Origin of the sequence: Streptacidiphilus sp. MAP12-16, assembly GCF_041262165.1 — a bacterium.
Classification (GTDB): Bacteria; Actinomycetota; Actinomycetes; order Streptomycetales; family Streptomycetaceae; genus Streptacidiphilus.
This window is the reverse complement of sequence record NZ_JBGCBY010000008.1, coordinates 230,172-287,443: the sequence shown is the minus strand read 5'-3', so window position 1 is coordinate 287,443 and position 57,272 is coordinate 230,172. Positions and strand designations below refer to the sequence as shown.

Annotated in this window: 52 protein-coding genes (2 of these 52 cut by a window edge); 26 read left to right on the top strand and 26 right to left on the bottom strand. The window is 71.6% G+C overall.

The window, feature by feature from the left end:
* From cobM to ABIA33_RS13440, 9 genes are all read left to right on the top strand, one after another.
* A protein-coding gene (gene cobM, locus ABIA33_RS13480) for a precorrin-4 C(11)-methyltransferase (protein WP_370080865.1) crosses the window boundary here: on the top strand, positions 1-190 show its 3' portion. The gene continues 626 nt to the left of window position 1, outside the view; 190 of the gene's 816 nt are visible here — the last part of the coding sequence; the start codon falls outside the window, past its left edge; the stop codon is at positions 188-190.
* Positions 187-1,398, top strand: a complete 1,212-nt coding sequence (locus ABIA33_RS13475) for a cobalt-precorrin-5B (C(1))-methyltransferase (protein WP_370080863.1) — start codon at positions 187-189, stop codon at positions 1,396-1,398. Before cobM ends, ABIA33_RS13475 begins: the two co-directional genes overlap by 4 nt.
* Positions 1,395-2,660 (top strand): precorrin-6y C5,15-methyltransferase (decarboxylating) subunit CbiE, encoded by a 1,266-nt coding sequence (gene cbiE / locus ABIA33_RS13470; protein ID WP_370080861.1) that lies wholly within the window; start codon positions 1,395-1,397, stop codon positions 2,658-2,660. The genes ABIA33_RS13475 and cbiE overlap by 4 nt, the downstream gene beginning before the upstream one ends.
* Positions 2,657-4,369, top strand: coding sequence for a precorrin-3B C(17)-methyltransferase (gene cobJ / locus ABIA33_RS13465; protein ID WP_370080859.1), 1,713 nt, complete (start codon positions 2,657-2,659; stop codon positions 4,367-4,369). Before cbiE ends, cobJ begins: the two co-directional genes overlap by 4 nt.
* Complete coding sequence (locus tag ABIA33_RS13460; protein WP_370080857.1) at positions 4,366-4,641, top strand: 4Fe-4S dicluster domain-containing protein; 276 nt, start codon at positions 4,366-4,368, stop codon at positions 4,639-4,641. Before cobJ ends, ABIA33_RS13460 begins: the two co-directional genes overlap by 4 nt.
* On the top strand, positions 4,638-5,255 hold the full coding sequence (locus tag ABIA33_RS13455; RefSeq protein ID WP_370080855.1) for a precorrin-8X methylmutase: 618 nt from the start codon (positions 4,638-4,640) through the stop codon (positions 5,253-5,255). The genes ABIA33_RS13460 and ABIA33_RS13455 overlap by 4 nt, the downstream gene beginning before the upstream one ends.
* Positions 5,256-5,416: 161 nt before the next feature.
* Positions 5,417-6,307: a sirohydrochlorin chelatase gene (locus ABIA33_RS13450; protein ID WP_370080957.1), complete on the top strand. Its 891-nt coding sequence runs from the start codon at positions 5,417-5,419 to the stop codon at positions 6,305-6,307.
* Positions 6,297-7,397, top strand: a complete 1,101-nt coding sequence (gene cobC / locus ABIA33_RS13445; protein WP_370080853.1) for an Rv2231c family pyridoxal phosphate-dependent protein CobC — start codon at positions 6,297-6,299, stop codon at positions 7,395-7,397. Before ABIA33_RS13450 ends, cobC begins: the two co-directional genes overlap by 11 nt.
* Before the next feature lie 103 nt (positions 7,398-7,500).
* Positions 7,501-9,942 carry a polysaccharide lyase 8 family protein gene (locus ABIA33_RS13440; RefSeq protein ID WP_370080851.1) on the top strand — a complete coding sequence of 814 codons (2,442 nt, stop codon included), beginning with the start codon at positions 7,501-7,503 and terminating at the stop codon, positions 9,940-9,942.
* Between the two features lie 8 nt (positions 9,943-9,950).
* On the opposite strand, the gene ABIA33_RS13435 is transcribed toward ABIA33_RS13440, so the two are convergent.
* A complete protein-coding gene (locus ABIA33_RS13435) occupies positions 9,951-10,913 on the bottom strand; it encodes an SCO1860 family LAETG-anchored protein (RefSeq protein WP_370080849.1) in 963 nt (320 codons plus the stop codon).
* A gap of 198 nt (positions 10,914-11,111) precedes the next feature.
* Complete coding sequence (locus tag ABIA33_RS13430) at positions 11,112-11,789, bottom strand: uracil-DNA glycosylase (RefSeq protein ID WP_370080847.1); 678 nt, start codon at positions 11,787-11,789, stop codon at positions 11,112-11,114.
* Between the two features lie 78 nt (positions 11,790-11,867).
* Here ABIA33_RS13430 and ABIA33_RS13425 point away from each other — a divergent pair, with 78 nt between their 5' ends.
* Entirely contained in the window at positions 11,868-12,578 is a 711-nt protein-coding gene (locus ABIA33_RS13425) for a rhomboid-like protein (protein ID WP_370080845.1), read from the top strand.
* Here the strand turns inward: ABIA33_RS13425 and ABIA33_RS13420 are convergent.
* Genes ABIA33_RS13420 through ABIA33_RS13410 form a run of 3 tightly spaced genes read right to left on the bottom strand, consistent with a single transcriptional unit; the run spans position 12,564 to position 17,739 of the window.
* Complete coding sequence (locus tag ABIA33_RS13420; protein ID WP_370080843.1) at positions 12,564-13,667, bottom strand: amidohydrolase family protein; 1,104 nt, start codon at positions 13,665-13,667, stop codon at positions 12,564-12,566. The genes ABIA33_RS13425 and ABIA33_RS13420 overlap by 15 nt on opposite strands.
* Positions 13,664-16,153, bottom strand: a complete 2,490-nt coding sequence (pepN, locus tag ABIA33_RS13415; protein ID WP_370080840.1) for an aminopeptidase N — start codon at positions 16,151-16,153, stop codon at positions 13,664-13,666. The genes ABIA33_RS13420 and pepN overlap by 4 nt, the downstream gene beginning before the upstream one ends.
* 56 nt (positions 16,154-16,209) lie before the next feature.
* Entirely contained in the window at positions 16,210-17,739 is a 1,530-nt protein-coding gene (locus ABIA33_RS13410) for an aldehyde dehydrogenase (NADP(+)) (RefSeq protein WP_370080838.1), read from the bottom strand.
* Between the two features lie 129 nt (positions 17,740-17,868).
* Between ABIA33_RS13410 and ABIA33_RS13405 the strand changes: the two genes are divergently transcribed.
* Positions 17,869-18,651 carry an IclR family transcriptional regulator gene (locus tag ABIA33_RS13405; RefSeq protein WP_370080836.1) on the top strand — a complete coding sequence of 261 codons (783 nt, stop codon included), beginning with the start codon at positions 17,869-17,871 and terminating at the stop codon, positions 18,649-18,651.
* A 103-nt stretch (positions 18,652-18,754) separates the two neighbouring features.
* On the opposite strand, the gene ABIA33_RS13400 is transcribed toward ABIA33_RS13405, so the two are convergent.
* Complete coding sequence (locus tag ABIA33_RS13400; protein WP_370080834.1) at positions 18,755-19,912, bottom strand: hypothetical protein; 1,158 nt, start codon at positions 19,910-19,912, stop codon at positions 18,755-18,757.
* A 128-nt stretch (positions 19,913-20,040) separates the two neighbouring features.
* Between ABIA33_RS13400 and ABIA33_RS13395 the strand changes: the two genes are divergently transcribed.
* The 3 genes from ABIA33_RS13395 (at position 20,041) to ABIA33_RS13385 (ending at position 22,891) form a co-directional block, all read left to right on the top strand.
* Positions 20,041-20,853, top strand: coding sequence for an NAD-dependent epimerase/dehydratase family protein (locus tag ABIA33_RS13395; RefSeq protein WP_370080832.1), 813 nt, complete (start codon positions 20,041-20,043; stop codon positions 20,851-20,853).
* Positions 20,854-20,949: 96 nt separating this feature from the next.
* On the top strand, positions 20,950-22,185 hold the full coding sequence (locus ABIA33_RS13390) for a TerD family protein (protein WP_370080830.1): 1,236 nt from the start codon (positions 20,950-20,952) through the stop codon (positions 22,183-22,185).
* Positions 22,186-22,291: 106 nt separating this feature from the next.
* On the top strand, positions 22,292-22,891 hold the full coding sequence (locus ABIA33_RS13385; protein WP_370080828.1) for a DsbA family protein: 600 nt from the start codon (positions 22,292-22,294) through the stop codon (positions 22,889-22,891).
* Between the two features lie 50 nt (positions 22,892-22,941).
* Here the strand turns inward: ABIA33_RS13385 and ABIA33_RS13380 are convergent, their stop codons facing one another.
* Positions 22,942-23,871, bottom strand: coding sequence for a proline dehydrogenase family protein (locus tag ABIA33_RS13380; RefSeq protein WP_370080826.1), 930 nt, complete (start codon positions 23,869-23,871; stop codon positions 22,942-22,944).
* A 135-nt stretch (positions 23,872-24,006) separates the two neighbouring features.
* Positions 24,007-25,635, bottom strand: coding sequence for an L-glutamate gamma-semialdehyde dehydrogenase (pruA, locus tag ABIA33_RS13375; RefSeq protein ID WP_370080955.1), 1,629 nt, complete (start codon positions 25,633-25,635; stop codon positions 24,007-24,009).
* A gap of 192 nt (positions 25,636-25,827) precedes the next feature.
* On the opposite strand from pruA, the gene ABIA33_RS13370 reads away from it, so the two are divergent.
* Positions 25,828-27,654: a PucR family transcriptional regulator gene (locus ABIA33_RS13370; protein WP_370080824.1), complete on the top strand. Its 1,827-nt coding sequence runs from the start codon at positions 25,828-25,830 to the stop codon at positions 27,652-27,654.
* A 71-nt stretch (positions 27,655-27,725) separates the two neighbouring features.
* On the opposite strand, the gene ABIA33_RS13365 is transcribed toward ABIA33_RS13370, so the two are convergent.
* Both ABIA33_RS13365 and ABIA33_RS13360 read right to left on the bottom strand, forming a co-directional pair.
* Complete coding sequence (locus ABIA33_RS13365; protein ID WP_370080822.1) at positions 27,726-28,883, bottom strand: hypothetical protein; 1,158 nt, start codon at positions 28,881-28,883, stop codon at positions 27,726-27,728.
* Positions 28,884-29,036: 153 nt separating this feature from the next.
* Entirely contained in the window at positions 29,037-29,681 is a 645-nt protein-coding gene (locus ABIA33_RS13360) for a TetR/AcrR family transcriptional regulator (RefSeq protein ID WP_370080820.1), read from the bottom strand.
* Between the two features lie 151 nt (positions 29,682-29,832).
* Here ABIA33_RS13360 and ABIA33_RS13355 point away from each other — a divergent pair, with 151 nt between their 5' ends.
* Positions 29,833-31,389, top strand: a complete 1,557-nt coding sequence (locus ABIA33_RS13355) for an APC family permease (RefSeq protein WP_370080818.1) — start codon at positions 29,833-29,835, stop codon at positions 31,387-31,389.
* 75 nt (positions 31,390-31,464) lie between these two features.
* Here ABIA33_RS13355 and ABIA33_RS13350 read toward each other — a convergent pair whose 3' ends face one another.
* On the bottom strand, positions 31,465-33,147 hold the full coding sequence (locus ABIA33_RS13350) for a hypothetical protein (RefSeq protein WP_370080816.1): 1,683 nt from the start codon (positions 33,145-33,147) through the stop codon (positions 31,465-31,467).
* A 304-nt stretch (positions 33,148-33,451) separates the two neighbouring features.
* Between ABIA33_RS13350 and ABIA33_RS13345 the strand changes: the two genes are divergently transcribed.
* On the top strand, positions 33,452-34,750 hold the full coding sequence (locus ABIA33_RS13345; protein WP_370080814.1) for an MFS transporter: 1,299 nt from the start codon (positions 33,452-33,454) through the stop codon (positions 34,748-34,750).
* 3 nt (positions 34,751-34,753) lie between these two features.
* On the opposite strand, the gene ABIA33_RS13340 is transcribed toward ABIA33_RS13345, so the two are convergent.
* The 9 genes from ABIA33_RS13340 to ABIA33_RS13300 form a co-directional block, all read right to left on the bottom strand.
* Positions 34,754-35,413 carry a Uma2 family endonuclease gene (locus tag ABIA33_RS13340; RefSeq protein ID WP_370080812.1) on the bottom strand — a complete coding sequence of 220 codons (660 nt, stop codon included), beginning with the start codon at positions 35,411-35,413 and terminating at the stop codon, positions 34,754-34,756.
* A 152-nt stretch (positions 35,414-35,565) separates the two neighbouring features.
* Positions 35,566-35,853, bottom strand: coding sequence for a metal-sulfur cluster assembly factor (locus ABIA33_RS13335; RefSeq protein ID WP_042436747.1), 288 nt, complete (start codon positions 35,851-35,853; stop codon positions 35,566-35,568).
* 110 nt (positions 35,854-35,963) lie between these two features.
* Positions 35,964-36,419 (bottom strand): Fe-S cluster assembly sulfur transfer protein SufU, encoded by a 456-nt coding sequence (gene sufU / locus ABIA33_RS13330; protein ID WP_370080810.1) that lies wholly within the window; start codon positions 36,417-36,419, stop codon positions 35,964-35,966.
* Positions 36,420-36,457: 38 nt separating this feature from the next.
* Positions 36,458-37,723 (bottom strand): cysteine desulfurase, encoded by a 1,266-nt coding sequence (locus tag ABIA33_RS13325; protein WP_370080952.1) that lies wholly within the window; start codon positions 37,721-37,723, stop codon positions 36,458-36,460.
* Positions 37,723-38,487 (bottom strand): Fe-S cluster assembly ATPase SufC, encoded by a 765-nt coding sequence (gene sufC / locus ABIA33_RS13320; protein WP_370080808.1) that lies wholly within the window; start codon positions 38,485-38,487, stop codon positions 37,723-37,725. Before sufC ends, ABIA33_RS13325 begins: the two co-directional genes overlap by 1 nt.
* 5 nt (positions 38,488-38,492) lie before the next feature.
* Complete coding sequence (locus ABIA33_RS13315) at positions 38,493-38,819, bottom strand: non-heme iron oxygenase ferredoxin subunit (RefSeq protein WP_370080806.1); 327 nt, start codon at positions 38,817-38,819, stop codon at positions 38,493-38,495.
* Entirely contained in the window at positions 38,816-40,066 is a 1,251-nt protein-coding gene (sufD, locus tag ABIA33_RS13310) for a Fe-S cluster assembly protein SufD (protein ID WP_370080804.1), read from the bottom strand. Before sufD ends, ABIA33_RS13315 begins: the two co-directional genes overlap by 4 nt.
* A 59-nt stretch (positions 40,067-40,125) precedes the next feature.
* On the bottom strand, positions 40,126-41,538 hold the full coding sequence (gene sufB / locus ABIA33_RS13305) for a Fe-S cluster assembly protein SufB (protein WP_370080802.1): 1,413 nt from the start codon (positions 41,536-41,538) through the stop codon (positions 40,126-40,128).
* A complete protein-coding gene (locus ABIA33_RS13300) occupies positions 41,535-42,341 on the bottom strand; it encodes a helix-turn-helix transcriptional regulator (RefSeq protein WP_370080950.1) in 807 nt (268 codons plus the stop codon). Before ABIA33_RS13300 ends, sufB begins: the two co-directional genes overlap by 4 nt.
* A gap of 167 nt (positions 42,342-42,508) precedes the next feature.
* Here ABIA33_RS13300 and ABIA33_RS13295 point away from each other — a divergent pair, with 167 nt between their 5' ends.
* The 3 genes from ABIA33_RS13295 to ABIA33_RS13285 all read left to right on the top strand — a co-directional run bounded on the left by ABIA33_RS13295 (position 42,509) and on the right by ABIA33_RS13285 (position 45,293).
* The gene (locus ABIA33_RS13295) at positions 42,509-43,444 is read left to right on the top strand and encodes an ATP-binding cassette domain-containing protein (protein WP_370080799.1); all 936 of its coding nucleotides are present in this window, start codon (positions 42,509-42,511) and stop codon (positions 43,442-43,444) included.
* Positions 43,441-44,223 (top strand): ABC transporter permease, encoded by a 783-nt coding sequence (locus tag ABIA33_RS13290; RefSeq protein WP_370080797.1) that lies wholly within the window; start codon positions 43,441-43,443, stop codon positions 44,221-44,223. Before ABIA33_RS13295 ends, ABIA33_RS13290 begins: the two co-directional genes overlap by 4 nt.
* 98 nt (positions 44,224-44,321) lie before the next feature.
* On the top strand, positions 44,322-45,293 hold the full coding sequence (locus ABIA33_RS13285; protein WP_370080795.1) for a heme A synthase: 972 nt from the start codon (positions 44,322-44,324) through the stop codon (positions 45,291-45,293).
* Positions 45,294-45,368: 75 nt separating this feature from the next.
* Here ABIA33_RS13285 and ABIA33_RS13280 read toward each other — a convergent pair whose 3' ends face one another.
* Positions 45,369-45,737, bottom strand: a complete 369-nt coding sequence (locus tag ABIA33_RS13280; RefSeq protein ID WP_370080793.1) for a hypothetical protein — start codon at positions 45,735-45,737, stop codon at positions 45,369-45,371.
* Positions 45,738-45,842: 105 nt separating this feature from the next.
* On the bottom strand, positions 45,843-46,784 hold the full coding sequence (locus ABIA33_RS13275; RefSeq protein WP_370080791.1) for a heme o synthase: 942 nt from the start codon (positions 46,782-46,784) through the stop codon (positions 45,843-45,845).
* A 361-nt stretch (positions 46,785-47,145) separates the two neighbouring features.
* Between ABIA33_RS13275 and tkt the strand changes: the two genes are divergently transcribed.
* The 6 genes from tkt (at position 47,146) to ABIA33_RS13245 (ending at position 54,586) form a co-directional block, all read left to right on the top strand.
* Positions 47,146-49,221, top strand: a complete 2,076-nt coding sequence (tkt, locus tag ABIA33_RS13270; protein ID WP_370080789.1) for a transketolase — start codon at positions 47,146-47,148, stop codon at positions 49,219-49,221.
* 29 nt (positions 49,222-49,250) lie between these two features.
* The gene (tal, locus tag ABIA33_RS13265; protein ID WP_370080787.1) at positions 49,251-50,381 is read left to right on the top strand and encodes a transaldolase; all 1,131 of its coding nucleotides are present in this window, start codon (positions 49,251-49,253) and stop codon (positions 50,379-50,381) included.
* A gap of 71 nt (positions 50,382-50,452) precedes the next feature.
* Positions 50,453-51,979: a glucose-6-phosphate dehydrogenase gene (gene zwf / locus ABIA33_RS13260; RefSeq protein WP_370080948.1), complete on the top strand. Its 1,527-nt coding sequence runs from the start codon at positions 50,453-50,455 to the stop codon at positions 51,977-51,979.
* Complete coding sequence (gene opcA, locus ABIA33_RS13255; protein ID WP_370080785.1) at positions 51,976-53,037, top strand: glucose-6-phosphate dehydrogenase assembly protein OpcA; 1,062 nt, start codon at positions 51,976-51,978, stop codon at positions 53,035-53,037. The genes zwf and opcA overlap by 4 nt, the downstream gene beginning before the upstream one ends.
* Positions 53,034-53,816, top strand: a complete 783-nt coding sequence (gene pgl, locus ABIA33_RS13250) for a 6-phosphogluconolactonase (protein WP_370080783.1) — start codon at positions 53,034-53,036, stop codon at positions 53,814-53,816. The genes opcA and pgl overlap by 4 nt, the downstream gene beginning before the upstream one ends.
* Positions 53,817-53,947: 131 nt before the next feature.
* Positions 53,948-54,586, top strand: a complete 639-nt coding sequence (locus ABIA33_RS13245) for a GNAT family N-acetyltransferase (RefSeq protein WP_370080781.1) — start codon at positions 53,948-53,950, stop codon at positions 54,584-54,586.
* 88 nt (positions 54,587-54,674) lie between these two features.
* On the opposite strand, the gene ABIA33_RS13240 is transcribed toward ABIA33_RS13245, so the two are convergent.
* From ABIA33_RS13240 to pgk, 4 genes are all read right to left on the bottom strand, one after another.
* Positions 54,675-55,010: an RNA polymerase-binding protein RbpA gene (locus ABIA33_RS13240; protein ID WP_084714863.1), complete on the bottom strand. Its 336-nt coding sequence runs from the start codon at positions 55,008-55,010 to the stop codon at positions 54,675-54,677.
* Positions 55,011-55,263: 253 nt separating this feature from the next.
* Positions 55,264-55,503 (bottom strand): preprotein translocase subunit SecG, encoded by a 240-nt coding sequence (gene secG, locus ABIA33_RS13235; RefSeq protein WP_370080778.1) that lies wholly within the window; start codon positions 55,501-55,503, stop codon positions 55,264-55,266.
* Between the two features lie 113 nt (positions 55,504-55,616).
* On the bottom strand, positions 55,617-56,405 hold the full coding sequence (gene tpiA, locus ABIA33_RS13230) for a triose-phosphate isomerase (protein WP_370080776.1): 789 nt from the start codon (positions 56,403-56,405) through the stop codon (positions 55,617-55,619).
* A gap of 7 nt (positions 56,406-56,412) precedes the next feature.
* Positions 56,413-57,272, bottom strand: the 3' portion of a protein-coding gene (gene pgk, locus ABIA33_RS13225; protein ID WP_370080774.1) for a phosphoglycerate kinase. Its footprint extends 346 nt past the window's final position; 860 of the gene's 1,206 nt are visible here — the last part of the coding sequence; its start codon lies beyond the right edge, outside the window — the gene reads right to left on this strand; the stop codon is at positions 56,413-56,415.

Genomic DNA, 57,272 nt, shown 5'->3' with positions numbered 1-57,272 from the left:
CGAGGGGACCCTGGAGACGCTGGAGGCCACCGTCAAGGAGCACCGGCTCTGGAAGCACACGCTGTTCCTGGTCGGCCCCGCCCTCGCCGCGACCGGCACCCGCTCGCACCTCTACCACCCCGGCCACTTCCACGGCTTCCGCCGCGCCGACCCCGCCGCCCGCCGGGCGCTGCGCAGCGCCACGACGTGACCGCGGCAGGCCCCCGGCCCGAGCCCGGGCCCGATCCCCGGACCGGTCCCCAGCCGGCTCCCAGGACCGGTCCCGAGCTGCGGGAACCGGACCTCCCCCGCACAGCGAAGGTCCGCGACGGCAAGGCGCTGCGGGCCGGCTGGACCACCGGCAGTTGCGCTTCGGCGGCGGCCCGCGCGGCCGCGCTGCACCTGGTCACCGGCGAGCCGCAGTCCGTGGTCGAGGTGGCCCTGCCGTCCGGCAACCGGGTCACCTTCGCCGTCGAGCGCTGCGAGCTGCTGCGTCCCGGACGGGCGGAGGCGGTGGTCGTGAAGGATGCCGGGGACGACCCGGACGTCACCCATGGTGCGCACCTCACCGCCACGGTGGCCTGGCGCCCGGAGCCCGGGCTGATGCTGCACGGGGGTGTGGGCGTGGGTGTGGTGACCAAGCCCGGCCTCGGCCTTGAGGTCGGCGGCCCGGCGATCAACCCCGTCCCCCGCGCGATGATCACCCAGGCGGTCGGCGAGGTCGTCGACGTCGCCGTGCGCGGACTGGACGTCACCATCAGCGTCCCCGACGGCGAGCAGCGCGCCAAGAAGACCACCAACGGCAAGCTCGGCATCATCGGCGGCATCTCCATCCTGGGGACGACCGGGATCGTCCGCCCCTTCTCCACCGCCTCCTGGCGGGCCAGCGTCGAGCAGGCCGTGTCGGTGGCCGCGGCGCAGGGCGAGCGGGCGATCGTGCTGTGCACGGGCGGGCGCACCGAGAAGGGCGCGATGGAGCACATCCCCTCGCTGCCCGACGTGTGCTTCGTCGAGGTCGGCGACTTCACCGGAGCGGCGCTGCGTCGTGCGGTCCAGGGGGGCATGGAGCGGGCGGTGTTCGTAGGCATGGTCGGCAAGCTGACGAAACTCGCGGCGGGCGTGCTGATGACGCACTACACCCGCTCGAAGATCGACACCGGCGTACTGGCGTCGATCACCGCCGCTGCCGGGGCCCCGCCCGAGGTCGTCGCCGAGGTCGCCGTCGCCAACACGGCGCGGCACGCCTACGAGCTGTGGGAGGCGGCCGGGGTGCTGGTGCCCGCAGGACTGCTGCTGTGCCGCCAGGTCGCGGACGTGATGGAACAGTTCGCCGGAGGCGCGCTCACCGCCGAGGTGGCGATGGTGGACTTCACCGGCCGCCGGATCGTCGCCAGCACCGGTGGGGAGCTGCTGCCGTGACCGCACCCCCCTGGATCACCGTGCTCGGCGCCGCCCTGGCTCCCCAGCACCGCGAACTGCTCGCCCGCGCCGACCTGGTGCTGGGCGCCCGCCGCCACCTCGACGCGGCCGAGGTACCGGCCGCGAAGGCGCTCGCCCTCGGCCCGCTGGCCCCGGCGCTGGACCGGGTCGCCGAGACCGGTTCCGGAACCGTCGTGGTACTCGCCTCCGGCGACCCCGGGTTCTTCGGCATCGTCCGCGTCCTTGCCGAGCGCTTCGGCCCGGAGGCGCTGGACGTGCGGCCCGGGGTGAGCAGTGTCGCGGAGGCATTCGCACGGCTGGGACTGCCCTGGGACGACGCCGTGGTGGTCAGCGCCCACGGTCGCGATCCGCGCACGGCGTTCAACGTGTGCCGGGCGCAACGCAAGACGGCCGTGCTCACCGCGCCCGGTGCGGGTCCTGCGGAGATCGGCGCGGCGCTGCTGGCGACACCCGGCGTCGAGCGGCGGCTCGTGGTCGCCTCGGACCTGGGCAGCCCTGCGGAGCGCGTCGAGGAGGTGACGCCGCGACAGGCGGCCGGGCGGGACTGGCCGGGCGTGCATGTGGTGCTCTGCCTGGGGGCGGCCGCGGGCACTGGTGTCAGCGTCGGTGTCGGCGTCGGCGCGATGCGGTCCGTCGCGGGCGCGGCTGCGGTCGCCGAGGCCGGCTGGGGGCTGCCGGAGGACGCGTTCGCGCACCGGGACTCGCTGGTCACCAAGGCCGAGGTGCGCGCACTGGTGCTGGCTCGGCTGGGGCCGCGGCTCGGCGAACTGGTCTGGGACGTCGGCGCGGGCAGCGGCTCCGTCGCGGTCGAGTGCGCGCGGCTGGGAGCGGCCGTGGTCGCGGTGGAGCGCGCGGAGGACGGCGTGGAACGCGTGCGTGCCAACGCGGCGGCGCACGGCGTGGATGTGAGCGTCGTCCACGGCAGCGCCCCCGACGCGCTGGACGAACTGCCCGAGCCTGACGCCGTGTTCGTCGGCGGCGGCGGGGCCGACCTGCCCGCCGTCGTCGCCGCCTGCGCACGGCGTGCCCGCCGCACGGTCGTGGTCACGCTGGTCGCGCTCGACCGGGTGCCCGCCGTCCAGGCGGCACTGCTCGCGGCCGGATTCACCGCCGAGGGCGTGCAGTTGCAGGCGTCGCGCCTCGCGCCGCTGCCCGGCGGGGTCACCCGCCTCGCCGCCACCAACCCCGTTTTCGTGCTCTGGGGAACCAGGGCCGCCACTACGTCAGGAGCACCATCGTGATCGGCCTGATCGCCGCCACCGCCGCAGGCCGCCAGGCCGCCGCTCAGCTCGCCGAGGCACTGGGCGACTGCCGCCTGTACCAGGAGGGCCCGGTCGGGGCCGCCGTACGGAAGGCATGGGCCGAGTGCGAGCAGTTGGTGTGCTTCCTGGCGACGGGGGCGACGGTGCGGCTGGTCGCACCGCTGCTGGCCGACAAGCACAGCGACCCCGGGGTGGTGTGCGTCGACGAGGCGCGGCGCTTCGCGGTGGCCCTCGTCGGCGGGCACGACGGCGGGGCGAACGCGCTCGCGGACCGGGTGGCCGAGGCGCTGGAGGCGCAGCCGGTGGTGACCACGGCGACCGACGCGGTCGGCGTACCGGGCCTGGACACGCTCGGCTGGCACGTGGAGGGCGACGTCGCGGCGGTCAGCCGGGCCGTGCTCGACGGTCTGCCCGTGCGGCTGAGCGCGGACGCCGTGCACCCGCTGCCGGCACTGCCGGAGAACGTACGGACGGACGTACGGACGGACGTACCGGGGAACCCGCCGACCGTCGTCGTCAGCGACCGGCTGCGGCAGCCTGCGACTGACGCGCCGACGGTCACCCTGCGGCCGCGCAGCCTGGTCGTCGGGGTGGGGGCGAGCCGGGGCGCGTCAGCCGAGGAGATCCTCGGGCTGGTCAGGGAGACGCTGGCCGAGGCCGGCCTGAGCGAGCACTCGCTCAGCCGTCTGGCCACCGTGGACGCCAAGGCCGACGAGCCGGGGCTGCTGGAAGCCGCCCGCGTGCTGGGCGTCGCGCTGGTGACGTTCAGCGCGGAGGAGCTGGCGGCCGTCGACGTGCCCAATCCCTCGGCCGCGCCGCTGGCCGCCGTCGGCACGCCGAGCGTGGCCGAGGCGGCGGCGCTGCTGGAGGGCGGCGAACTGCTGGTCCCCAAGCGGAAGTCCGCGCCGGAGGGCCGCGCGGCGATGTGCACGGTCGCCGTCGCACGGAGCCGCCCGCGCGGACGGCTCGCTGTGGTCGGACTCGGCCCTGGCGCGCGTGACCTGCTCACCCCTCGGGCCCGCGAAGAGCTGCGCCGGGCGTCGATCATCGTCGGCCTGGACCAGTACGTCGACCAGATCCGCGACCTGCTGCGCCCCGGCACCCGGATCGAGGCCACCGGCCTCGGCGCGGAGGAGGAGCGCGCGCGCAGCGCGGTGCGCCTCGCGGAGCAGGGCCACGCGGTGGCGCTGATCGGCAGCGGGGACGCCGGCGTCTACGCGATGGCGTCCCCGGCCCTGGCCGAGGCGGGCACGGACATCGACGTCGTCGGCGTGCCCGGGGTGACGGCGGCGCTGGCGGCCGCCGCGCTGCTCGGCGCGCCGCTGGGCCACGACCATGTCTCCATCAGCCTGTCCGACCTGCACACCCCGTGGGAGGTGATCGAGCGCCGGGTGCGTGCCGTCGCCGAGTCCGACATCGTCGTCACCTTCTACAACCCGCGCAGCCGCGGCCGCGACTGGCAGCTGCCCAAGGCACTCAGCCTGCTGGCGGAGCACCGCGACCCGAACACCCCGGTCGGCGTCGCGCACTCCATCTCCCGCCCCGATGAGTGGCACACCGTCACCACGCTGGCCGAACTCGACGTCACCACGGTCGACATGACGACCGTCGTCGTGGTCGGCAACACCGCCTCGCGACAGGTGGCGGGCCGGATGGTCACCCCGCGCGGATACCGGTGGCAGGTGTGAGCCCGCTCGCGGCGGTAGCCGTGTCCACGCGCTGCCAGGGGTGCGGTGCCTGCCTGCTGACCTGCCCCACCCACGCGATCCGGCCAATCCCGCACGAGGTCGGCGGCGTGCCGCTGCTCGTCCTCGACGCCGCCTGCACCGGCTGCCTGGAGTGCGTGGATGTCTGTCCGGTGGACGCCATCGACATCATCACTCGCCTGAGCGACAGCGACGACATGAACGACAGCAACGACACCAGCGGCTTCGATCCGGCTACGGAGGAACGATCATGACCGGGCGTCAGGTCCACCCGATCGAGCAGGAGTCCTACCGCCGACTGCGCGCCCGCGCCGACACGAGCCACCTCCCGCCGCTCACCCGCGCCGTCGCCGAGCGGGTCGTCCACTCCAGCGCGGACCTGGACTACCTCGACGACCTGGTGATCGCCGACGAGGCCGTGCTGCGCGCGGCGGCCGACGCCCTGGCTGCGGGCGCACCGCTGGTCGCCGACGTGGAGATGGTCGCCGCCGGGATCACCGCCCGGCGGGCGCTGTGCAGGGTCCGGGACGCCAAGGGCGATCCGGAGACGGGCCTGACCCGCTCCGCGGCCGCGATCCGGATGGCCCTGGACGAGGTCGGCCACGGCGCGGTCTGGGTCATCGGCTGCGCCCCGACCGCGCTGGAGGAACTGCTGCTGCTGGACGCCCGCCCCGCCCTGGTCATCGGCCTGCCGGTGGGCTTCGTCGGCGCGGCCGAGTCCAAGGCCGCGCTGCGCGCCTCGGGCCTCCCGGCCGTCAGCAACATCTCCGAGAAGGGCGGTTCGGCCGTCGCCGCTGCCGCCGCCAACGCCCTGCTCTACCCCGACCTCTACTCCCACCCCGACCGCTACTCCCAGGAGTCCCTGTGAACGCCCGCCCGTCGCCCGACCACCACCCCCAAGGGAATCACTACGCTCCCACCCCTCTCCCGTCGCCCGACCACCACCCCCAAGGGAATCGCTACGCTCCCACCCCTCTCCCGTCGCCCGACCACCACCCCCAAGGGAATCGCTACGCTCTCGCCCCGGCTCTGCTCATCGTCGGCCACGGCACCCGCGACGAGGCCGGCGCCGAGGCGTTCCGCCAGTTCGTCGCCGGGCTGAGCGACCGCCTTCCCGACACGCCCGTCGGCGGCGGCTTCATCGAGCTGTCCCCGCCGCCGCTCGCCGACGCCGTCAGTGAGCTGGTCGCTGCCGGGGCGAAGCGCTTCGCGGCGGTCCCGCTGGTCCTGGTGTCGGCCGGTCACGCCAAGGGCGACATCCCGGCCGCCCTGGTCCGGGAGCGCGAACGCCACCCCGGCACCTCCTTCTCCTACGGACGTCCGCTCGGGCCGCATCCGAGCCTGCTGACCGTCCTGGAGCGGCGCCTTGACGAGGTGCTGCCGCGCGAGGAGCGCGCCGGGACCACCGTGCTGCTGGTGGGCCGGGGCTCGACCGACCCCGACGCCAATGCCGAGGTGGTCAAGGTCGCGCGGCTGCTGTGGGAGGGCCGGGGCCTGGACGGGGTCGAGACCGCGTTCGTCTCGCTCGCCGCACCTGACGTGCCGTCGGGCCTGGAGCGCTGCCGCAGGCTCGGCGCGAAGCGCGTCGTCGTGCTGCCCTACTTCCTGTTCACGGGCATCCTGCCGGACCGCGTCGAGCGGCAGACCGCCGACTGGGCCGCCGAGCACCCCGAGCTGGACGTGCGGCAGGCCGCAGTGATGGGCGCGACGGAGGAACTCGCCGAACTCGTTCTGGCCCGCTACCACGAGGCCCTGGCCGGGGACCTGCGGATGAACTGCGACACCTGCGTCTACCGCATCGCGATGCCCGGCTTCGAGGACCGGGTCGGCGCCGCGCAGCGCCCGCACCACCACCCCGACGACCCCGCGCACGGCCACGGCCACGGCCACCACCACGGCTCGCACTCCCATGTCCACTGAACCCGACTTGACCCAGCCGGACCAGTTCGCCGACCGGGACCAGTTCACCGACCGGGACCGGTCCACCGAGCCGGACCTGCGCCACCACGGCGACACCGAGGTCGGCGGCGGCCTGGTCGACCTCGCCGTGAACGTACGGGCGGGCACGCCCCCCGCCTGGCTCCGCTCGTTGCTGGCGACCACTCTCGCCGACCTGGCCGCCTACCCGGACGGCCTCGCCGCCCGCGCCACCGTCGCCCGCCGCCACGGCCGACCGGCGGCGGAGGTGCTGCTGACGTCGGGTGCGGCGGAAGCGTTCGTGCTGCTGGCCCGCACCCTGCGGCCGCGTCGCCCGCTGGTGGTGCACCCTCAGTTCACCGAGCCCGAAGCGGCGTTGCGCGACGCCGGACACCCGGTCGAGCGACTGCTGCTGCGTCCCGAGGACGGATTCAGACTCGACCCCTCGGCCGTGCCGGCCGACGCCGACCTGGTGGTGATCGGGAACCCCACCAACCCGACCTCGGTGCTGCATCCCGCCGTTGACCTCGCCGCGCTGGCCCGGCCGGGGCGGACCCTGGTCGTCGACGAGGCGTTCGCGGACACCGTCCCCGGCGAAGCGGAGAGCCTGGCCGGCCGCGGCGACCTGCCGGGCCTGGTCGTGCTGCGCAGCCTGACCAAGACCTGGGGGCTGGCCGGCCTTCGGATCGGTTACGTGCTGGCCGCCGCCGACACGGTCGCGTCGCTCGCGGCCGCGCAGCCGCTGTGGCCGGTGTCGAGTCCGGCGCTGGTCGCCGCCGAGGCCTGCAGCTCGCCCGACGCGCTGGCGGAGGCGGAGGCCGCCGCCCTCGCCACCGCCGAGGACCGCGCGTACCTGCTGTCACGGCTGGCCGGACTGCCCGGTATCCGGACCTACGGTCAGCCCGCCGCATCCTTCGTACTCGTACACGTCCCACACGCGGACGCGGTCAGGGAGCGTCTCCGCAGCCTCGGTTTCGCGGTTCGCCGCGGGGACACCTTCCCTGGTCTGGGCCCCGACTGGCTACGAATCGCGGTGCGCGACAAGGCGACGGTGGACGCCTTCTGCGAGGCGCTGGCGACAGTCCTCCAATGATCCGACGACGTTCACATCCTTGAACTTTGTCCAGCATCTTGACTAGAGTCCCGCCCTGGCCGTGTCATGTCTTCACCTGACCCCACCTCAAGCGAGGCACGCCATGGACGACAGCACGCCCCTGACCGCACCGCTGCGCCGCCGCCACTTCCTCGGTGCGGGCGCCGCCGTGACCGGCGCCGCACTGATCGGCGTAGGCGGCTCCACCGCGACCGCCCATGCCGCCGCCGCTACCGCGAGCGCTGCGCCCGACACCTTCGACCAGTTGCGCGGCGTCTGGTCCGACATCCTCACCGGCGGCAGCGCGGTCAACCCGGCCGACCCGGACTACGCGACGGCCATCGCCACCATCGACGCCATCGCCGCAGCCGCCATCGCCCGCTACGACAACTCCGCCACCCCCGCCTCCGTCTACACGGACCTGCCGTTCACCCACGTGGAGAACGGCAGCGGGACCTACTACCGGATCAGGGACACGGCCATCGCCTGGGCCACCCCGGGCTCGACGTACCATCAGGACCCGGCCGTCGCCGCGAAGCTGGTCTCCGCTCTCGCCCTGATCGGCTCCGCGTACTACAACCCGAGCTCGCCCGAGGTCGGCAACTGGTACCACTGGGAGATCGGCGCGCCGCAGGCCCTGGTCAACGCCTGCGCCGTGCTCGGCAGCCTGGTCCCCGCGGCCGACCTGGCCTCCTACCTCACCACCGTCGCCCACTTCGTGCCCGACCCCACCCACCAGCAGCAGGGCACCGTGGTCACCACCGGAGCCAACCGCTCCGACATGTGCCAGATCACCATCCTCCGGGGCATCCTCGCCAAGGACCCCACCCTGATCGCCCTCGGCCGCGACAAGCTCTCCGACATCTATCCGTATGTGACCACCTCGGACGGCTACTACCGCGACGGCGGCTACATCCAGCACGGCACCATCCCCTACAACGGCCACTACTCCTACGTCCTGCTCAACGACCTCAGTCAGCTCTCGCTGCTGCTGAACGGTTCCAGTTGGCCGATCAACGACCCGAACTTCTCGGTGATCCTGGACGCGGTCGACCTCACCTACGCGCCGTTCATGTACGACGGCCTGGTCATGGACGTGGTCAGGGGCCGCTTCCTGTCCCGGCAGGGCGAGACCGACCACGACGCCGGGCACGCCATCACGGAGGCCGTCTGCCGGCTCATCCCGGTGGGCTCCCGGACCCAGCAGAAGCGCTGGAAGGCCCTGGTCAAGGGCTGGGTGGAGCGGGAGACCTTCGCCCCCATCGCCGCCAGCGCCACACCCGCCCGGATGGCCCTGGTCAAGTCTGTCGTGGACGACCCCCTGGTCCACGCCGCCGAGCAGAGCAACGGCCACATCCAGCAGCCTTCCATAGAACGCGTGGTGCACTGCCGCGACGGCTGGGCCTGGACGGTCGGGCTGTCCAGCAGCCGCATCGCCCGGCTCGAGGCCATCAACGGCGAGAACCAGCGCGGGTGGCACACCGGCGACGGCGCGACGTACCTCTACAACCGCGACAACGGCCACTACACCGACGCCTACTGGCCCACCGTCGACTGCACCCGGCTGCCCGGCGTCACCGCCGACACCCTGCCGCTCGCCCCGAGCGCGGGCACCGGCACGCTGCCGCCGACGACCTGGTCCGGCGGCGCGGTGCTGGACGGCAGCTGGGGTGCGGTCGGGCTGGACCTCGTGCCGTTCGGGTCCCCGCTGCGGGCGAAGAAGTCCTGGTTCTGCCTCGACGACGCCGTGGTGGCGCTGGGCGCGGGCATCACCGGCAGTAGCGGCCACACCGTCGAGACCACGATCGAGAACCGCAACCTGCATTCCACCGGGACCAACCAGCTGACCGTCAACGGTCTCGCGCAGCCGTCCACCGCGGGTTGGAGTGGCAGCTTCCCGGGGTCGGGCTGGGCGCATCTGGAGGGCGTCGGCGGCTACCTGCTCCCCGCCGGCGGCGCTGCGGGCGCGGTCACACTGCGGGCCCTGCGGGAGCAGCGCACCGGCACCTGGGCCGCGATCGACAGCGGCCCAAGCACCGGCGGCACCAGCACCCCCTACACCAACACCTACGCCACGCTCTGGCTCGACCACGGCGTGGACCCCAGCGGAGGCAGCTACGTCTACCTGCTGCTGCCGGGCGCGTCGGTACGGGACACCGCCCACAGGGCGGCCCACCCCGATGTCACCGTCCTGGCCAACACCCCCTCACTGCAGGCGATCCACTCCGCCAAGGCGTCGCTCACGGCCGCCAACTTCTTCACCGGCGGCGCCCTCCCCACCGTGGGCGCGGCCGGGGTGGCCGTGAGCGGCCCGGCCTCCGTGCTGATCCACGAGGAGGCCGACCGGCTGATCCTGGCCGTCAGCGACCCGACCTGCACGCAGACCTCACTGACCGTCAACATCACCGGCTCGGTCCGCTACCGCCGGGGGTTCAGCGACGACCCGGGCGTCAGGGTCGACCTGAGCGGCCCCTCCCCGGTCGTGACCGTCGATCTCACCCAGGACCTGCCCGGTGTCTCGCGGACGGTCCGGCTCATCCGGTAGCCGGCGGCCTAGGAGCGCCGTCGCCGCGCCAGGACGAGCGCAGCCGCACCCGCTCCGAGCAGCAGCAGCGCCGCTCCGGCGATCAGCGGGGTGGCGCTGCCGCCGCCGGTCACGGCGAGATCGGTGGTGGCGGGAGCCGGTGACGGCGAGGCGGCACCCGACGTCACCGAGGCCGGGACGGCAGGCGCCGACGCGGAGGCATCGGCAGATGCGGAGGAGGAAGCCGCGCCGCCTGCGCTCGCACTCGGCGACGGCAGGGCCGAGCTGTCGTCAGCGGCCTTGCTGCAGCCGACCACCGCCAGCTCGATCGAGCCGGTGACCTTGGCGACGTTCAGGCTCAGCGGGTTGACGGTGACGCTGAGCTCCAGCGCCGTGGCCGCGGCCGTGGTGGAGGTCAGCGTCTTCTTCGACAACTCCAGGTCCACCACCCCGACGCCCGGCACCGCCACATGGGTCGGGCCGCCCGCGCTCAGGGACACCGCCACACCGAGCACCCGCAGCTGCCCCAGCACGTTGACCTCGGCGGTCGGTCGGCCGTGCGCCGGGCAGTCGGCCCTGGCGCTGACCTCCTTCAGCCCGAGCACGTCCCGCAGGAGCAGCCCCGGCACCTGGACCCGCGCGGTGACCAGGTCGACCTCGGCGTGCGAGCCGTGCGCGTCGGCGCTGGCGGAACTGTGGCCCAGGACGGCCTCGACCAGGGTCTGCGGAACGCCGCCCTGGACCCCCTGCACGCTGGTCCTCAGTACCGCGCCCTCCGCGCTGTCCGGCGCGTGGATCGCGTTGAGGCTGACGTCGACCGGGATGTCCACGGCGCCGGTCAGCAGCCGGACGTCCAGGCCCAGCCGCGCGGTGGTGGCGGAGGCCGTGCCGATCCGCTGCCCGTCGGCGTGCGCCGGAGCGGCGGCGGCAGCGAGAACGGAGACGGCGGCTAACGCACCCAGGGCGGCGGCCGGACGACGGATGGCAAGCATGAGTGAACCCCCACGAGTGGCTGTACGCACAGGTATGCGATGGAATCCGGCCGGGCGCTCACCCCCTGGTACCGGAGCGCCCGTACGTGATCTCGGATGGGACCCATCCTTGCGAACCATGCGTCACTCCGGCAGCACAGAGAGTCAGTTCACCCGAACGAGTGACGCACCCTCAGGAGACGTACCAGCCACCGCTGTTCAGGGCAGACGCCAGTCAATCGGCTGCGCGCCCTGGCGTACCAGCAGCTCATTGGCGCGGCTGAACGGCCGCGAGCCGAAGAACCCCCGGTCCGCCGACATCGGGCTGGGGTGCGCGGATTCCAGGCACGGCGCGGGGCCGAGCAGCGGGCGCAGGTTCCTGGCGTCGCGCCCCCACAGGATCGCGACCAGGGCCGGACCGCGCGCCACCAGGGCCCGGATCGCCTGCTCGGTGACCGCCTCCCAGCCCTTGCCGCGGTGCGCGGCGGGCTGACGCGGCACCGTGGTCAGCGCGCGGTTCAGCAGCAGCACGCCCTGCTCCGTCCACGGCGTCAGATCACCGCTGCCGGGCGCGGGGAGTCCCAGGTCCTGCTGGTACTCCTGGTAGATGTTGACCAGGCTCCCAGGCAGCGGCCGCACCTCCGCGCCGACCGAGAAGCTCAGCCCGACGGCGTGCCCCGGCGTCGGGTAGGGATCCTGACCCACGATCAGCACCCGCACCTCGTCGAAGGGCTGCTGGAACGCCCGCAGCACCTGCGGCCCCGGCGGCAGGTAGCTGCGCCCGGCGGCGATCTCGGCACGCAGGAAGTCACCCATCGCGGCGACCTGCCCGGCGACGGGCTCCAGGGCCTTGGCCCAGCCGGGTTCGACGATCTCGTGCAAGGGACGTGCGGCCATGGTCCGTCACTCTAACGCCACACGCGCCCCTCGCTCCACGTGAAGGACATTAGCTACCAACAGCGACAGAATCACCCCATGAACGCGCCGCCCGTCCACCCGTCCCCCCATCGGCTGCGCCGGCTGGTCACCGCCGTCTGGGACTACGTCCGCCGCGCTCCCGGCACGTTCGTCTGGCTGCTCGCGCTGCTCGCCAGCACCCTCGTGATCGACCACATCGACCCGGGAACCCGCGACGAGTTCCTGCGCCAGCGCTCCACCAACCTGCACGAACTGGCCACCAGGCCGGTGCGGGTGCTGTTCGCCAGCGCCTTCTGGCTCGACGGCGGCGGCTGGATCGGCTACGTCCTGCTGTACAACATCTTCCAGGTCCCCGCCGAGCGCTGGCTCGGCACCCTGCGCTGGCTGGGTGTCGTGGCCATCGCCCACGTCGGCGCCACCTACCTCAGCGAGGGCGTGCTCTACTGGGCGATCCGGCACGGCCGCGCGCCCGCCTCCGCTGTCAACACCCTCGACGTGGGCGTCAGTTACGCCCTCGCCGGGGTGCAGGCAGTGCTCGTCTACCGCATCGCCAAGCCCTGGTGCTACCTCTACCTGGCCGCCGTCCTGCTCTGGTACGGCTCAGCCATGGTCCACGGGCGTTCCTTCACCGACGTCGGCCACCTCTCCGCCGCCCTGCTCGGCCTCGCCTGCTACCCGCTCACCCGGGGGCGCGGCGAACCCTGGAACCCGGCCACCTGGCTCCGCTCGCTGGGCGTCCGACTACACCACCGACTACGCCACGACTGACCCGCGCATCACGATGCAGCGCGGGTCGGCGAGGACCCGCACGTCCTGGCGCGGGTCCTCGGTGTAGACGACGAGATCGGCCGACGCACCCTCGGCGAGCCCCGGGCGCCCCAGCCACTCCCGCGCCGCCCAGGTCGTCGCCGACAGCGCGGCCAGCGGCGGCAGCCCGGCCCGGACCAGCTCGGCGACCTCGGCGGCGACCAGCCCGTGCGCCAGCGAGCCGCCCGCGTCCGTGCCGACGAACACCGGGACGCCCGCCTCGGAGGCCGCCGCGACGGTGGCGTAGCGACGCTCGTGCAGCGCCCGCATGTGGGCCGCGTAGTCCGGGAAGCGGGCCTCGGCCGAGGTCGCGATACCCGGGAAGGTCGCGATGTTGACCAGCGTGGGGACGATCGCGACACCCCGCTCCGCGAACAGCGGGACGGTCTCCTCGGTCAGCCCGGTCGCGTGCTCCACACAGTCGATCCCGGCCTCCACCAGATCCGCCAGCGAGTCCTCACTGAAGCAGTGCGCGGTGACCCGCGCGCCCTCCGCGTGCGCTGCCGCCATCGCCTCGTCCAGCGCCCAGCGCGGCCAGCACGGGCCCAGATCGCCGGACTCCCGGTCGATCCAGTCGCCGACGAGCTTGACCCAGCCGTCGCCGCGCCGGGCCTCCCGGCGGACGTAGGCGGCCAGGTCGCCGGGCTCGATCTCGTGTGCGTAGTTGCGGATGTATCGGCGGGTGCGGGCGATGTGGCGGCCTGCCCGGATGATCCGGGGCAGGTCGGCCCGGTCGTCCACCCAGCGGGTGTCGGCCGCGGAGCCCGCGTCGCGCAGCAGCAGCGTCCCGGCGTCACGGTCCGTCAGCGCCTGCTTCTCGCTGGTGGCGTCGTCGACCGCGCCGTGCGCGTCCAGGCCGACGTGACAGTGCGCGTCGACCAGGCCCGGTAGCGCCCAGCCCTCCACCGTCCGGACGTCGCGCGCGCCGCTCGGCCGCTCGTAGGTCACCCGCCCGTCGAGGACCCACAGTTCGTCCCGCACGTCCTCGGGACCGACCAGGACCCGGCCCTTCACCCGCAGCACTCCCTCGGCGGCCCGGCCGCCGGTCACTTCGCCGCCTCCCGCGCCCGGACCGCCCGGCGCAGATCGTCCACCTGGTCCGCGAGGGCCCGGCGCAGGGCCGCGGTGAGGTCCGTCCGCTCCAGACACGCCTCCGCTGCCCGGATCGTCTCCGGGGTGGCGTCGAACGCCGGGAAGCCGAAGCGTCCCAGCAGCCGTCCCACCGCCGGGCCGCGCCGCTCCGCCGTCGCGACCACGGCCTCGAAGTAGGCCTGCGCGCGGTCGGCGAGCAGTTCGGCCTGCTCGGGCTGCCAGAAGCCCTGTGCAGTGGCGGCGATCAGGTAGTTGGACAGGTCGCTGTGGAACAGCGCCGCCCACGCCGAGTCCTTCGCCGCCGGGTCGGGCAGCGCGGCCCGGCACCTCGCCGCGCCCTCCTGGCCGCTGGCGCTGGTGTCGCGGGCCAGCTCGGCGGCGATATCGTCCTCGCCGGCCTCGCCGAGCACGCAGAGCCGCAGCAGCAGCTGCCAGCTCAGCTCCGGGTCGAGCACCGGACCTCCGGGAACGCCGCCCTCGTCGCGCCATGACTGCAGCTCGGCGAGCTCGGCGGGGGTGGACGAGGCGGCGATGAGGCCGCGCACGGCGAGCAGCCGCAGCCCTGACTCGTCGGGGCCGCCCTCGGTACGCCGCAGCAGATCCCGACCCACCGTGGCCAGCACCTCCAGGGCCGCCGGCCGCCGGGCCGGGGGCAGGTACTGGTCGGCGACGACGTTCCTGGCGAAGCCCAGCACCGACTGCACCAGGTGCGCCGAGGTCTCGTTCGGCAGGTGCGCCTCGACCAGTTCCAGGTACTCGCCCGCGCCCAGCTCCCCGTCCCGCACCATGTCCCGGGCGGCGTTCCAGAGCACGGCTCTGGCCAGCTCCTCGGGGACACCGCCGAGCGACTCGCTGACGGTCCGCCAGGAACGTTCGTCGAAGCGGATCTTGACGAATCCCAGGTCGGTGTCGTTGAGCAGCAGCAGGTCCGGGTCGCCGCCCGCCGACAGTTCCTCGGTCTGCTCGGGTTCGGGCGCAAGGTCGACCGGCCGCCGGCCGCGCAGCGCCAGCTGCCCGTCCGCGGTGCGCTCGTAGGCCGCGGCGGTGATCAGGTGCGGTCGGAGTTCGCCGCCGGCCGAGGTGTGCAGGATGCGGTCGCCGTCCACCCGCAGGGTGTCCACCCCAGTTGTGCGCAGCCAGCGTTCCGCCCAGCTGTGCACGTCCCGGCCGCTGCTCGCCGCCAGCGCCTCCAGCAGGTCGGCCAGCGCCGCGTTCCCGTAGGCGTGCTGCTCGAAGTAGGCGTTGACGCCCTTGAAGAAGGCCTCCTCTCCCAGCCAGGCGACGAGTTGACGCAGCGCGGAGGCGCCCTTGGAGTAGGAGATGCCGTCGAAGTTCTGCAGCGCCTCGGCCGTGTCGCCGACGGCCTCCGGCGCGACCGGATGCGTCGAGGGACGTTGGTCAGCGTCATAGCCCCAGGCCTTCCGGGCGGCGGCGAAGCCGGTCCAGGCCCCGGCGAAGCGGGTGGACTCCGACACCACCTGGTAGGCCAGGTACTCGGCGAAGGACTCGTTCAGCCACAGGTCGTCCCACCAGCGCATGGTGACGAGGTCGCCGAACCACATGTGGGCCATCTCGTGGGCGACCACAATCGCGCGCTCCTCGCGCTCGGTGTCGGTCACCGCCGAGCGGAACACGAACTCGTCCCGGAAGGTCACGCATCCCGGGTTCTCCATCGCCCCGGCGTTGAACTCGGGCACGAAGCACTGGTCGTAGGAGTCGAACGGGTACCGCTGCTCAAACACCCGGTGGTAGTGGTCAAAGCTGCGCCGCGTGGTGTCGAGGATCTCCTCGGCGTCCTCCTCCAGATGGGCGGCGAGCGAGCGGCGGCAGTGGAGTCCGAGCGGGATTCCGTCGTGCTCGGAGAGCACCGAGTACAGCGGCCCGGCGACGACGGCGACCAGGTAGTTGCTGATGGGCGGCGTGGGCGCGAAGGTCCAACGGCCGGCCTGCTGCTGCGTGGCCCGGCTGTTGCCGACGACGGTCCACCCCTCGGGGGCGGTCACGCTCACCTCGTAGGCGCACTTCAGGTCGGGCTGGTCGAAGCTCGCGAAGAAGCGCGGGCCGTCGTCCAGGAACGCCTGCGTGTAGGCGTACACCTCACCGTCGGCGGGATCGGTGAAGCGGTGCATCCCCTCGCCGGTCTGGGAGTAGGCCATGTCGGCCTCGACCAGCAGCTCGTTCTCGGCGGCGAGGCCGGTCAGCGGCAGCCGCCCGTCCTCCAGCTCGGCCGGGTCGAGCTCGCGTCCGTTCAGCACGGCCCGGCGCAGCTGGGCGGGTTTGACGTCGACGAAAGTGCTCGACCCGGGACTGGTGCAGCTGAACCGGATCCGCGTGACGGAGCCGAAGACCTCGTCCCCCCGGGTGAGATCCAGATCGACGGTGCTGCTGCGTACGTCCAGCAGGTGGCGGCGTGCGACGGCTTCGGCGCGAGTCAGTGCAGGCATGGGGATCATGCTGCCACTCGCTCGCCCACCCGTCACCCGCCCCCGCTCTCAGTGCGTCAGCGCGGCGTTTCGAGGTGGCCGTCCAAGCGGCGCGGCACCCGGAGCGGGTTGGCGTCGTGCAGTTCGGGCGGCAGCAGCGCCTCCGGCACGTTCTGGAGGACCACCGGCCGCAGCCAGCGTTCGATCGCGGTGCCACCGACGGAGGTGCCGGTGCTGGTGGTCGCCGGGTAGGGACCACCGTGCTGCATGGCGGGTGCGACGGCGACGCCGGTGGGCCAGCCGCCGAACAGGACCCGGCCGGCCAGCGGTGTCAGCCGGGCCAGCAGCTCGGTCGCGCCCTGCTCCCCCGGCTCGGCGTGCAGCGTCGCCGTGAGGTTGCCGTGCAGTCGTCCGAGTACCGCCTCGACCTCCTCCGGCCCCCGGTAGCGGGCGATCACCGTGACCGGCCCGAAGCACTCCTCCAGCAGGGCCCGATGGCTGTCCTGCACCAGTCGCGCCGCGGGCACGCTGAGATACCCGGGCTTGACGGCGTATCCGGCTTCTCCCGCCTCGCCCGCCGCGACGGGCGTGCCCACGTCCGGCAGCGCGGCGCGCTCGGCGAAGCCCGCCAGGAACCCGGCCCGCATCCGCCCGTCCAGCAGGGCTCCGGCCGGAGCGTCCCCGGCCCCGGCCGCCAGCGCCTTCTCCAGCCGGTCCCCGTCGGGCCCCTGCGGCACCAGCACCAGCCCCGGCTTGGTGCAGAACTGGCCCATCCCGAGGGTGAACGATCCGGCCAGCCCGGCGCCGATCTCCTCGGCCCGCTCGGCGGCGGCGCCCTCGGTCACCACCACCGGGTTGAGGCTGCCCAGCTCCCCGTGGAAGGGAATCGGCACGGGCCGCGCCGCGGCCAGGTCGAAGAGTGCCCGCCCGCCCGGGATCGAACCGGTGAATCCGGCCGCGCTCACCAGCGGGTGCTGGACCAGGTCGACCCCCGCCTGCCGCCCGTGCACCAGCACCAGCACGTCGGCGGGCAGCCCGACGGACTCCGCGGCCTCCCGCAGCGCGCTCGCCGCGATGCCGCTCGTCTCCGGGTGGTCCGGGTGCGCCTTCACCACCACCGGGCAGCCGGCCGCCAGCGCGCTCGCCGTGTCGCCACCGGGCACGCTGAACGCGAGGGGGAAGTTGCTCGCCGCGAAGACCGCCACGACCCCGAGTGGGGTCTTCCAGCGCCGCAGGTCAGGGCGCGGCGCGGGCTGGGCGCCCGGATCGGCGTGGTCGATCACCACGTCCAGGAACGCGCCCTCGTCCACCACCGCCGCGAAGGCCCGCAGCTGGTACGTGGTCCGCGCCAGCTCGCCCGTCAGCCGCACCGCGCCGAGCGCCGTCTCTCGGTCCGCCGCCGTGACCAGCTCCTCGCCCCGGGCCTCCAGCCGGTCCGCGGCCGCGCGCAGCAGTGCGGCCCGCAGCGTGCGGTCGGCCAGCGCGGGCCGGGCCGCGTGAGCGGCCCGCACGGCGCGATCCACATCCCCCGTGCTCGCTTCGACCGCGACCTCCGCTGTGCGGGCACCGGTTCGGGCGTCGACACTCCACACTGGGGTGGTGTTCATCTCGGGCGGCCTCCATTCGAGCAGATGCAACATTCCATATCCAGAAGCAGCATTCCATATGCTGAACGCTGTCCAGTATGCTGAACCATTCCGACGATACGTCTCACCAAGAAAAGGGGTCAACCCTTGATGGCCCAGTCCCCCTCCCCCGCGGACGCGGGCGGCGCGCAGGTCAAGTCGGCGGTTCGAACCGTGGAACTGCTGGAGTACTTCGCGGGCCGCCCCGGCATGCACAGCCTCGCCGAGGTCCAGGAGGCCGTGGGCTACCCCAAGAGCAGCCTCTACATGCTGCTGCGCACCCTGGTCGACCTGGGCTGGGTGGAGACCGAGTCCACCGGCACCCGCTACGGCATCGGCGTCCGCGCGCTCCTCGTCGGGACCTCCTACATCGACGGCGACGAGGTCGTGGCAGCCGCGAAGGCCACCCTGGACCGGCTCGCCGACGACACTACCGAGACCATCCACCTGGCCCGCCTCGACGGGGCGGACGTCATCTACCTGGCGACCCGCCAGTCCCAGCACTATCTGCGACCGTTCACCCGGGTCGGCCGCCGCCTGCCCGCGCACTCCACCTCGCTCGGCAAGGCCCTGCTCGCCACCTTCAGCGACGACGAGGTCCGCAAGCTGCTCCCGGCCCGCCTGGAGCCCCTCACCGAGAACAGCCACACCACCGTCGACGCTCTCATCGAGGACCTGCACGCGATCCGCGAGCGCGGCTACGCGATCGACGCCGAGGAGAACACGGTGGGCCTGCGCTGCTTCGGCATCGCCATCCCCTACCGCACCCCGGCGCGCGACGCGGTGAGCTGCTCGGTCCCGGTGGCCCGGCTGACGCCGGGCCGCGAGCAGATGATCCGCGACGCCCTGTTCGAGGCGCGCGACCGGCTGACCATGGCCACCCGGCACCTCTGAACCTCGCGCCTCTGAACCTCGCGCCGCTGAACCTGGCACCGCTGAACCTGGCGCCGCTGAACCTGGTGCCGCTGACCGCGTCGGCACCGCTGACCCCGCCGGATCAGCGGCCCAGTCCCTTCCGCACGACCGCGAGGTCCTGGTCCGACGCCAGTCCCGCGTGGTAGAGCCGCAGCTCGTCCGCTCCGGCCGGCGCCTGGACAGCGGGGTCGCCGCCCATGCCGGTGACGATGGTGAGGTTCGCGGCGAGGACGCGTCCGGGGACGCGCGGAGCCGCGTCCAGCGCGGCGGCTCCGCCGGTGCAGGGCAGCACCAGTCCGTCCGCGCCACCGGTGGTGAGCAGCCAATCGGCGTCCACGCCGACGTTGGCGCCCACCCGGTGCGGGGCGGAGTCGGCGTGCAGGAGCACCCGGAATCCCGGCTCGGCGGCGGCGCGCACGGCGGCCACGCAGGCCTGCTGCACCGCCCGGGCCCGGACCCTGCGGTAGTCGAGGGTGAGCGCGGCGAGATCCGCGCCGAGCAGTTGTTCGACGCCGGCCCACTCGGCGGCCCGGTCACCGCCCGCCGACGGCTGCGGGCCGCCGGCCCAGACCGGGGCCAGCGCCGCCCGCACGGCGGCGGCGAGGTCGGGCACGCCGGCCGCCGCATAGGCCGCGGAGCAGACCTCGCAGAAGCAGAGCGACATCAGGTACTGGGCCGCGCCGTCCAGCGGCACTCCGCCGATCTTGTCGTGGGCGTGCAGATGCGCCATCCCGTACCAGCCGCAGGACTCCAGTTCCGTCCCGACCGCGCCGGGCCGCGCCCCCGCCTCGGCGGCGAGGGCGACGCAGTACCCGAGGACCTCGGGCCGCGCGACGCACAGCGCCCAGGGGTAGTGGTCGCCGTAGGCGTTGCGCACGGAGCTCGCCGGGTTCTCGCCGCCCAGGCGGGAGTTGTGCGCCAGCACCACCCATGAGGCGACGTCGAGGCCGGCCTCGCGCAGCGCCGCGGCGGCCTCGCCCCATGGGTCCTCCGAGTCCAGCCAGTCCTGCCGGTAGGGGCGCAGCGCCTGCCCGGCCCAGTGCTCGGGCGACGGCGGGTAGTAGACCGCGGCGTGCGGCGCGGTGACGATGCGGGTCGCCGGGTGACGGGGCGTCAGCGCCCGGGTGCTGTGGTAGGCGGAGGCGAGGGTGACGCCGTCGACGCCGAGGTCGGCAAGCCGGGCGGGGGCGTCCGGATCGCCGAGGACGTCCCAGGGGTAGAGGAATGCGGAGGTACGCACGGCGATCGCTCTCCTGGAGAGGGTTGCGGTTGGTTGACGGCAGCGAGCAGCGACTTCTAGGCTAGCCATATATGTGAATACAATCCACACTCTTGTCCACTCTTTGCCACCTGCCTGGGAGCCACCGGATGACTGCTCCGACGACCGTTCTGCTCACCGGTGCCGCCGGAGGCGTCGGCACCCTTCTCCGCGCCAGCCTCCCGTCGTACGGCTACACGCTGCGGCTCAGTGACATCGCCCCCGTGCCGGGTGCTCCCGAGGCCCTTGCCGTCGACCTGCAGGACCGCGCGGCGGTGCGGGAGGCAGTACGCGGAGTCGATGCCGTGGTCCATCTCGGCGGGCTCTCCCTGGAGAACACCTTCGACCGGATCCTCGCCGCCAACATCGAGGGCAGCTACAACCTCTATGAGGCGGTCAGGGCGGAGGGCGTCCGCCGGGTCGTGTTCGCGAGCAGCAACCACGCCGTCGGCTTCGTCCCCCGGCCGGAGCCCGGGCAGCGCAAGGAGGACCTGCCGATCGAGACTCCGCACCGGCCGGACACCTACTACGGCCTCTCCAAGTGCTTCGGCGAATCCCTGGCCTCGCTCTACGCCGACAAGTACGGCGTGGAGACGGTGTCGATCCGGATCGGCTCCTGCTTCGCCAGGCCGGCCAACACCCGGATGCTGGAAACCTGGCTCAGCCCTGCCGACGCCGGCCGCCTGATCCACGCCGCGCTCACCGCCCCGGACGTCCACCACACCGTCGTCTACGGCATCTCGGCCAACACCAGGGGCTGGTGGGACCTCGCCCCGGCGCGCGCCCTGGGGTACCAGCCGCAGGACGACTCCGAGGTGTACGCGGCCGAGGTAGTCGCCGAACACGGCGAGCTCGTACCGGGCACGCCCGAGTACCGCTACCTGGGCGGGGCCTTCACTACGGTCGAGCCGGAAGAGTCCTGACCGTTACCGCCTGATCGGCGACGACTGCGGCTACGGTGGTTCGGTACACATCCGGACACCCGTTCCGGACACCCGCGCGTGCCTGGGAGGGCCACCGTGACCGCAGTCCTCACGCCGGGCGGCAACACGCCACTGGCCGGCACCCGCGTCAGCGTCGAGGTCACCGCGGCCAAGCAGTTGGATGTGTCGGCGCTGCTGCTCAGCACGGCCGGAAAGGTCCGCTCCGACGCTGACTTCGTCTTCTTCAACGCACCGAGCGGACCCGGCGTCTCCTACAGCCCGGCCGGGATCAGCGTGGACACCGGCGCGGTGCCGGCCGAGGTCGACAAGGTGGTGATCACCGCCAGCCTGGACGACCCGCGGGCGACCTTCGCCGGCACGGAGCCCACCGCGACGGTCCGGGACAGTGTGAACGGGACCGTCCTGGCGAGCTTCACGCCGCCCCGTCTCGGGCCCGAGACGGCACTGATCGTGGTGGAGCTCTACCGGCGGGGCCCGGAGTGGAAACTGCGCGCCGTGGGCCAGGGCTACGCGAACGGACTGGCGGGCATCGCCACCGACTTCGGCGTCTCGGTGGAGGAGCCGGGCCAGTCCGCGCCGGCCGCGCCGCAGCCGGTGGCCGCGCCTGAGCCGGACGACTGGCACCTCGCCACCCCCGCGCCCGCTCCTTTCGCCGCCGCGCCGCCCGTGCCTGCTCCGCCGGTGCCTGCTCCCGCGCCGGTCGCAGCCCCGGCCCCCGCCGCACCCGCGTCGGGGAGGATCACCCTCGACAAGGGCCGGGTCTCGCTCGCCAAGGGCGGCTCGGTCTCCCTGGTCAAGGACGGCAAGCCGTTCCTCTCCTCGGTCCGGATGGGCCTCGGCTGGGAGCCCGCCTACGGCGGCAGGGACGTCGACCTGGACGCCTCGGTCATCGCCTTCGACGCGCACCGCAAGGAGCTGGAGAAGGTCTGGTTCATGCACCTCAAGGGGTTCGACGGCGCCATCCAGCACGCCGGGGACAACCTGACCGGCGCGGGCTCGGGCGACGACGAGGTGATCACGGTTCACCTGCAGGGCCTGCCGCCGCAGGTCAGCGGTCTGGTCTTCACCGTCAACTCCTTCTCCGGACAGAAGTTCACCGAGATCGCCAAGGCTTACTGCCGCCTGCTCGACGCCGGCACCGGCGCGGAACTCGTCCGCTTCGACCTCACCCACGCCGAGCCCCGCACCGGCGTGATGATGTGCAAGCTCGTGCGGATGCACACCGGCGAATGGGTGATGACGGCGCTGGAGGAGTACGTCGACGCCAAGTCCGCCCGGGGCATGGTCAAGCCCGCGTCCAAGGTGCTCTGAGTCGCGGTGCTCTGAGCCGTGGTGCTCTGAGCCGCGGAGATTGGCCCATGATTCCAGCCCGTTATTGGACCTCGGCCCTGGACCACTGAGGCCATAGCGTGGGGGCATGACGACAGTCGACTTCTACTTCGACCCCGCGTGCCCCTTCGCCTGGATCACCTCGCGCTGGATCCTGGAGGTCGAGCAGCAGCGGGAGATCGATCTCCGCTTCCGGATCATGAGCCTCTACGTGCTCAACGAGAAGAACGAACTTCCGTACTGGTACCGGGAGTTGGTGGACAACTCGCTGGGCCTGATCCGGATCGTCACGGCCGCGGCACGCCACCACGGCGACGGCGTGCTGCGCGATCTCTACACCGCCCTGGGGACCCGGATCCACCCGGGCGGCAACAAGGACTTCCTCGCGGTCGCGGCGGAAGCCCTGGCCGAGCTCGGTCTGCCGGCCGAACTCCTCGCCGCCGCACAGAGCGCGGACTACGACGAGGAGCTGCGCCAGAGCCACCACCAGGGCATGGACCCGGTCGGCGACGATGTGGGCACGCCCACCCTCCACATCGACGGCGTGGCCTTCTTCGGGCCGGTCCTGAACTCGGTCCCGCGCGGAGCGGTGGCCGCCGGCATCTTCGACGGAGCGCTGGCGCTGGCCCGCTACCCCGACTTCTTCGAGCTGAAGCGGACCCGCACCGGCAGTCTCAACTTCGCCTGACCGAACGCCGGTGGCGCCCCTCGGTCAGACCCGCCGATCAGACCCGCCGATCAGCTCCGCGTGGCCAGCGCGCGAAGGAAGAACGCCAGGTTGGCGGGGCGCTCCGCGAGCCTGCGCATGAAGTAGCCGTACCACTCGCCGCCGTAGGGGAGGTAGACCCGCATGGTGGCGCCGGTCTCCACGATGCGCTGCTGCTCCTCGGGCCGGATGCCGTACAGCATCTGGTACTCGAAGCTGTCGTGCTTGCGCCCCTCCCACTCGGCGATCTGCCCGCCGATGCGGATCATGCGCGGGTCGTGCGAGGCGATCATCGGGTAGCCCTCGCCGGCCATCAGCACCTTGAGGCAGCGGACGTAGGAGCGGTCCACCTCGTGCTTGCCCTGGTAGGCCACCGACGCGGGCTCCTGGTAGGCGCCCTTGCACAGCCGGACCCGGGATCCGGGACCGGAGAAGTCCGCGCAGTCCGCCTCCGTGCGCCGCAGGTACGCCTGCAGGACGACGCCCAGCCACGGGAAGTCGGCGCGCAGCTCGCGGGCGATGTCCAGGGTGGAGTCCGTTGTGGTGTGGTCCTCCATGTCGAGGGTCACCGTGGTGCCCGCGTCGGCGGCGGCCTCGCAGATGCGGCGGGCGTTGTCGAGGGCGACCTTGCCGCCGTCCTGGGGCAGGAACTGTCCGACGGCGGAGAGCTTCACCGAGACCTCGGCACGCTCGGCCAGTCCGGTCTCCTTGAGCGCCGCGAGCAGCTGCTCGTAGGCGGCGGCCGTGTCGGCGGCCTGGGCCGCGTCGCGGGTGTCCTCGCCGAGGTGGTCGAGGGTGATCCGGCGGCCGGCGCCGACCAGCTCGTCGGTCACGGCGACGGCCTCGTCCAGGCGCTCCCCCGCGACGAAGCGCTGGACCAGGGCGCGGGTGGGCGGAAGCTGCTGCACGATCGCGCGGGAGCGGGGCGAACGGGAGGCTGCGAGCAGGGTGGTGCGGAGCATGCCGACTCCAGGATGGGACGTGTGGGGAGGGGAGCGGGGGAGGGAGCCGCGTCCCGCTGAGGGGGCGGGACGCGGCGGATCAGGCACAGCGGACATCAATTAGTACAGCGGACATCGACCACTGCGGACGAGGCGTCAGCCCATGTGCGGGTAGCGGTAGTCCGTCGGCGGGACGAAGGTCTCCTTGATGGATCGGGTCGAGGTCCAGCGCAGCAGGTTCTGCGCCGCCCCCGCCTTGTCGTTGGTGCCGGACGCCCGCCCGCCGCCGAACGGCTGCTGGCCGACGACCGCGCCGGTGGGCTTGTCGTTGATGTAGAAGTTTCCGGCGGCGAAGCGCAGCCTCTCCATCGTCGCGGCGATCGCGGCCCGGTCCCGGGCGATGACCGCGCCGGTCAGGGCGTAGGAGGAGACGGAGTCGAGCTGCCCCAGCACCTCCTCGTAGCGGTCGTCCTCGAACACGTGCACGGCGAGCACCGGGCCGAAGTACTCCTCGCGGAAGTACTCGGCCGCCGGGTCCGCGCAGACCAGCACGGTCGGCCGGACGAAGTAGCCGACGGAGTCGTCGTAGCTGCCACCGGCCAGGATCTCGACCTCGGGGTCGGCGGCGGCGCGGTCGATCGCGGCCTTGTTCTTGGCGAAGGAGCGCGCGTCGATGACCGCGCTCATGAAGTTCGACAGGTCGGTGACGTCACCCATGGTGAGCCGCTCCACCTCGTCCCGGAACTCGTCCTTGATCTGAGCCCAGAGCGAGGCGGGGACGTAGGCGCGGGAGAGCGCGGAGCACTTCTGGCCCTGGTACTCGAACGCGCCGCGGGTCATCGAGGTCTTCAGCACCGCCGGGTCGGCGGAGGGGTGGGCGACCAGGAAGTCCTTGCCGCCGGTCTCGCCGACGAGGCGCGGGTAGCTGCGGTAGTTGGCGATGTTGGCGCCGACCGTGGCCCACAGGTGCTGGAAGGTCGCGGTGGAGCCGGTGAAGTGAATGCCCGCCAGTTCGCGATGCGTCAGCGCGACCTCGGAGACGGCCAGGCCGTCACCCGTCACCATGTTGATGACACCGGCCGGCAGACCGGCCTCCTCCAGCAGGTCCATCAGCAGGTGCGCGGCGAACTGCTGCGTCGGGGAGGGCTTCCAGACCACGGTGTTGCCCATCAGCGCGGGCGCGGTGGGCAGGTTCCCGGCGATGGCGGTGAAGTTGAAGGGCGTGATCGCGTAGACGAACCCCTCCAGCGGACGGTGGTCGCTGCGGTTCCACACGCCCGGCGAGGACTGCGGCTGCTCGGCCAGGATCTGCCGGGCGAAGTGGACGTTGAAGCGCCAGAAGTCGACCAGCTCGCAGGGAGTGTCGATCTCGGCCTGCTGGGCGGTCTTGGACTGGCCCAGCATGGTCGCCGCGGCCAGGGTCTCCCGCCAGGGGCCGGACAGCAGGTCGGCGGCCTTGAGGAAGATCGCGGCGCGGTCGTCGAAGGAGAGCGCCCGCCAGGCGGGGGCGGCGGCGAGGGCTGCGTCCACGGCCTCCTGCGCGTCCTCGCGGGTCGCGTTGCGCAGGGTGCCGAGGACGGCGGAGTGATTGTGCGGCTGGACGACGTCGATCGGCTCGCCCCGGCCCGGGCGGCGCACGCCGCCGACGGCCATGGTCAGCTCGACCGGCCCCTGCCCGCCGAGCCGCTTGAGCTCGGCCTCCAGCCGTACCCGCTCCGGGGTGCCCGGCGCATAGCTGTGCACCGGCTCGTTCACCGGCGTGGGGATCTGGGTCACAGCGTCCAACACGCGCGCTCTCCTCATGACTGTTCTTGCCTGTACTTCCATGCCGCGGTTCTCGCGTCAAGGAGCACGCTAGGGCTCGCGGCGGGTCCGCGGATGTGGCCGGACGGATAGGATCCGGTCACGGGGATTGGCCGATCGGACAAGTGGTCCGAGCACGGCGCGAGCCGACCGGGGCAGAGAGCTGGAGGCAGAGTGGACGGGAACGCGGCACGCGAGGGCTCCGCCCAGCCCGCCGCCACCCCCGCCGCGCCCCCGGCCCCGCTCCCCGCCGCCGTCCCACCTGCGGTGCCACCTGCCGTCCCACCTGCGGTGCCACCTGCCGTCCCACCTGCGGTGCCACCTGCGGTGCCACCTGCGGTGCCACCTGCCGTCCCGCCTGCCGTCCCGCCTGCCGTCGGCAGCATCTCGCTGCGCCAGTTGCTGATGTCCCTCGGCGAGCCTCTCGCCGAACTGCAGTGCGCGCCCGGCGCCCTCGGACTCGACGTCGGAGTCACCGGGATCGCCCTGCTCGACCCCGAGGACCCGCCCTCAGCCCGTCCGGGCGACCTCGTGCTCGCCCTCGGCGTGCGGGGCCGGGCCGCGCTGCCCGTGCTGCGCGCCGCCGGACGCGACCGCGCGGCCGCCGTCGCCGTGAAACTCGACCCGAACACGCAGGTCGGCGCGCTGCGCGAGGCCGCGGAGGAGGCGGGCGTCGCCCTGCTCTCGGTACGCCCGGAGGTGCGCTGGGACCGTCTGGACGCGCTGACTCGCGCCGCCCTGGCGGCCGTCCAGCCCGGCCGCCCCGGCGGACATCCCGGATCGGGCGAGTCTGCGGAGGGCGACCTCTTCGCGCTCGCCCAGACCACGGCCGTGCTCACCGGCGGCATCGTCAGCATCGAGGACACCGCCAACCGCATCCTGGCCTACTCGCGCTCCGCCGACTCCGACGAGGTGGACGACCTGCGACGGCTGACCATCCTGGGCTGGCAGGGCCCCGAGCCCTACCTGTCCAAACTGCGCGAGTGGGGCGTGTTCCAACGGCTGCGGACTCTGGACGCGGTGGTGGCGATCGACCCGCACCCCGAGCTCGGGCTGCGCCGCCGCCTGGTCGTCGCGATCCGCTCCGGCGAGCGGCAGTTGGGCACCATCTGGGTCCAGGAGGGCTCCTCGCCGCTGACCGACCGCGCCGACCAGGCCCTGCTGGGCGCGGCACGGGTCGCGGCACTGCACCTGGTCCGCCGCCGCCGCGAGCTCAGCGCCGACCTGCGGCTGACCCAGTCCCTGCTGGTCGGGCTGCTGGACGGCGCCACCGGGCCGCAGTCCCTCGCCGGCCATCTCGCGCTCGACGCCCGCCGCCCGGCGGCGGTGCTGGGCTTCGCCCTGCCGGGCACGCCCGACCTGACCCGGGGCGAGACCCTGAGCCTGATCTCGGTCCACGCCGCCGCTCGCCACCGCAGCGCACTGGTGGTCCCGATCGGTGACCGGGTCTACGTCCTGCTGCCGGAGCTGCCGCCCGGCCTCGCCTCCGACACCCTGCGCGGCTGGACCCAGGAGATCTCCGACGCGGCGCGTCGGCACCTGGACGCGCCGCTGCGGGGAGCGGTCGGCCGGGTGGTACCCGGCCTGGCGGCGGTGCCGGACTCACGCGGGGAGGCGGACCGCGTCCTCGACGCGATGGCCGCGGGCCGGATCGCCGCCGACGTGGCCGCGCTGCCGGAGGTCCAGGCCGAGGTGCTGCTCGGCGAGACGCTGGCGCTGCTCGCCGCCAACCCCGAGGTCCGCGACCCGCGACTGACCGCGCTGGTCGCCCACGACCTGAGGCAGGGCGGACAGTTGGCCGCATCCGTACTGGCCTGGCTGGACGCTTTCGGCGACGTGCGCGAGGCAGCGGCGGCGCTCCACGTCCACCCCAACACGCTGCGCTACCGGGTGCGGCGGGCGGAGCAGCTCACCGGGCTCGACCTGAGCAGCCCCGACCAGCGGCTGCTGGCGATGCTGCAGCTGAGACTGCCGTCCGGACCAGTGACACCGGGCCCGTGACACCGGGCCAGTTACACCGGGCATGGCAGAGGGGGTGCCGCGGAAGTGACGTTTCACCGGCCGAGCAGCCGTCAGCTTCCGGCGACCGCCCGCTCGATGAGCCAACTCTGCCACTGCTCCAGCCAGTTCGTGTCCATGGCGCTCTGCTCCTCGAACCGCTCCAGGAGGTGCTCACCACCCTCGGGTTCCCCGGCGCGCGGGGCCATGTGCCGCTCCCAGTCCGCACGCCAGGCACGCTGCGCGGCGACGCTCGGCACCTCACTGTCGAAGATCGTGTAGCGGATGCTCTCCTCGACGGCCGCGCGCCCGTCCTCGGTCCCGGGGAACCAGGCCGCCCGCTCGGCCAGCCGGACCATCTGGTTGACGAGAGCCGTCACGGCCTCGTTCGCCGCCACCCGATCCTCCCTGGCCAGCCGCATCTGCTGGCGCACCGCGCTCTCCCACAGCTCGCCCCGGTCCACTCGGCCGGCGCGCGGCTCCCGCGGGCGGTGTCCGGCTCGGGCGGCGGCCTCGAGACGCAGTGCGTGCTGCACCGAGAACTCGACCAGCCGACGATGCGCGTCCAGACCTGCGGGCTCGGGCAGCTCGCGCTCCCGCACGTGCACCTGCGGCTCACGCCGCTCCGCCAGCGCGCTGAGCCGCTCCTGTCGGCCGAAGGCGTACGGCTCCAGGTCCTCGACGGTGCGCAGGGCCACCCGGTCCGGGGCGATCCCGCGCCCGGTCACGGTGATGGTCACCGGCTCGCCGCCCCGGTTCCGCAGCGGACTGTCGGGGCCGCCCACCACGAGCCGGGCGGCCCACAGTCGTCCCTCACCGCGGAGCGCGGCCCGGACCGGAATGCCGTCGATGGTGAACCAGGGTTCGGACTCCACGGCCAGGTCCGGGGCTTCGCCCTCGTCGATGCCCGCGTGCTCGAAAAGGCGGTCGCGTTCGTCCTCGATGACGTCCTGCAGCGGGCGCTCCCGGTAGCCCGCGTCCGTCACCACGGTCTGCACCGCGACATAGGGGCCCTCGCCGGTGAACAGGTCGCCGTGCGAGAGGACGACCTTGACCAACTCGTCGTTGTGGCGTTCCCAGGAGGCGAGCGTCGGCGAGTCGAGGAGCGGCGAGGTGGGACCGTAGACGCGGAAGGACCGCCTACCCAGGGTCCGCAGGTCGGCCTGGGCGAGTTCGCGCCAGATGTCCCGAGGTCCTTCGAAGTTCCCGCCGGTCCCGCCCCTGAACTGCACGCCGACTCCCCTTCCGGTTGCGCCAGATCACCGTCTCCAGCCTACGGAGCATCGCCCCTGCCGGGCAGGGGGCGACCAGGTGCACTACGCCGTCCGGATGACGGTACGTCATCATCCGGCGGACCCGGGCCGACGTTCGACACGAGACCGGAGTCAGCCCGTGGCGGATTCGGCCCTTGCGCTCAGGCCGTCGAGGAGCAGGCGCAGCGCCAGCTCGAACCCGCGCTCGTCCAGTCCGGTCGGGCCGCCGCCGCGTTCCGCCGCGGCCTCCAGCGAGTCCGCCAGCGCGGGGTACTGCGGGCGGTAGCCGGCCGGATCGCGGGTGAACCCGGCGGTGAAGGTCTCCAGTGCGGAACCCAGCACCAGGTAGTCCAGGGCCGCCGCGGCCTCCGCCGCGTCGGCGGGTCCGAGACCTGCCCCGGCCAGGGCGGCGAGCAGGGTGTCGTAGCCGAGCAGCTGCAGATCTGCCTCGACCCGGCGGCGGGCCAGCAGCGCGATGGTGTTGGGATGGCGCAGGAAGACCGCGCGGTAGCCCCGAGCGTAGGCGGCGAGGCCGTCTCGCCAGTCGCCCCCGCCCTTGAGCGGCGTGAGGTCGATCTCCTCGTTGACCAGGTCGGCCAGCGCGTCGAGCAGCTCGTCCTTGCCGGTGACGTGGTTGTAGAGCGAGGCGGCCTTGACGCCGAGGCGGTCGGCCAGCGCCCGCATGGTGAGACCCTCCGCCCCCGACTCGTCCACGACCTCGAGCGCGGCCCTCGCTATGGCCTCCCGGCTCAGCAGCGCGCGACTCGGTCGCCCCACGGTCCACCCCTTCCGTCACGTTCCCTCGACACTGCCCGCGCCACGTTACCTCTTGGTCTCGACTCTTCCGCCCGGGCGCTCTGGCGGCTATTGTCCCCTTCCATCACGTCAAACTAACTAAGTTAGTTTTGGATCACGGCAAGGTGGACCCATGAGCGAAGACCACTCCGGCTCTGACTCGGGCTCGGACGCGGCGCGCACGGACGCGGCGCGCACCGGCGCGGCACGCACCGACGCACAGCGGCTCGAAGCCCTCGGCTACCAGCAGGAGCTGCGGCGAAGCCTCACCATCCTGGGCAACATCTCGATGGGCTTCGCCGTGGTCTCCCCCGTCGTCGGCCTCTACGCCGTCGCTCAGGTCGGCATGAGCATCGCCGGCACCGCCTGGGTGTGGGCCCTGCCCATCTGCCTGCTCGGCCAGGCCCTCGTGGTGTGCGTCTACTCCGAGCTGGCCTCGCAGTGGCCGCTCGCCGGCGGCGCCTACCAGTGGAGCCGCCGGCTGGCCAACCCCGCCTTCGCCTGGCTGAGCGGCTGGATGTGGCAGTTCGCCGTGATGTTCGCCAACACCACGGTCGCCTACCTCGCCTCACCCTGGGTGTTCGCCCTGTTCGGAGTCACTCCGACGCCCGCACAGCTGGTCCTGGTGTCGCTCGGCTTCATGCTGTTCTGCACCCTGGTCAACGCCTACGGCATCAACTTCCTGCGCTGGTTCGTGTCGCTGGGCATCGCCGCCGAGGCCGTCGCTTCCGTCCTGGTCGGCTTCTCGCTGCTGCTGATCTTCCGCCAGCACGGGTTCTCCCTGCTCACCGACACCCTGGGCGCCCCCGCCGCGCTCGGCACCAGCAACCTCAAGGCGTTCCTCGCAGTCATCGCGGTCGGCGGCTGGGCGTTCATCGGCTTCGACGCCTGCGTGTCCACCGCCGAGGAGACCAAGGACGCGGCCCGGCAGGTGCCGCGAGCGATGTGGTGGGCCCTGCTCAGCGTCGGCGCCGTGGTCATCCTCAACGCCGTCGCCGTCGAACTCGCTCACCCCAATCCCGCCGACGTCGTCTCCGGCAAGGACCTCGACCCGGTCACCACCGCCGTCGTGCACAGCTTCGGCGGCTGGGCCGACAAGCCGTTCGTCCTGGTCGTGCTGGTCAGCTTCACCGCCTGCCTGATGGCCTCCCAGGGCGGTGCGGCGCGCGGCCTCTACTCGCTGGCCCGCGACGACGTGTTCCCCTTCTCCCGCCAGGTCCGCAAGGTCAACAAGCACAAGGCACCCATCGGCGGGCTGGTCGCCGCCACCCTGGTCAGCTGCGCCGCCCTGCCGCTCGGCCTCAAGAGCGCCGCCATGGGCAGCCTGATCACCTTCGGCAGCGCGGCGACCTTCGTCCCGTTCTTCCTGCTGACCCTGGTGGCGCTGGTCGCCCGGCTGCGCGGCACCTGGAAGCCCGCAGGCGAAGTCACCTACGGCCGCTTCGGCACGCTGCTGAACGCGCTCGCTGTTCTCTGGACCGGGCTCGAGGTCATCAACATCTGCTGGCCCCGCGCCATCCTCGCCCCGCCCGGCGCGCCCTGGTACCAGGTCTGGGCCGCGCTGCTGGGCGTCGGCCTGGTGACCGTCGCCGGCCTGGGATACCTGCTGGCCCGCCGCCCGCACGACCGGATGCGGGACGTGCCGTCGGGACGCCCCACCACCGACGAGCTCGCACCCGCCGTCCTCTGAGGTCAGCCGGGTACCGGTGCGCCCCGGCCTCCCGACTTCGGGAACGCCAGGGCGCACCGGCACCGGTCCGAGCTTCTACCGCTGGGAACCCATCCGGGAACGCGCCTTGTAGGCGGCCTTGCGGGCCTCCTTCGCCGTCGCCTTGTCGGGGTGCTGCTCACCGATCGCGTCGAGCACGGCAGTTGTGTAGGGGTGGTCGACCCGCCACAGCTCGGCGAAGAACTCCTCGGGCCGCTGATCGGCCAACAGCTCCTCGATCATCGACCGGAACGGGCCCTCCTGCGGGCCCGCGTCGATCAGCTGCGCGGCGAGCGTGTCCACCGTGGTCCACAGCACCACCGGCCGACTCGGGGCGGCGACGTCCGTGGCGCCCTGGGCGGTGAGCCAGCCCGCCGCCAGGCCACCGAGGTGCGGGTCGTCGAGCACCTCCCGGACGGCGGGCTCGATCTCCCCGCCGAGACGGGTCAGCGCCAGCTGGCAGAACATCCGGCGGATCGGCGCGACCAGGTCGTTGCCCCGGGACGCCGCGAGCAGTTCCGTGGCGGCGGGCAGCGGCTCGCGGCCGACCAGCCACTCCTGGATCTCCTCCTCCGGCAGCACGTTCGGCGAGCCGCAGATCCCCGCCAGCAGCTCGCCCGCGGTCCCCTTGGCGTGGTCACCGATCAGCGGCGCGTCATAGCCGTCCTCCAGCAGCCACTGCCGCACTCCGTGGACACCGAGCGGAGTGAGCCTGGCCAGCCCGAACCGGGCGGCCTCGGCATCGTCCACCGGCGCGTCGGGGTCGAAGGGTGCGCTAGGCAGCTCAGGGACGTCGGACTCGTCGAACAGGGCGGGGTCGATCGGGTGGTAGTCGAGGATCCCGATGTCGGCGAGGTCCTGAAGCATGGGGTCGAGCGTGACCATCACCGAGGTGATGTCCCCCAGCATCTCCTCGGTCGGCTCCTCGCCGTCCGGGACGACCAGCAGTGCGGCGAGGACGCCCAGCGGAATGGTCTCCTCGGCCTCGGTGGTGGCGAAGGCACTGGCCTCGTACAGCACCTGAAGGGCGTCGTCGAGCAGGCCCTGGGCCTGCTCCCGGGCCTCTTCCAGCTCCGCGTACTCCTCCTCGCTCTCCTCGACCTCCTCGCTCTCCTCGCTCTCCATCTCCGACGCGTCGCCGTCCGCACCGGCCCCGCCCAGATCTCCGAGGTCGAGCTCGGCCTCGACCGTGATCCCCGCGACGATCGACGTGGCCGTCTCCCACGCCTCCAGCACCACCTCGGGGTCGCCGCCCGCGAGTTCCTCCAGTGCCGATCCCGGACGGGCCACCTCGGTACCCGGGTCGCCCTCACCCTCCGCCGCGTCGCCGACCTCGATCAGCTCCAGGTCCACGGCGAGCGACCAGGCCCGGGCGACCTCGCCCACCCCGGCGTCGCCCTCGCCGAAGCCGAGCTCCGCCGCCGCGAGCAGTTCGAGGTCACCGCCGAGCTCACCCCACTGGTCGACCGGACGCACCGATCCGACCCAGTGCGCCAGCCGAATCGCCCGGTCGAACAACGGCACCCGCAGAGCGGCCGCCGCGAGTTCCTCGCGGTCCTGCAGCCGGACCGGCGGGACGGCGATCGACCCCTCGTCCTCATCCTCGCCGAGCTCGTCGAGGCCCTCCCCGGCAAGCGCCCCGTAGAGCGTCTCCAGGTCCATGTCGGCGGGGAGCGGCATCGCCGCCTCGGCCTGCCCTGCCGACGGCTTCCCACTCTTCTTACGGCTCGGACCCGCCATGGTCGACGCTCTCTCTCAGCTGTACGAAGGTTGCGACGGACCGCCCGCCGCTGCCGCTGCTGACACTATCCGTAGCGGCTGCGCAGGGAGCTCCCAAACCGCCCCCGCGCCACTGCGCGCCCCCGCCGTTTCCCTTCCCGCTCACCCACCACGTATCCTCCGCGAGGCCCCCGACGCACACCACAGCTACCGGAGCCGGGAGCGACGACGCTCCTCCCGCAACCGCACACCTCGCTCCACCCGGACCCGAGACGGCACACCCCGCCGCCAGGACCCGGAGCCCGTACGCCAGGAGACCCCTGCCATGGCGGAACTCTCCCCTGCCGCAACCCGGCTGTCGGAGTCCCTCCTTTCCCATGAACTAGCCCCGCGCGAGGTCCTGCGCGCCCCCACGCTGAGCCGCTGGAACGCCGTCCGAGGCGTCCGCGTCGCCCTGTCCGCGGCGATCCTGCTGCTGCTCCTGGCCGGCGCCAATCTGGCCACCCCGCTCTACCCGGTCCTTCAGCAGCGGCTGCATCTCACCGCGCTGGACACCACTCTGCTGTTCACCACGTATGTCTTCGCGCTGGTCCCGGTGCTCGCGGCGGCCGGTCACTGGTCCGACCAGCTGGGCCGACGCGCTCTGGTGCTGCCAGCCGTGGCCCTCGCCGCCGGAGGCGACGCGATCTTCGCCACCGCCGGCAGCCTGGGACAGCTCGCCGCCGGACGAGCGGTCCAGGGCATCGCCGTCGGCCTGGCCACGGGCGCGGCCGGAGCCGCCCTGGGGGACCTGCTCCCGGACCGCCCCTCCCTCGCCGCCAAACTCACCCTCGCCGCCTCCGCCGGAGGCGTCGCGCTCGGCCCGCTGCTCGGCGCGGCCCTGTCCGGTGCGGTGCCCGGGGGCGACCCGGTGCTCGCACCGTTCCTGCTCCACGCCTGCGCCCTGCTCGCCCTCTGCATCCCGCTCGCGGTGCTCCACCCGCGCAGCCCGGGCCACCATCACTCGGAAGCCCGGCCGCAGCGCAGTCCCGGCGCTCTCCGCCCCCGCGCGCTGAGCCTGCCTGCGCGGGGCCGCCGTCCGTTCCTGCTGGCCGCCGCCAGCGGCTTCGTCAGCTACGCGGTCTTCGGCGTCTACCTCAGCCTCGCCCCCTCCTACACGGCAAGCCTGCTGCACACGCGCGACCCGCTGGTCGGTGCGCTGGTCGCGGCCCTGCTGCTGGGCTCCTCCGCGACCGCCCAGCTCCTCGCCCGACCCACCCACGGCCGAGCCGTTCCGGCGCTGGGCATGGCCGGACTGGCCCTCGGCCTGACCCTGGTCGTCCTCGCCGGGTACGCCCACACCCCGGCTCTGCTCTTCCTCGGCAGCGTGCTCGCCGGCACCTCACAGGGCCTGGCCTTCCGCGCCCTCTTCACCCGGGCCACCGCCGCCCTCGACCCCTCGGGTCGCGCCGGTCAGCTCAGCACTCTCTGGGTCATCGTCTATCTGGGGAGTTCCCTGCCCATCATCGGCGTGGGCCTGCTCGCCCAGCACCTGGGCATCCTCCCCGCCGTCACCCTCTTCACCACCGTCGCCGCCACCGCCTGCGTGGCCCTGGCCGGAGCCTCGCTCCAGCGGACGTCCTGACGTTCAGTCAGCCCAGGGTTGCCAGAGCTCGGTGGTGAACCGGAAGTTCAGCGGCTCCGGGAGCATGACCGCTTCTCCGAACTTCCATGTGCTGTGCACCTGGTACCGGCCGGTGCCCTGGTCCGGCTCCGCATACAGCGTGATTCCGAGACTTCGTGGGTCGCGATCTACAAGGAGGTACCACTGCACACCGGTCCGCGCATAGCCGCTCCACTTCGTGAGCCGCTGCTCTTTGCCCACGACTGGTTCTCGATCTTTGCGAGCATTGGACGGCGATGTCACCTCGACGGCCAACTGCAACTGGTACGGGAACACATGCTTTGCCCGGGAAGCCCGCGCCTTGGTCAGGATCTCGTGATGCAGGACCGTCAAATCAGGAATGTAGCCATCACCGATCTCGATCAGGTTGAGATCGGTCCCTTGAAGCGCCCGCCATGGGAAGTCCGCTGAGGCTACCTTCGCAATGATGAGCCCTTCCTGGATGTCTGAAACGATTGCTGCATGGTCGATGTCTGGACCAGGCGACACTGATACCACCCCCCCTACGATCTCGACGCGCGTGCCGTCTTTGGGGAGGTGCAGGTACTCAGCCAGCTCTCCCCGCGCCCACATGTCGTAGGGCGCTTCCGGTAGGACCCAGTCCATTGACGCGAGCACTGACATCTGTGGGCTCCCTTCGCGGTCGCTGATCGCAGCCTTGCTCAACGTAAGCGGAGACACCACCGCCGCGCGGTTCATTCCCCGGAAGGAATGAAACCACGCGGCGGTGGGAATACGGGCTGCTCAGTTCCGGTCCGCCTCGGACCAGGTCGGCCTCAGACGTTGAAGCCCAGCGCCCGGAGCTGGTCGCGGCCGTCGGGGGTGATCTTGTCCGGGCCCCACGGCGGCATCCAGACCCAGTTGATCCGCAGGTCCTGGACCAGGCCGTCGGTCGCCGTGCGGGCCTGGTCCTCGATGACGTCGGTCAGCGGACAGGCCGCCGAGGTGAGCGTCATGTCGATGGTGGCCACGTCCGACTCGTCGATGTGGACGCCGTAGATCAGGCCCAGGTTGACGACGTCGATGCCCAGTTCGGGGTCGACCACGTCCAGCAGGGCCTCCATCAGGTCGTCCACGGCGACGGTACCGGCCGTGGTGCCGACGAAGTGGCCCTCGGCTTCGGGAGCGGCCGCGGGGGTCTCAGCAGTGGTCACAGTGGGGGTCTCGGTGTCGCTCATGCGCTTTCCTTAATGGGAGTCTCGGCCAGCGCCTGGGCGGTGGCGTCCTTCCAGGCCATCCAGCTGAGCAGGGCGCACTTCACCCGCGCCGGGTACTTGGAGACCCCGGCGAACGCGATGGCGTCGTCCAGGACCTCCTCGTCGCCCTCGGACTGCCCCTTGCTCTGCATCAGCTCCAGGAACGCCTCCTGGATCTTCCGCGCCTCGCCCAGCGACTTCCCGACCAGCAGGTCGTTCAGCACGGACGCGCTCGCCTGGCTGATCGAGCAGCCCTGCGACTCGTACGAGATGTCGGCGACGGTGCCGCCGTCGAGCCGCACCCGCAGGGTGATCTCGTCACCGCAGGTGGGGTTGACGTGGTGCACCTCGGCGTCGCCGGCCCGCAGGCCCTTGCCGTGGGGGTGCTTGTAGTGGTCCAGGATGATGTCCTGGTACATCGAGTCGAGCCTCATGAACCGTTACGCCTCCCGTCGTCGTCAGTCGAGTCCAGTTACTCGAAGAAGTTCCGGACGTGGTGCAGCCCCTCGATCAGGGCGTCCACCTCCGCCTCAGTGGAGTACAGATAGAACGACGCTCGCGTGGTCGCCGGAATTCCGTACCGCAGGCAGACCGGCCGCGCGCAGTGGTGTCCGACCCGGACGGCGATGCCCTGCTCGTCCAGGACCTGGCCCACGTCGTGCGGGTGGATGTCGCCGAGTACGAAGGAGATCGCCGCGCCGCGACCCTCGGCCGTGGCCGGACCGATGATCTTCAGCTCGGGGACTTCCAGCAGACGGCCCACCGCGTACTCGGTGATCCGGTGCTCGTGCGCGGCGATCCGGTCCATACCGACGGCCGTCAGGTAGTCGATGGCCGCACCCAGGCCCACCGCCTGCGAGATCGGCGGCGTGCCGGCCTCGAACTTGTGCGGCGCGGGGGCGTACGTCGACGAGCTCATCGACACGGTCTCGATCATCTCGCCACCGCCCAGGAACGGCGGCAGGTCCTCCAGCAGCTCCTGCCGGCCCCAGAGCACGCCGATTCCGGTCGGCGCCAGCATCTTGTGGCCGGTGAAGGCGACGAAGTCGGCCTCCAGCGCCTGCACGTCGAGCAGCATGTGCGGGGCGGCCTGCGAGGCGTCGATGACGACCAGCGCGCCCACGTCCTGCGCGCGTCGGACGATGGCCTCGACCGGGTTGATCGTGCCCAGGATGTTGGACACCAGCACAAAGGAGACGACCTTGGTCTTCTCGGTGATGATCTCGTCGATGTTGGACAGGTCGAGACGGCCGTCGTCGGTCAGCCCGAACCACTTCAGCTTCGCGCCGGTGCGCTGCGAGAGCAGCTGCCACGGCACGATGTTGGAGTGGTGCTCCATCTCCGTGATCACGATCTCGGAGTCGGCGTCCACCCGGTACGGCTCGTCGGCCCAGCCCAGCATGTTGGCAACCAGGTTGAGCGACTCGGACGCGTTCTTGGTGAAGATCACCTCGTCCCGGCTGGGCGCGTTGATGAACGACGCGACCTTGTCACGGGCGCCCTCGTAGAGCGCCGTGGCTTCCTCGGCCAGCACGTGCACACCGCGGTGGACGTTGGCGTTGTGCTGCTCGTAGTACTCGTTCATCACGTCGAGCACCTGGCGCGGCTTCTGCGAGGTCGCCGCGTTGTCCAGGTAGACCAGCGGCCTTCCCTCGTGCAGCAGCCGCTGCAGGATCGGGAAGTCCTTGCGGATCGCTTCGACGTCCAGGGACGTGATGCCGGGACCGGAGGTGTGGATCACTCGGACGCGCCGCCCTTCGCATACTTCTCGTAGCCCTCGTTCTCCAGCTCGTCCGCGAGCTCGGGGCCACCGGACTTGACGATCTTGCCCGCCGCGAAGACATGCACGTAGTCGGGCTTGATGTAGCGCAGGATGCGCGTGTAGTGGGTGATCAGCAGGGTGCCGACCTCGCCGGTCTCGCGCACCCGGTTGACGCCCTCGGAGACGACCCGCAACGCGTCGACGTCCAGGCCGGAGTCGGTCTCGTCCAGGATCGCGACCTTGGGCTTGAGCAGCTCCATCTGCAGGATCTCGTGGCGCTTCTTCTCACCGCCGGAGAAGCCCTCGTTGACGTTGCGCTCGGCGAAGGCCGGGTCCATCTGCAGCTCGGACATGGCCGACTTGACCTCCTTCACCCAGGTCCGCAGCTTGGGGGCCTCACCGCGGATGGCGGTGGCGGAGGTGCGGAGGAAGTTGGAGACCGAGACGCCGGGGACCTCGACCGGGTACTGCATGGCCAGGAAGAGGCCGGCCCGGGCGCGCTCGTCCACGGTCATCGCGAGGACGTCCTCGCCGTCCAGCGTCACGGTGCCGCGGGTGATCGTGTACTTGGGGTGCCCGGCCAGCGAGTAGGCCAGGGTCGACTTGCCGGAGCCGTTGGGGCCCATGATCGCGTGGGTCTCGCCCTGCTTCACGGTCAGGTCGACACCGCTGAGGATCTCGCGGGGGCCGTTCTCGGTCTCGACGGTGACGTGCAGGTCGGTGATTTCAAGGGTTGCCATGAGGCTCAGGACTCCTGGGTGACGGAGACGAGCACATCGTCCCCTTCGATCTTTACGGGGTACACGGGGACGGGCCGGGTGGCGGGCAGCCCGTTGGGCTTTCCGGTGCGCAGGTCGAAGCTCGACCCGTGCAGCCAGCACTCGATGGAGCAGTCCTCCACCTCGCCCTCGGAGAGGGAGACATTGGCGTGCGAGCAGATGTCGTTGATCGCGAACACCTCGCCCTCGGTGCGCACCAGCGACACGGCCACGTCGGCGACGACGACCCGCTTGGGGCTGTCCAGCTCGAGCTCGCTCAGCGCGGCGACTCGCACGAAACCATCCGCCGTCATGCGACCGACGCCTCCAGCTCCGCGTCGATCTTCTCGATCAGACGCTCCTGCAGCTCGGGCAGCCCGATCTGCTGGACCAGCTCGGCGAAGAAGCCACGGACCACCAGACGGCGGGCCTCGTCGACGGGGATGCCGCGCGACTGCAGGTAGAACAGCTGCTCGTCGTCGAAGCGGCCGGTGGCCGAGGCGTGTCCGGCGCCGACGATCTCGCCGGTCTCGATCTCCAGGTTGGGGATCGAGTCGACCCGCGCGCCGTCGGTGAGGACCAGGTTGCGGTTGAGCTCGTAGGTGTCCGTGCCCTCGGCCGCGGCGCGGATCAGCACGTCGCCGACCCACACGACGCGTGCGTCACGGCCCTGCAGCGCGCCCTTGTAGGCGACGTTGCTGCGGCAGTGGGGGGTGTCGTGGTCGATGAAGAGACGGTGCTCCAGGTGCTGGCCCGCGTCGGCGAAGTACAGGCCGTAGAGGTCGGCCTCGCCGCCGGTGGATCCGTAGACCACGCGCGGGTGCAGCCGGACCAGGTCGCCGCCGAAGCTGACCACGACGGACTTGAACGACGCGTCCCGGCCGATCAGCGTGGTGTGCTGGGCGACGTGGACGGCGGTGTCGTCCCAGTCCTGGATGGTGACCACGGTGAGCTTGGCGCCGTCGCCGATCAGGCACTCGACGTTGGCGGCGAGGACCGCGTCGCCGGTGTGCTCGATGACGACCAGGGCCTCGGCGAACGCGCCGATCTCGATCACCTGGTGCCCGTAGGCGGTGCCGCCCTGGCCGTGCACGGAGATCCGGATCGGCTCGGTGAGCTGCACGTCGCGCGGGATCGAGACGACGCCCGCCTTCTCGAAGCCGCTGAACGCCTGGGCGGCGATCCGGTCGACCGGCTTGCCGGCCTTGCCGACGCGGGGATCGGTGCGGTCCACCATCTCGACGGTGACCCCGGCGGGGGCGCTGACGTCGACCTTCACCGCGTCGACGTCAGCCTTGGCGGTGCCGTCGTGCAGGCCGCGCAGGCGGTTCAGCGGGGTGAACCGCCAGTTCTCCTCGCGTCCGGTCGGGACGGCGAAGTCCGCGACGTCGTACGAGGAAACGGCGTGAAGGCGGGCGTCCACGGGCTGCGCGACGGTGTCGCGGCCGGTGCCGGGCCCGGCGAGCTGCGCGCCGGAACCGGCCGTACCGACCTCGATGGAACCGGCCGTGGTGGAGCTGCCGGGGGTGCTGCCACCGACATTCTTGGGCGTCTCAGCCATAGCTGATGTACTGCTCTCTTCCGTGAGTGAACGACTGAACTTCTGCGAGGCTGTCGACGTCAGCCGACCGAGCCCTCCATCTGCAGCTCGATCAGCCGGTTGAGCTCCAGCGCGTACTCCATCGGCAGTTCCTTGGCGATCGGCTCGACGAACCCGCGCACGATCATCGCCATCGCCTCGAACTCGGTCAGGCCACGGCTCATCAGATAGAAGAGCTGGTCCTCGCTGACCTTGGAGACCGTCGCCTCGTGGCCCATCGACACGTCGTCCTCACGGACGTCCACGTACGGGTAGGTGTCCGAGCGGGAGATGGTGTCGACCAGCAGCGCGTCACACAGGACGTTCGACTTGGCGCCCTTGGAGCCCTCGCCGATCTCGATCAGGCCGCGGTACGAGGTGCGGCCGCCGCCTCGCGCCACCGACTTGGAGACGATGTTGGACGAGGTGTTCGGCGCCATGTGGACCATCTTGGCCCCGGCGTCCTGGTGCTGGCCCGCGCCCGCGAAGGCGATCGACAGGGTCTCGCCCTTGGCGTGCTCACCCATCAGGTAGACAGCGGGGTACTTCATGGTGACCTTGGAGCCGATGTTGCCGTCGACCCACTCCATGGTGGCGCCCTCGTAGGCGACGGCGCGCTTGGTCACCAGGTTGTAGACGTTGTTCGACCAGTTCTGGATCGTCGTGTAGCGGCAGCGGCCGCCCTTCTTGACGATGATCTCGACCACGGCGCTGTGCAGCGAGTCCGAGGAGTAGATCGGGGCGGTGCAGCCCTCGACGTAGTGGACGTAGGCGTCCTCGTCGACGATGATCAGCGTCCGCTCGAACTGGCCCATGTTCTCGGTGTTGATCCGGAAATAGGCCTGCAGCGGGATGTCGACGTGCACGCCCTTCGGCACGTAGATGAACGAACCGCCGGACCACACGGCGCTGTTCAGCGAGGCGAACTTGTTGTCGCCGACCGGGATGACGGTGCCGAAGTACTCCTGGAACATTTCCGGGTGCGTCTTCAGCGCGGTGTCGGTGTCGAGGAAGATTACGCCCTGCTCCTCCAGGTCCTCGCGGATCTGGTGGTAGACGACCTCGGACTCGTACTGGGCGGCGACGCCGGCGACCAGGCGCTGCTTCTCCGCCTCCGGGATGCCGAGCTTGTCGTAGGTGTTCTTGATGTCCTCGGGCAGGTCCTCCCAGGACTCCGCCTGCTTCTCGGTCGACCGCACGAAGTACTTGATGTTGTCGAAGTCGATACCGCTGAGGTCGGAGCCCCAGGTGGGCATGGGCTTCTTGCCGAAGAGCTTCAGACCCTTCAGCCGCAGGTTCAGCATCCACTCCGGCTCGGACTTCTTCGCCGAGATGTCGCGGACGACCGCCTCGGACAGGCCGCGCTTGGCGGTGGCGCCCGCGGTGTCGGAGTCGGACCAGCCGAACTCGTATGTGCCCAGGCCCTCGAGCTCCGGGTGAGCGGTTGTGGTCATGCGGGGTTCCTCCCGGAGACTGGCGCGATTTCGTGGGAATGCGGCGTGTGGGAATGCGGCGTGTGGGACTGGGACGTCTGGGAAACGGGCGTGTGGGACTGGGACGTACTGGGGGCGGGCACGAAGGTGGTGCAGACCCCGTCGCCGTGGGCGATGGTGGCCAGCCGCTGCACATGGGTGCCCAGCAGCTGCGAGAAGACCTCGGTCTCGGCCTCGCAGAACTGCGGGAACTGCTCGGCGATGTGCGCGACCGGGCAGTGGTGCTGGCAGAGCTGCTCTCCGAGAGGGGCACGCCGCACCGTGGCAGCGTACCCGTCCGAGGTGAGCGCCTCGGCCAGCGCTTCGGTAGGGGTGGTCCGGTCCGGGTCGGCGGCGTCGAGGGCGTCCCGGTAGCGCTCGGCGTCGCGCGCCAGCCGCGCGCGGGCGAAGGCGGCCACGGCGTCGCGGCCGGCCTCGCCACCGCCCGCGGCGTCGGCGAGGAAGCGCAGGGCGTCCGCGGCGAGCTGGTCGTACGCCTGGTAGAAGGCGTCCCGGCCGGAGTCGGTGAGCAGGAAGACCTTGGCGGGACGGCCCCGGCCGCGGTGTCCGTAGACCTTCTGCTCGCGGGCGGTGACCAGCCCGGCGGCGAGCAGGGCGTCCAGGTGGCGGCGCACCGCTGCCTGGGTGATGCCGAGGCGCACCGCGAGGTCCGCGGCGCTGCTTGGGCCGTGGTCCAGGATGGAGCGGGCGACGCGGTCGCGTGACGGCACAGGGCCATGGGCGATCGATGCGACCGCCTCGTAGCCCTCGTTCCGCTCCCGCATGTATTTCACAACGCCATTGTTGCGTAATTCATTCCGGAGCGACAACTCACCGTCTGGATCTGCTTTTGTCTGATCAATCACTAAGGTTTGCCTAACCTGACCTGCCTTGATGATCCATTCGCTCCCCGTGCGCGGAGCACCCCGCGACGCTTCGTAGACTCGTCGCCATGCAATCCGAAGCTGCAGACGCCGCCGTGCGGGTGGCGGGCCTGGTCAAGCGGTACGGCGACAAGACCGCCGTGAACGGGCTCGATCTCACCGTCCGCCGAGGCGGCGTCACCGCCGTACTCGGCCCCAACGGGGCCGGGAAGACCACGACGATCGAGACCTGCGAGGGCTATCGCCGCCCGGACGCCGGAACCGTCCGCGTGCTCGGCCTCGACCCGGTCGCCGACGCGGCGAAGCTCCGGCCCCGCATCGGTGTGATGTTGCAGTCCGGTGGCATCTACCCCGGCGCGCGCGCCCTGGAAATGCTCCGGCACACGGCGAAACTGCACGCCCATCCGCTGGACGTGGACGACCTCGCCGGCAGGCTCGGCCTCGACTCCTGCGGCCGCACCAACTACCGCCGGCTGTCCGGCGGCCAGCAGCAGCGGCTCGCCCTCGCCATGGCCGTCGTCGGGCGACCCGAGCTGGTCTTCCTGGACGAGCCCACGGCGGGACTCGACCCGCACGCCCGCCGCGCCACCTGGGAGCTGATCCGCGACCTGCGCACGGACGGCGTCACCGTCGTGCTGACCACCCACCACATGGACGAGGCCGAGCAACTCGCCGACCACGTCGCCTTCGTGGACGGCGGCCGGGTCATCGCCCAGGGCAGCCCGGACGAGCTCTGCCGCAGCGACGCGAAGAACACCGTGCGGTTCCACGCCCATCCCGGACTCGACCTCGACTCACTGCTCAAGGCACTGCCCGACGGCACCGCCGCGACCGAGCCGACGCCGGGCAGCTACCTGGTCGAGGGCTCCGTGGACCCCCAGCTGCTCGCCACGCTGACCAGCTGGTGCGCCCAGTCCGGAGTGATGCCCGAGCGGCTCGCGGTGGAACGGCACACCCTCGAAGACGTCTTCCTCGAACTGACCGGACGGGACCTGCGGGCATGAGCTCTGGCAGCTACACAGGCAGCTACACGCCCCAGCCGGGTGCGGCCCCGCTGGGCCGGATGCTCCGCGCGCAGACCGGCCTCGAAACGAGGATGCTGCTTCGCAACGGCGAGCAGTTGCTGCTGACCGTGATCATCCCCAGCGTCCTGCTGGTGCTCTTCAGCTCGGTGGACATCGTCTCCACGACCGGTCCGGGGGCGCGCGTGGACTTTCTCGCACCCGGCCTGCTCGCACTCGCGGTGATGTCCACCGCCTTCACCGGCCAGGCCATCGCCACCGGTTTCGAACGCCGCTACGGCGTGCTCAAGCGTCTCGGCGCGAGCCCGCTGCCCCGCTGGGCGCTGATGACCGCGAAGACGGGCAGCGTCCTGGTCACCGAGGTGCTGCAGGTGGCGCTGCTGTCCGGCATCGCCCTGGCCCTCGGCTGGCACCCGCACGGAAATCCGGTGGCCGTCGCCGCTCTCCTGCTGCTCGGCACCGCCGCCTTCTCCGGCCTCGGGCTGCTGATGGCCGGGACACTGCGCGCCGAAGCCACCCTGGCCGCCGCCAACCTGGTCTTCATCCTGCTGCTGCTCGCGGGCGGCGTCCTGGTGCCGCTGGCGAAGTTCCCCGGCGCGGTGCGCCCCGTCCTGGAAGCGCTGCCGATCAGCGCGATGTCGGACGGACTGCGCTCGGTGCTCCAGCAGGGATCGGGCATGCCGTGGGCGGACCTGGGCGTCCTGGCCGTCTGGGCGGTCGTCGCCCTGGCCGCCGCCGCCCGTTGGTTCCGCTGGGAGTAGCCGGCACGAAACGGCACGCCAGGAACATCGGGCGCACCCCGGGCCGCCGCCCCGCACCCCGCCCGAAGGTCCCGGGGGCCGCAATCTACGATGAATCCGTGCGTACCCCCTTCTCTCTTCTCGCCGAACGCGTCACCGTCTCCGACCGGATCGTCCGCTGGACGGCGTTCGCCACACTGGTGATGAGCGTGCTCGTCGTGGTGACCGGCGGCGCGGTGCGGCTCACCGGTTCCGGCCTCGGCTGTCCGACCTGGCCGACCTGCACCGGCAGCAGCCTGGCCACGACCCCGGCGATGGGCGTCCACGGCGTCATCGAGTTCGGCAACCGGATGCTCACCGACGTGCTGTGTGTGGTGATCGGCGCGGCCATTCTCGCCGCGCGCTGCGCCAAGCCGTGGCGCCGCAGCCTCACCCGGCTGGGCTGGGCGCAGTTCTGGGTGACGGTGTTCGAGGCGGTGTGGGGCGGCGTCACCGTGCTCACCCACCTCAACCCCTTCGTGGTGGCGGTGCACTTCCTGGCCTCCGCGGCACTGATCCTGATCGCGCTGACGATGTGGCAGCGGACCCGCGAGGGCGACGGCGAACCAGTGCGCACGGTGGGCAAGCCGGTGCTCCAGCTGTCGCGGCTGATGATCGGCGTGACGGCGGCCCTGATCGTGGTCGGCACCCTGGTCACCGGCACCGGCCCGCACTCGGGCGACGGCACCCAGGTGAAGCGGATGCCGTTCGACTGGGAGAAGATCACCCAGTTCCACGCCGACTTCGCGATGGTGACGATCGGTCTGGCGCTGGCCATGATGTTCGTACTGCTGGCCGTGGACGCACCGGCCGGCCCGCGACGCCGGGCACTGGAGTTCTTCGCCGTGCTGATGGCGCAGGCCGTGATCGGCTTCGTGCAGTACTTCACGCACCTGCCCGAAGTGGTCGTCGGCGTGCACCTGCTGGGGGCGGCCCTGGTCTGGGCCGCGGTGCTGCGACTGCACCTGTCGCTGCGCATCCGGCCCGAGGTCGGCGCGCTGCCGCGTCCCGCGAACATCGAGACGGTCACCGGCCTCGCCGCCGCGGTCTGACAGCCGACCGCAGCAGCACCGAGCCCCCGTACCGGTCACCGGTACGGGGGCTCGGTCGTGCCTTACGGTCGTGCCTTACGCGACGTTCTGCGTGCCGCCGAGCTGGATCCCGGCCATCCGCTTCCACTCGTAGGCACCGGTGCGGACCTTCAGCCCCAGCTCGCCCTCGAACGACTCGTGGACGGTGATCCCCGCGAGCTCGGCCGCGCGGACGGCGACGGGGTGGCTGGGGGCCACCTGGTCGCCCCAGGCGCCGTCCGCGCCGACCAGGACGATGCGGGTGGAGATCGGGCCCACGTACTCCACGACGCCGTCGGCGCTGCCGCCGTGGGCGGCGGCGAAGGACCGGATGTGCTTGGCGATGCGCTTGGCGCGGCGCTCGGCGGAGGCCGAAACAGTGCCGGAGGCACCGGCCGAGGCGGCGGAGTTGGCGTCGATGCTCATGGCAGGAATGCTACCCACGGGTAGACCACCTGACGACAGCACCCCCGTGTGCCACGCGGCACACCTGCGCTTACGGCCTGGGGAGCGACCGGGCTCGGCAGGCCGTTACTTCAGGAACGGGTCGATCGCGATCTCGACGAACAGCAGCGTCAGATAGGTGATGGACCAGTGGAACAGCCGCATCTCCTTGAGCTTGGCACCGATCACCCCGGCCCTGGCGCGGGACAGCAGCCCGTGCGCCTCCTTGAGCCAGAAGGCGCCCAGCAGCACCGCCGACACCGGATACAGCCAGCTGGTGTGGCCCAGCGGCCACAGCGCGAGCGACACCGCGACCATCACCCAGCTGTAGATCACGATCTGCTTGGCCACGGCCTCGTTGGTCGCCACCACCGGCAGCATCGGCACGCCCGCGTTGGCGTAGTCGTCCTTGACCTTCATCGACAGCGGCCAGTAGTGCGGCGGCGTCCAGAAGAAGATCACCAGGAACAGCACCACCGGAGCCCAGGTCAGCGAGTCGGTCACGGCGGCCCAGCCGATGAAGACCGGCATGCAGCCCGCGATGCCGCCCCAGACGATGTTCTGCGAGGTACGGCGCTTCAGGCCCAGCGTGTAGACGAAGACGTAGAACAGCAGCGCGGCCAGCGCCAGCCCCGCCGACAGCGCGTTCACCAACACCGCGAGCCACACCGTCGAGCCGACCGCCAGCGCGATGCCGAAGACCAGGCACTCGCGCGGCGACACCATCCCGGTGACCAGCGGACGCCGCTCGGTGCGGTGCATCAGCGCGTCGATGTCGCGGTCGATGTACATGTTGAGTGCGTTGGCGCCACCAGCCGACAGGTAGCCGCCGACCACCACGTTCAGCACCAGCAGCAGGTCCGGGACACCGCGCTGGGCCAGGAACATCACCGGAACCGTGGTGATCAGCAACAGCTCGATGATCCGCGGTTTGGTCAGTGCGACGAAGGCCCCGACACGGGCCGGCAGCGGCCGATGCCCGGGGGTCGCCTTGACCAGCCCGGCTGGGCGGGAATCGACGGCGGTCACGAACACCCCTGGTTGATGAAGAGCCGCAGGACCGGGACGAGCCCGGCGGTCCTGCGCGTACCACGCCACCTTAGACGTTGCATATGTCCGCCCCAGCGCGGGGTCCCGCTTCGGGTAACCGTGTTGCTCCGTTCAGCAGGCGGTTGCCCGGACGATCCCTCAGGCTGGCATCAAGAATGGGCTACTTGACACGGGGAATGCGTCGCCGTGCCCACCTGTTGGGCTGACCCGGGAAAGAGCGTACGCATGAGCGGTAGGCTCGCCTCGTACAGCGGGTCAACGCTCTGTGACCAGGTCCGCCACCGTCGACGGTCCCCAGGCACCGGGTCGAATGACGAAACGGAAGGAGCCCTGATCCAGGGTGAGTACGACGCCGAGTAATACGTTTGAGTGGACCGAGTTGGACCAGCGGGCGGTGGATACCGTGCGTGTTCTGGCGGCGGATGCCGTGCAGAGGGTCGGCAACGGCCACCCGGGCACGGCTATGTCGCTGGCGCCGGCCGCGTACCTGATCTTCCAGCGGTTCCTGCAGCATGATCCGGCGGATCCGGCGTGGAGTGGGCGGGACCGCTTCGTCCTCTCGCCCGGGCACACCAGCCTGACGCTGTACATCCAGTTGTACCTGTCGGGGTACGGGCTGACGCTGGAGGACTTGAAGGCGTTCCGCACCTGGGGGTCGTTGACGCCCGGTCACCCCGAGCACGGGCACACCGCGGGGGTGGAGACCACGACCGGGCCGCTGGGCCAGGGTATGGGCAACGCGGTGGGGATGGCGATGGCGGCGCGCTACGAGCGCGGGCTGTTCGATCCGCAGGCCCCGGCCGGTGCCTCCCCGTTCGACCACACCATCTGGGGGATCTGCTCGGACGGGGATCTGGAGGAGGGGATCTCGGGGGAGGCGTCCTCGCTGGCCGGGCACCAGAAGCTGGGCAACCTGGTGTTCCTGTACGACGACAACCACATCTCGATCGAGGGCGACACCGCCACCGCGTTCTCCGAGGACGTGCTGGGGCGCTACGAAGCCTACGGCTGGCATGTGCAGCGGGTGGACCCGGCCGAGAGCGGCGACCTCGACCCGCGCGCGCTGCACGACGCGATGGTGGCCGCGAAGGCGGAGACCGAGCGCCCGTCGATCATCGCGATGCGCACGATCATCGCCTGGCCTGCGCCGCATGCGCAGGGGACCGAGGAGTCGCACGGTTCGGCGCTGGGCGACGAGGAGGTGGCGGCGACCAAGCGGGTGCTGGGCTTCGACCCCGAGCAGTCCTTCCAGGTCGAGCCGCAGGTGCTGGCGCACGCGCGCGCGGTGGCGGACCGCGGGCGGGAGGCGCACGCGGTGTGGGAGAAGCGCTTCGCGCAGTGGCGTACCGCCGAGCCGGCGCGTGCGGCGCAGTTCGACCGGATCAGCGCGGGTGAGCTGCCCGACGGCTGGGAGCATGTCCTGCCGGCTTTCCCGGCGGGCAAGGCAGTGGCCACCCGTAAGGCTTCGGGTGAGGTGCTCAAGGCGCTGGGCGCGGTGATTCCGGAGCTGTGGGGTGGTTCGGCGGACCTGGCGGGTTCAAACCTGACCACCATCGATGCCACGTCCTCGTTCCTGCCGACCGGCAATCCGCTGCCGGGCGCGGATCCGTACGGGCGCACGATCCACTTCGGGATCCGTGAGCATGCGATGGGTTCGACGATGAACGGCATCGCGCTGCACGGCAACACCCGGGTCTACGGCGGCACGTTCCTGGTGTTCTCGGACTACATGCGCCCGGCGGTGCGGCTGGCGGCGCTGATGAAGCTGCCGGTGACCTATGTGTGGACGCACGACTCGATCGGCCTGGGCGAGGACGGCCCCACCCACCAGCCGGTGGAGCACATGGCCGCGCTGCGCGCGATCCCTGGCCTGAACATGGTGCGCCCGGCGGATGCGAACGAGACCGCCACAGTGTGGCGCGAGATCCTGCGCCGGCACGCGGACCGGCCGGCCCCGCACGGGTTGGCGTTGACGCGGCAGAACGTGCCGACCTACGAGGCCAACCCGCACGCGGCCAAGGGCGGCTATGTGCTGTTCGAGGCCGAGGGCGGCCCGGCGCAGGTGATCCTGATCGGGACCGGGTCGGAGGTGCAGCTGGCGGTGGCCGCACGGGAGACCCTGCAGGGCGCCGGCATTCCCACCCGCGTGGTGTCGATGCCGTGTGTGGAGTGGTTCCAGGAGCAGGACCGCGCCTACCGCGACAGTGTGCTGCCGCCCGCGGTCCGGGCCCGGGTCGCGGTCGAGGCGGGCATCGCGCTGACCTGGTACCGCTACGTGGGCGAGGCCGGACGCATCGTCAGCCTCGAACACTTCGGCGCCTCCGCCGACTACCAGGTGCTCTACCGCGAGTTCGGGCTGACGAGCGAGGCCGTGGTCGCCGCCGCCCACGAGTCGCTCGCAGACGTCAACCGCTGACCGCACAACCCCAGAGGAGAAGCACCATCATGACTGACGCTCTGAAGCGCCTCAGCGACGAAGGCGTGGCGATCTGGCTGGATGATCTCAGCCGTATGCGCCTGACCTCGGGCAATCTGGCCGAGCTGGTCCGTGACAAGCACGTGGTCGGGGTGACCACCAACCCGACGATCTTCCAGAAGGCCATCGGCGGCAGCAGCGACGCCTACGACGCGCAGCTGCGCGACCTGGCGGTGCGCGGGGTCAGCGTGGAGGAGGCGGTGCGGATGATGACCGCCGCCGACGTGCGCGAGGCGGCCGATGTGCTGCGCCCCGTCTACGACGCGAGCAACGGGCGTGACGGGCGGGTGTCGATCGAGGTCGACCCGCGCCTGGCGCACCAGACCGAGGCGACCATCGCCGAGGCCAAGCAGCTGGCCTGGCTGGTGGACCGCCCCAACACCCTGATCAAGATTCCGGCCACGCTGGCCGGGCTGCCCGCGATCACCGCGGTGATCGGCGAGGGCATCAGCGTGAACGTGACGCTGATCTTCTCGCTGGACCGCTACCGGGGCGTGATGGACGCGTTCTTGACCGGTCTGGAGCAGGCCAAGGCCACCGGGCACGACCTGTCCTCGATCGAGTCGGTGGCCTCGTTCTTCGTCTCGCGGGTGGACACCGAGGTCGACAAGCGCCTGGACAAGACCGACAGCCCGGCCGCCAAGGTGGCCAAGAGCAAGGCCGCGGTCGCCAACGCCCGCCTGGCCTACCAGGCCTACGAGGAGGTCTTCTCCTCGGACCGCTGGAAGGCGCTGGAGGCCGCAGGCGCCAAGCCGCAGCGCCCGCTGTGGGCGTCGACCGGAGTCAAGGACCCGGCTCTGGACGACACCTTGTACGTGGTCGAGCTGGTGGCGCCGGGCACCGTGAACACCATGCCCGAGGCCACCTTGAACGCGGTGGCCGACCACGGGGTGGTCCGCGGCGACACCGTCACCGGCGGCTACGCCCAGGCCCAGGCCGACCTGGACGCGCTGGCCGCGCTGGGCATCTCCTACGACGACGTGGTCCAGGTGCTGGAGGACGAGGGCGTGGAGAAGTTCGAGGCGTCCTGGAAGGAACTCCTGGACACCGTCGCCGCCTCGCTGAAGTCGTTCACGCCGGAAGGTGGTTCCGCCAAGTGAGTGACGACGCCCCTTCGCTGGATCCCGGAGAACTGATCGACTCGGTCCTGGCCGGCCCGGGCGAGGACGGGTTGAACTGGTGGGTCAATCCGCTGCGGGATCCGGCGGACCGCCGGTTGCCGCGGATCGCGGGCCCGTCGGGTCTGGTGATCTTCGGGGTGACCGGGGACCTGTCGCGGAAGAAGTTGATGCCCGCGGTCTACGACCTGGCCAACCGCGGGCTGCTGCCGCCGGGTTTCTCCCTGATCGGGTTCGCCCGTCGGGACTGGGAGCACGAGGACTTCGCCCAGGTGGTCCACGACTCGGTCAAGGAGCATGCGCGTACCCCCTTCCGTGAGGAGGTCTGGCTGCAGCTGGCCAAGGGCATGCGGTTTGTGCAGGGCGAGTTCGTCGACGACGAGGCGTTCGAGAAGCTGCGCGAGACCATCGAGGAACTCGACAAGGCCCAGGGCACCGGCGGCAACTTCGCCTTCTACCTCTCGGTGCCGCCCAAGTTCTTCCCCCAGGTGGTCCAGCAGCTCAAGGCGCACGGGCTGGCCGACCCGCCGAAGGGATCGTGGCGCCGGGCGGTGATCGAGAAGCCGTTCGGACACGACCTGAAGAGTGCGCAGGAACTCAACGCGGTGGTCCACTCGGTGTTCCCGCGTGACGAGGTCTTCCGCATCGACCACTACCTGGGCAAGGAGACGGTTCAGAACATTCTGGCGCTGCGGTTCGCCAACTCCATGTTCGAGCCGATCTGGAACCGCTCGTATGTGGACCATGTGCAGATCACCATGGCCGAGGACATCGGCATCGGCGGGCGGGCCGGTTACTACGACGGCATCGGCTCGGCCCGCGATGTGATCCAGAACCACCTGCTGCAGTTGCTGGCGCTGACCGCGATCGAGGAGCCGGCCTCGTTCCATCCCAAGGCGCTGGTGGCCGAGAAGCTGAAGGTGCTGTCCGCGGTGAAGATCCCCAGGGATCTGGGCCGGCACACCGTGCGCGGCCAGTACACCCACGGCTGGCAGGGCGGGGAGGAGGTGCCCGGCTACCTGGAGGAGGAGGGGATCGACCCCAAGTCGAGCACCGACACCTATGCGGCGATCAAACTGGAGATCAACAACCGGCGTTGGGCCGGGGTGCCGTTCTACCTGCGGACCGGCAAGCGGCTGGGGCGGCGGGTGACCGAGATCGCGGTGGTCTTCCAACGCGCCCCCTACCTGCCCTTCGACTCCAGTGCGACCGAGGAGCTGGGGCAGAACGCGCTGGTGATCCGGGTCCAGCCGGACGAGGGGGTGACCTTGCGGTTCGGCTCCAAGGTGCCCGGCACCTCGATGGAGGTCCGCGACGTGAGCATGGACTTCGCCTACGGCGAGTCCTTCACCGAGTCCAGCCCGGAGGCCTACGAGCGGCTGATCCTGGACGTGCTGCTGGGGGACGCGAACCTGTTCCCGCGTCACCAGGAGGTCGAGGAGTCCTGGAAGATCCTGGACCCGATCGAGGCCTACTGGGCCAAGCACGGCCGCCCGGCCCCCTACCCCGCCGGCACCTGGGGCCCGCCCGAGGCCGACGAAATGCTCGCACGAGACGGCAGGAGCTGGCGCCGACCATGAAGATCGACCTCACCGACACCACCTCCAGCAAGATCAACGCCGGACTCGTCAACGCCCGCCGGGCTATCGGCACGGGTGCCATCGGCATGGTGCTGACCCTCGTCATCGTCACCGACGAGGGCAGCGCCTACGACGCCCTCAAGGCGGCCGGCGATGCCTCGCGCGAGCACCCCTCGCGCATCCTCGCCGTGATCCGCCGCCCCGGGCGCTCGCCCCGGGCCCGGGCCGAGGCGCGCCTCGACGCCGAGATCCGAGTGGGTTCCGACGCGGGCACCGGCGAGACGGTGCTGCTCCGGCTGCACGGCGAACTCGCGGCCCAGGCGCAGTCCGTGGTCCTCCCACTGCTGCTGCCCGACGCCCCCGTCGTGGTCTGGTGGCCGGAGAACGCCCCCGACAACCCCGCCAAGGACCCCCTGGGCGCACTCGCCCAACGCCGGATCACCGACGCGGTCTCGGCGGAATCCCCGGTCGAGCAACTGGCGACCCGGGCCGCGACCTACACGCCGGGCGACACCGACCTCGCCTGGACCCGGATCACCCCGTGGCGCTCCATGCTCGCGGCGGCACTGGACCAGCGGCACGCCAAGGTCGCCTCCGCCGTCGTCGAGGGCGAGTCGTACAACCCCAGCGCGGAACTGCTGGCGCTGTGGCTCGCCGACCGCCTCAACGTCAAGGTCGACCGGGTCGTCACCGACGGCCCCGGCCTGACCGCCGTCCGCCTGCACACCGCAGGCGGCGCCGTCACCCTGGAGCGGTCGGACGGCCTGATGGCGAAGCTCTCCATGCCCGACCAGCCGGACCGGATGGTGGCGCTCAAGCGCCGCGAGACGTCCGAGCTGATCGCCGAGGAGCTGCGCCGCCTGGACCCGGACGACATCTACGCCGCAGCGGTTCGCTACGGCGTGGAGAAGCTCCACCCGGACTCGCCCCCCGAGGGTCACGAGGTCGTCGACCCGCGGACTCCGGCCAAGGGCGCGGCGGCGGCCACCGGCACCACGGCGCCGACGAAGGGAACCGCGAAGAAGTCCGCCGCCTCGTCCACCCGGACCCAGAAGTGACCGCCCCTCAGCTCGTTGTGCACCGCGACAAGGAGCTGATGGCGCTCGCCGCTGCGGCCCGGCTCATCACCCGGATCGTGGACGCGCAGTCTGCCCGCGGCACCGCCTCGGTGGTGCTGACGGGCGGCCGCAACGGCAACGCGCTGCTCGCCGCGCTGGCGTCCTCGCCGGCGCGGGACGCGGTGGACTGGTCACGGCTGGACCTGTGGTGGGGCGACGAGCGGTTCCTCCCCGAGGGTCACCCGGAGCGCAACGCCACCCAGGCGTACGACGAGCTGCTCGCGGCCGTCCCGCTCGACCCGTCCCGCGTGCATCCCATGCCCGCGTCGGACGGCCCGGACGGGGACGACCCGGAGGCGGCGGCGGAACGCTACGCCGCCGAACTCGCCAAGGCGTCCGGTCCTGAGGACCACCTGGGAGTACCGGCCTTCGACGTGCTACTGCTCGGCGTCGGTCCGGACACCCACATCGCCTCGCTCTTCCCCGAGCACCCCGGCGTACGGGAGACCTTCCGGACTGTCGTCGGCGTCCGGGGCGCGCCCAAGCCGCCGCCGGTACGGGTCTCGCTGACCCTCCCGGCGATCCGTGCGGCCCGCGAGGTGTGGCTGCTCGCGGCGGGCGAGGACAAGGCGGAGGCAGTGGCACTCGCGCTCAGCGGCCCGGGCGAGATCCAAGCCCCGGCCTCCGGTGCCTACGGCCGGCAGCGCACCTTGTGGCTGCTGGACCGGGCCGCGGCGTCCAAGATCCCGCCGCAGCTGTACCCGCCGTCCTCGGCCTGACGGAACCTCACCATCGGCTCGGTGCGGCCCGCCACTCCAGGCGGACCGCACCGAGCCGTACCGGCCTTCGGGCGGACTCGGCCTCGCGGCAGGGTCGACTCAACCACCGTACGGTGCCTACGATTTCGGGCATGGGGGAAACAGAGATCACGGTCCGGCCGGCAACGGGCGCGGACCTGGACGCAATCGCCGGAACGCTCGCCCGCGCCTTTCACGACGACCCGCAGTGGCGCTGGTCGTTGCCCGTGATGACCACCCGAACGAGGCGGCTGCGCCGGATATTCGCCACGATCCTGCGCTACGAGGTGCTTCCGCACGGCGCGGTGGAGATCGCCGTCGAGGGCCGCGGCAGGAGCGGGGGCGGACATGTCGTCGGAGCGGCCGTGTGGCTGCCACCGGGCAAGGCGCACCCACCGCTGCGGCGGCAGATTGTCGCCGTGCCGGGCTTCCTGCGCGGCTACGGACGCCGCATCCGGTACGGGCAGCTCCTCCAGGACGCCTGCTTCCGGAGCCACCCGCGCACCCAACCGCACTGGTACCTCTACCTCCTCGGCGTCGAACCGGATCTGCAGGGCACGGGTGTGGGCGCGGCCCTGCTCCGTTCCCGGCTGGACCGGGTGGACGCCGAGCGGCTGCCCGCCTATCTGGAGTCGAGCAACCCGGTCAACATCCCGCTGTACGAACACTTCGGCTTCAAGGTGACCGGCGCCCTCGGCCTGCCGAAGGACGCGCCGACCATGGACACCATGTGGCGGGCGGCCAAAGCCTGAGAAGGGCGTTGCCGGACACCTGGTGAGGTGGTGCCCGGCAACGCCCTTGCGGTGCCCTGCTGTGCCTGGGACGAGCTGTGCCCGGAGCTCAGATCTCGCCGCGCAGCTTGGCGAGCGCCTCGGCGAGGATCGCCTCGCCGTCGGCGTCGCTGCGACGCTCACGGACGTACGCGAGGTGGGTCTTGTACGGTTCGGTGCGCGGCGGCGCCGGCGGGTTCTCCTCGTCCTGCCCGGCCGGGAAGCCGCAGCGCGGGCAGTCCCAGGTATCCGGGATCTGCGCGTCGGAGGCGAAGGACGGGCGCGTCTCGTGCCCGTTGGCGCACCAGAAGGAGATACGGAGACGAGGAGCGGACTCCCCGCGCTCGGCTTCCCCCATGGGGCCTGCCCCGACCCTGCTGCCACGGATGGCGTTGCCACTTGCCACGGTCTGACTCCCTGCGTGCTGGTGCGATGCGATAGTCACCTGGGAAGATTCCGTGCCCCCGAGGCCCGGCCCCCACAGTGTCCCGTCGCCCCCCTTCTCCGACGGAGTCGTCCCAGTGTACGGACCGCATAAGTGCCGCCCGACACCGCCACCGGTGACAACTGTCACCCATGATAGGCGGCCGGGCGACACTCCGTCAGCTTTCGGTCCACGGCTGTAGTCGGACCGGAGAGAGTTCAGGACCCGCGCGGGCTCAGCCGTTCTTGGCCTTGAGCAGCAGCGACAGAATGATGATGCAGGCGAACCAGCCGACTCCCATGAAAATGGTGATGCGGTCGAGGTTGCGCTCGGCAACGGCGGAGCCACCGCCGGTGGAGGACATACCGCCACCAAACATGTCGGACAGGCCGCCGCCCTTGCCCTTGTGCAGCAGGACGAGGGCGACCATCATCACGCTGAAGAAGATCAGCGCGATCGAGAAGCCGAGGATCACGGCGGGACCAATCTCTCGTGGATTGAACGTGGATCGGGGCAACGACCAGGTCGTAGGGGTCGGGACGGCGGGCGAACCGCCGTTGCCCCGACCCCCACTACCTTAGACCGCCGTCAGCCTACTGCCTGGTCCCGGTAGCGAACGATCCTCACGAACTCCTCCGGGTCGAGGGCCGCGCCGCCGACCAGGGCGCCGTCGACGTCCGGCTTTGCCATGATTCCGGCCGTGTTCGACGCCTTCACCGAACCGCCGTAGAGCACGCGGACGGCGTCGGCCAGCTCCTGGCCGTAGAGCTCGGCCAGCCGGACCCGGATCGCGCCGCAGACCTCCTGGGCGTCCTCGGGGGTCGCGACCTCGCCGGTGCCGATGGCCCACACCGGCTCGTAGGCCACGACGATCCGCTCGGCGTCCTTGGCCTCGACGCCGTCGAGCGCACCGTCCAGCTGCGCCAGTGTGAACGCGACCTGGTTGCCCGCCTTGCGAACGTCCAGACCCTCGCCGACGCAGAGGATCGGGACGATGCCGTTACGGAATGCGGCCTTCACCTTGGCGTTGACGATCGGCTCGGTCTCGCCGTGGTACTGGCGCCGCTCCGAGTGGCCGACGGCCACGTAGCTGCACTTCAGCTTGGACAGCATCGGGCCCGAGATCTCGCCGGTGTAGGCGCCGGAGTCGTGGGCCGAGATGTCCTGCGCCCCGTACTTGATCTTCAGTTTGTCGCCGTCGACCAGGGTCTGCACCGAGCGCAGATCCGTGAACGGGGGGAGGACGGCGACCTCGACGGCCGCATAGTCCTTGTCGGTGAGCGCGAAGGCGAGCTTCTGGGTGTGGGCGATGGCCTCGAGGTGGTTGAGGTTCATCTTCCAGTTGCCCGCCATCAGCGGGGTGCGGGGGTCTGCCATGGTCTTCTCAGTTCTCCAGTGCGGCCAGGCCGGGGAGGGTCTTGCCCTCGAGGTACTCGAGGCTGGCGCCGCCACCCGTCGAGATGTGCCCGAACTTCTTCTCGTCGAAGCCCAGGATGCGCACGGCTGCGGCGGAGTCGCCACCACCGACCACGGAGAACGAGTCGCCGTCGGCCAGTGCCTGGGCGACCGCCCGGGTGCCGTCGGCAAAGGCCGGGTGCTCGAACACGCCCATGGGGCCGTTCCAGAACACCGTCCGCGCGTCCGCGAGCTTGGCCGCGAACAGCTCGCAGGTCGCCGGACCCAGGTCCAGGCCCCCCTTGCCGGCCGGGATGGCGTCGGCGGCGACGATCTCGAAGTCCTCGACCGGGGCCTTGGTCTTGAGGTCGGGGAAGTCCGCCGAGACCGCGACGTCGACGGGGAGCACGAACTCCACGCCGTTCTTCTCCGCGCGCTCCAGGTACTCCTGCACGGCCGGGATCTGGTCGGTCTGCAGGATGCTCTTCCCCACCTCGAGGCCCTTGGCCGCGAGGAAGGTGTAGGCCATGCCGCCGCCGATGAGGATGCGGTCAGCCTTGCCGAGCAGGTTGTCGATCACGGCGAGCTTGTCGGAGACCTTGGCACCGCCGAGCACGACCACGTACGGCCGGTCGACCTCCTCGGTGAGCCGCTTGAGGACGGCCACCTCGGTCGCGATGAGCAGGCCCACGGCGTGCGGGAGGCGCGCCGGGAGGTCGTAGACGGAGGCGTGCTTGCGGTGGACGGCACCGAAGCCGTCACCGACGTAGAGGTCGGCGAGGGCGGCCAGCCGGTCCGCGAAGGCGCCGCGCTCGGCGTCGTCCCTGCTGCTCTCCTCCGCATTGAAGC

Bases quoted from the DNA above. Each gene is read 5' to 3' on its own strand.
- ABIA33_RS13455 (WP_370080855.1), top strand. From the start codon at position 4,638: ATGACCGGGCGTCAGGTCCACCCGATCGAGCAGGAGTCCTACCGCCGA.
- cobC (WP_370080853.1), top strand. From the start codon at position 6,297: ATGTCCACTGAACCCGACTTGACCCAGCCGGACCAGTTCGCCGACCGG.
- ABIA33_RS13440 (WP_370080851.1), top strand. From the start codon at position 7,501: ATGGACGACAGCACGCCCCTGACCGCACCGCTGCGCCGCCGCCACTTC.
- ABIA33_RS13435 (WP_370080849.1), bottom strand. From the start codon at position 10,913: ATGCTTGCCATCCGTCGTCCGGCCGCCGCCCTGGGTGCGTTAGCCGCC.
- ABIA33_RS13430 (WP_370080847.1), bottom strand. From the start codon at position 11,789: ATGGCCGCACGTCCCTTGCACGAGATCGTCGAACCCGGCTGGGCCAAG.
- ABIA33_RS13425 (WP_370080845.1), top strand. From the start codon at position 11,868: ATGAACGCGCCGCCCGTCCACCCGTCCCCCCATCGGCTGCGCCGGCTG.
- pepN (WP_370080840.1), bottom strand. From the start codon at position 16,153: ATGCCTGCACTGACTCGCGCCGAAGCCGTCGCACGCCGCCACCTGCTG.
- ABIA33_RS13410 (WP_370080838.1), bottom strand. From the start codon at position 17,739: ATGAACACCACCCCAGTGTGGAGTGTCGACGCCCGAACCGGTGCCCGC.
- ABIA33_RS13405 (WP_370080836.1), top strand. From the start codon at position 17,869: ATGGCCCAGTCCCCCTCCCCCGCGGACGCGGGCGGCGCGCAGGTCAAG.
- ABIA33_RS13395 (WP_370080832.1), top strand. From the start codon at position 20,041: ATGACTGCTCCGACGACCGTTCTGCTCACCGGTGCCGCCGGAGGCGTC.
- ABIA33_RS13385 (WP_370080828.1), top strand. From the start codon at position 22,292: ATGACGACAGTCGACTTCTACTTCGACCCCGCGTGCCCCTTCGCCTGG.
- ABIA33_RS13380 (WP_370080826.1), bottom strand. From the start codon at position 23,871: ATGCTCCGCACCACCCTGCTCGCAGCCTCCCGTTCGCCCCGCTCCCGC.
- ABIA33_RS13355 (WP_370080818.1), top strand. From the start codon at position 29,833: ATGAGCGAAGACCACTCCGGCTCTGACTCGGGCTCGGACGCGGCGCGC.
- ABIA33_RS13350 (WP_370080816.1), bottom strand. From the start codon at position 33,147: ATGGCGGGTCCGAGCCGTAAGAAGAGTGGGAAGCCGTCGGCAGGGCAG.
- ABIA33_RS13345 (WP_370080814.1), top strand. From the start codon at position 33,452: ATGGCGGAACTCTCCCCTGCCGCAACCCGGCTGTCGGAGTCCCTCCTT.
- ABIA33_RS13340 (WP_370080812.1), bottom strand. From the start codon at position 35,413: ATGTCAGTGCTCGCGTCAATGGACTGGGTCCTACCGGAAGCGCCCTAC.
- ABIA33_RS13335 (WP_042436747.1), bottom strand. From the start codon at position 35,853: ATGGAGGCCCTGCTGGACGTGGTCGACCCCGAACTGGGCATCGACGTC.
- sufU (WP_370080810.1), bottom strand. From the start codon at position 36,419: ATGAGGCTCGACTCGATGTACCAGGACATCATCCTGGACCACTACAAG.
- sufC (WP_370080808.1), bottom strand. From the start codon at position 38,487: ATGGCAACCCTTGAAATCACCGACCTGCACGTCACCGTCGAGACCGAG.
- ABIA33_RS13315 (WP_370080806.1), bottom strand. From the start codon at position 38,819: ATGACGGCGGATGGTTTCGTGCGAGTCGCCGCGCTGAGCGAGCTCGAG.
- sufD (WP_370080804.1), bottom strand. From the start codon at position 40,066: ATGGCTGAGACGCCCAAGAATGTCGGTGGCAGCACCCCCGGCAGCTCC.
- sufB (WP_370080802.1), bottom strand. From the start codon at position 41,538: ATGACCACAACCGCTCACCCGGAGCTCGAGGGCCTGGGCACATACGAG.
- ABIA33_RS13300 (WP_370080950.1), bottom strand. From the start codon at position 42,341: ATGCGGGAGCGGAACGAGGGCTACGAGGCGGTCGCATCGATCGCCCAT.
- ABIA33_RS13295 (WP_370080799.1), top strand. From the start codon at position 42,509: ATGCAATCCGAAGCTGCAGACGCCGCCGTGCGGGTGGCGGGCCTGGTC.
- ABIA33_RS13290 (WP_370080797.1), top strand. From the start codon at position 43,441: ATGAGCTCTGGCAGCTACACAGGCAGCTACACGCCCCAGCCGGGTGCG.
- ABIA33_RS13280 (WP_370080793.1), bottom strand. From the start codon at position 45,737: ATGAGCATCGACGCCAACTCCGCCGCCTCGGCCGGTGCCTCCGGCACT.
- tal (WP_370080787.1), top strand. From the start codon at position 49,251: ATGACTGACGCTCTGAAGCGCCTCAGCGACGAAGGCGTGGCGATCTGG.
- opcA (WP_370080785.1), top strand. From the start codon at position 51,976: ATGAAGATCGACCTCACCGACACCACCTCCAGCAAGATCAACGCCGGA.
- ABIA33_RS13245 (WP_370080781.1), top strand. From the start codon at position 53,948: ATGGGGGAAACAGAGATCACGGTCCGGCCGGCAACGGGCGCGGACCTG.
- tpiA (WP_370080776.1), bottom strand. From the start codon at position 56,405: ATGGCAGACCCCCGCACCCCGCTGATGGCGGGCAACTGGAAGATGAAC.